The following is a 57,103-nucleotide window of genomic DNA, read 5'->3' on the forward strand; positions in this document are numbered from 1 at the left end:
AGCGCCGCCGGATTGACCGGTTCGGCTTCACCCAGTGCGGTCATCGCCCGCTCGGCCCTGCGCACTTCGGCGCGGGCGAGGTGGACCCGGGCCGCAGCCTCGCTTCCGCCGGGCAGGATGAAGCTGGTCAGCGGGGTCATGGTGTCATTGAGCGCATCGATCTGCTGCTCGATCCAGTCGGCCTGGGCCGGAACGATCCGCAGAACCATTTCGGACGGGGTGAAATCGCTGCCCGGGGTGGCCAGGTCCGCGCCCAGATCGAACAGGTCGTTCTGGATCCGGACCAGCGCGGCGCGGCTTGCATCCGCTCCGTCCAGCGCCGCGACGGCAAAGCCGACCGCGCTGTTCGCCTCGTCGACCGCGCCGATCGCTTCCATCCGGGCATCGTGCTTGGCCCGGCGGGTGCCGTCGACCAGCCCGGTGGTGCCATCGTCACCCGTGCGGGTGTAGATCTTGTTGAGCTTGACCAAGGGACCCCGCCCTTACTTCTGGTTAGCGAACAGCAGCACCGCGACCACCAGGATCGCTGCCGCCTGGTAGAAGATCCGGCGGAACATCATCTTGTTCTGCAGCAGCTGCGTTTCGCTCGGCCCGCTGCCTTCGGGGCGCTCTAGCTCTGCCTTGGTCGTCGCCAGAAAGGCCACGATCCCGCGGATCAGGGTAACGAGGGTCAGCACCATCAGTGCCGCGATCACAAGGCCGAGAAACCAGTTCATGAAGCGTCTCCTACTCCTGCCCCCAGCGAAATGCCAGCGGGGAAGCGCCCGCCCCGCAAGGCCTGGGCCAGTTCCGCGCCGTCTACCCCGGCCAGCCGCAATTCGCGCAGCCCGGGCGATCCGCGCCGCTTGGCCAGCTTGCGTCCATCCGGTTCAACCAGCAGGGGATGATGATGCCAGACCGGCACCGGCAACCCTAATAGCGCCTGGAGCAGACGGTGGACATGTGTCGATTGGAACAGGTCCTGTCCGCGCACGACCAGGCTTATCGCCTGGTGCGCATCGTCGAGCGTGGCGGCGAGGTGATAGCTCGCCGGGGCCTCCTTGCGCAGTAGCACGACATCGCCGAACGCCAGGGGAGCGGCGCGCTGCGGACCGGCCAGCACGTCGGTCCATTCCAGCGGCCCTGCCAGTTCCGCCGCGCGGGCCATGTCGATCCGCCAGGCGGCCCCGTGAGGATCGACCGCGCGGCCGCGGCAGGTGCCGGGATAGAGCGGACCGTCCGGCCCCGATGCGGTCGCGGCGGCCTGGATCTCGGCCCGGGTGCACTGGCAGGGATAGAGCAGCCCCAAGGCCTTGAGCCGCTCGCCTGCTTCCGCATAGGCGGCCAGCCGGCTGGACTGGTGGAGCACCGGTCCGTCCCAGCTGAGTCCCAGCCAGGCGAGATCGGCCAGAATCTCCGGCACCAGCTCGGCCCGGCTGCGGGCGGCGTCGATATCCTCAATCCGCACCAGGAACTCGCCGCCCTGCGCTCGCGCTAGGTCATGCGCGAGAATTGCTGCATAGGCGTGGCCCAGGTGCAGCAGGCCGTTGGGGCTGGGGGCAAAGCGTGTCCGGGTCACCTCTGGGCTTCTATCGTCAAGGCGGTGTTTGGGACCAGTGCTGAATTGGGTTCACGCAGAGATCGCAAAGGAAGAAAAGAGGCGCAGAGGCGTGGCGCTGGCGGCGAAGCCGCAGCCAACTTCAAAGGCTGCGCGTGGCGCAAGGTCCGCTACGCAGGAAATGCCTGCGGCAAGAAGTAACAGCTCTGCGCCTCCTCTTCTTCTCTGCGCCTCTGCGTGAACCCCTTTCCCCTACTGTGGATTGCACACAGCACCAAGGCTTGACGCGCCAAGTCTCGCCATGCTCTCTATCCCCATGCGCTGTCACAGATCTGCCATTGCCACAAATTACACGGAGCCATGCTCAAGTCGGAGCTGATCGAGCGCGCGGCCCGGTTCCGCAGCGCCGAGGGAGATCCCTCGCGGCATCTGGCCGATTGTCCCGCATTGGTGCTCAACGCCGACTATACCCCGCTCAGCTACTACCCGCTCAGCCTGTGGCCGTGGCAGACCGCGATCAAGGCGGTGTTCCTCGAACGGGTCGATATCGTCGCCAGCTATGCGCGCGAGGTTCACTCGCCCAGCTGGACCATGCCGATCCCCAGCGTGATCGCGCTGCGCCAGTATGTGAAACCCAGCGAGCATCCGGCCTTCACCCGCTTCAACCTGTTCCTGCGTGACCGGTTCTGCTGCCAGTATTGCGGCAGCCCGCACCAGTTGACCTTCGATCACGTGATCCCGCGCCGGCTCGGCGGGCGGACCAGCTGGGAAAACGTTACTACCGCCTGCGCGCCGTGCAACCTTAAGAAGGGTGGCCGTACCCCGCAGCAGGCCCATATGCCGCTGCTGTTACAGCCGATCCGCCCGACCTGCTGGCAGCTGCAGGAACGCGGCCGCGGTTTTCCGCCCAATTACCTGCACGAAACCTGGCGTGACTGGCTCTACTGGGACATCGAGCTGGAGGCTTGAGCAGCCCCTTCGTGCAATTCAGCGCCGGTCCAGCGGCTCAGTCAGCGAAATGTATGATTGAATATAGCGAATTTTCGGCAGTGAGCGATTGACCCAATCTGCAAATGCCATGGCAGGAAAACTAGGCAAATTTCGGAGCCTGCCAAGTGAACTTGGACGGGGCTATCGACGCTGACAAAGAGAATGACTCCATAACAGGTATGACCTGCCAGAACGGTGACAGCGACTACTGTCGGTGCCAAGGCCGGAAAAACTGGACCTCCCATTGGCTGGTCCAACTCAGTTGACAATTTGCTCTCTGAACGGGTAGGAGCGCGGGGTTCTTTCGCGGCGCTCTGCCATCGGCGTTGTTTGGCGTGGCTGGTTCAATTGTATTTGGAGATCTAGGATGCAGGTCAGCGATCAAATCAAGACTTGGATTGAGCCCGAGATTTCGGATCTCACGGTCGAAGAGACCCATGCCCAGCCGGGAGGCGGTGCCGACGTCGGCGGCAATCCTTTCCCGGACTGCCAGCGTTCGTAACGCGGCACACAGCGTTGGGTTGATCCACCTGGGTTGATTGGCGCTTAAACTGCGTGTGGAAGCTCCTGATGCTTTAGCATCGCGCAGCGCAAGCTCACGCCAAGCTTACAAGGGCGATGCGACCCCTAGGGCCAGTTCCAGCCCCGGGCCAATCAACGTTTCGGCCAAGTGCCGCGCGTTGGCCGAGGCGGCACGCTGCTTGGGGGCTGAATCGTTTTCATACAGCGCGCTTGGCTGCTTGGCATCGAAACGCGATGCCAGCATCATCCGCTCGATGTCTGTTGGGGCAAGCTCCAGCTTGAAATGAGGCGCAACATGCTGCCAGCCGGCTTCGGGCAGGCGCTGGTAATCGACAGAGCGCAGGCCGGCTGTGCGGGTCAACCAGCGGCAGTTTGCACCAAGCAGCTGCGCCACCCCGGCCAGCTGCGATTCCGCCGCAGCGGGTGCCTCGGCCTGTGGTGCGCTGCGCCATTTGGCGGCCATATTGTCAACATTGCCCAGCGGCCGCGCCTCGATCGAAGCCAGGACTTCGATCGGATTGCGGTGAATGAACACGGCTGGCGCAGCCGGAAAAGCTTGCTGCAGGATGCTGGCGTAGCGGCACAGCAGGGTGGGCCATTTGACCACCAGACGTGTTGCCAGAGGTTCGAACGCGGCTTCGAACAGCGCCATCAACTTTTCGGTGCGCAAAGCAGCCAGGCCCTGGTCGGGCAGCTCTTGGCCTAGCAGTTCCAGAAAGATCATCGGCTCGCTGAGAACGGCCGTCCGATCGAGCGCGGCGAATTGCTTCAACAAGGCCGTCGATCCGCACCGGGTCATATGGAAAATCTGGCCCGAGAGCCGGGGACGATTGGGCACGATCGCCATGTCGTCCAGCGCGACAATCTCGTGGACGCGAGCGCCTTTGGTGCATTCGTCCCAAAAGGTTCGGTCCAGCGCCGCCACGTCGATCCGGGCCATGGCCACCAGCGGCTTGTCACCCAGCCAGCGAAGCGAAACGGGGACCGTCAAAGTCATTGCGTCATCCATTGTGAAGTGATGCTCTCGCAATTTTTCCTTCGAAGTCGAGGCCTATTTACGCAGCGCGCCAAGAGTTTAGGGCTAGGATCAAGCCACCCTCCGCAGCGCCAAAAGAACACGCGGTGTCAGGACCGGGGTCAGCCAAGCAACTCAGCGCACGCCCGCCAGCGCTTTCTGGCGTCGCCGCTGCACCGAAGAACCGAGCCCGATGGCCTCGCGGTATTTGGCTACGGTGCGCCGGGCGAGATCGAAGCCTTTTTCCTTCAGCAGGTCGACCAGGGTATCGTCGGACAGGATTGCCTTGGGATCTTCTGCATCGATCAGTGTCTTGATCGCCGCCTTGACTGCCGAGGCCGACGCACCGCCTTCGCCATCGACCGCGCCGACGCCCGAGGTGAAAAAGTACTTCAGCTCAAAGGTCCCGCGCGGGCAAGACAGGTACTTGTTGCTGGTCACCCGGCTGACGGTCGATTCGTGCATCTCGATGGCATCGGCCACCGTGCGCAGCGTCAGGGGCTTGAGGTGCGAGACTCCGTGCTGGAAGAAGCCGTCCTGCTGCTTCACCACTTCGCTGGCGACCTTGAGGATCGTTTTGGCCCGCTGGTCGAGCGCCTTTACCAGCCAGTTGGCATCGGCCAGCTTGTCTGACAGCCAGCCGCGTGCGGTCTTGTCATCGCAGGACCCGCGCATCTCGACATAGTAGCTGCGGTTGACCACCAGCTTGGGCAAGGTGGCCTGGTTAAGCTGCAGGTCCCAGCCGCCATCGGCACGCGGCATGATCAGGATATCGGGCGTTACCGGATCGCCGCCACCGCTCGAAAAGCGCAGCCCCGGCTTGGGATCATAGCCGCGCAGTTCCGCCAGCATATCGGCAAAGTCTTCATCATCGACTCCGCACATCCGCTTGAGCCTGGGCAGTTCGCCGCGCGCCAGCAGCTCAAGATTGTCCAGCAGCCGGGCCATGCATGGGTCATAGCGGTCCGCCTCGCGCGCCTGGAGCGCCAGGCATTCGCCCAGGCTGCGGGCGCCGACGCCGGTGGGGTCGAGCGACTGGACCAGCGCCAGGGCATCTTCGACCTCGTCCTCGTCAACCGACAGTTCCTGCGCCAGTTCGCGGCATGTCGCACCGAGATAGCCGGCATCGTCGAGCTCGCTGGCGATGTGCCGGGCGATGAAGGCCAGGCGCGGATCGCGGCTGATCGCGCCGATCTGGGCGTGGAGATGTTCGGCCAGAGTGGCGGCGTGATCGCCGCGCTCGTCGATCCCCGGACCTTGCTCGCCGCCGCTCATGCGGAATTCCGCGCTCCAATCCCCGGTGTCGCGATCCCGATCAAGCGCGGAGGCATCGATGTCGAGCGGTCGGTCGTCCTCGGCCCTGCCTTCGGCGATCAGCTGGTCAGCGGGAGAAGATTCGAGCGTGGTGCGACGGGCATCGTCGGGCGGAACTGCCTCGCCGACAGGGTCGGCCGGGACGCCGCCGCCGATGTCGAGCAGCGGATTGGCTTCGAGCGCTTCGCCAATGAAGGCCTCGATCTCTAGGTTCGACAGCGCCAGCAGCTTGATCGCCTGCTGAAGCTGGGGCGTCATCACCAGTGATTGCGATTGCCGTAAATCGAGGCGCGGGCCGAGGGCCATTGTGCCAGGTCCGCCTCAGCTTTCGCTGAGGCTGGCACCACTCACCACCCCGCACCCCCGGCCCAACCACCCACAGGGTGCCATGAACGGGTGGTTGGGCCGGGGGTGCGGGGTGGTGAGTGGTGCGAGGTCAACCGCAGGTTGACCGAACAAAGCACTCATAAAGTAAACCCTTCGCCCAGGTAGAGCCGCCGCACGTTCTCGTCCGCGACCAGTTCCTCGGGACTTCCGGCGAACAGCACCTGTCCGCCATAGATGATGCAGGCCCGGTCAACGATGTCGAGCGTTTCGCGGACATTGTGATCGGTGATCAGCACGCCGATCCCGCGATCCTTCAGATCCCGGACCAGATCGCGGATGTCGCTGATCGAGAGCGGATCGATCCCGGCGAAGGGTTCGTCGAGCAACATGATCGAGGGGTTGGCGGCCAGCGCCCGGGCGATCTCGCAGCGGCGGCGTTCGCCGCCGGAAAGTGCCATGGCCGGGCTCGAACGGAGCCGGTCGAGCCCGAATTCATCGAGCAGGCGCTGCAGCTCGCTGGCCCGGGTCGCGGGGTCCGGCTCTGCCAGTTCGAGCACGCAGGCGATGTTCTGCTCGACCGTCATCCCGCGAAAGATGCTGGTTTCCTGCGGCAGATAGCCCAGCCCCAGGATCGCCCGGCGATACATCGGCAGCGTGGTCACATCGACCCCGTCCATCAGGATTCGGCCGCTGTCGGGCTTTACCAGGCCCATGATCGAATAGAAGCAGGTGGTCTTGCCCGCGCCGTTGGGGCCGAGCAGGCCGAGCACTTCGCCCTTGCCGACCGACAGCGAAATGTCGGTCAGCACCGCGCGCTTGTCATAGCTTTTGGCGATCGAGATCACTTCCAGTCCGCCTTGCGGGATCGGCTGCATGGCGGCGGTATTCGGCGCGACGAGATGCTGGACTTCGCTCATGGTCCCCGATCTACGCAGGCTTCGGACGGCCCGCAAGCGTCATTGGTCGATTTGGCAGGCTTTGTGCATGACCCGCCGCAATGCCTTCCTCGCAGACAATGCTTAACGGGGCTTGATCGAACGCCCCTTCGGTGTTCTACTCGGTCTCCGAGGGGAACTGAAAAGGGAATGACCATGGCTAAGGCATGGCACGGCGTCGCACATTGGGCAGCGCGGGCAGGCAAACCGCTCGATTGGCGCAAGCGGATGAGCGACAATATCGCCTATGCCTTGCTGGTCTATACCGGTCTCCAGATTTTCGTCACGATGGGCATGATCGAGAAGAAGGGCGGCTCGCTGCTGCCCTATTTTGCGCTGATCATGCTGGTCGCCGCGATCATTCCGGCTTGTCGCCGCTTTGAAAAGCGCTGGAACCGGCTCAGCGACGAACAGGCCGCAGATCCGCAGTTCGCGTCCTATTACCGCCGCGATCAGGTCTGGCTCTGGGCGCTGACGCTGGGCCTGCCGTTCGTCGTTTCCGGCGTCTTCTTTGGCATGGCGCGCCTGCTCGCCTGATTGCTTTCCTATCGTTAGTCCCTAGATCGGCGGCTCTGCCGAAGGAGTCGCTTGCCCCATGCTCAGTCCCACCGCCGCACAGGACCGCGCCGCCGCATTGATCGATTTCGCGCGCGCTGCCGGGGCCGATGCCGCCGATGCGGTCTATTCGGGTTCATCGTCGGAGAGCGTATCCGTGCGGCTCGGGGCGCTGGAAGATGTCGAGCGTTCGGAAAGCGAGCATCTGGACCTGCGGGTCTTTGTCGGACGCCGGTCCGCTTCGATCGGTTCGAGCGACCTGTCCGACGCGGCGCTTAAGGAGCTGGCGGCGCGCGCGGTCGACATGGCCCGCGCCGCACCGGAAGACCAGTATGCCGGGCTCGCCGACGCGGCGCTGCTCGCCAAGGGTCCCTTTCCAGACCTTGATTCGCTGGATCCGGCCGAACTTAGCCCGGCCCAATTGCGCGAGCGGGCGCTGGAAATCGAGGATGCGGCCAGGGCCGTCGCCGGGGTGACCAATTCCGAAGGTGGCCATGCCAGCCTGTCGCAGCGCAATTTCGCGCTGGTCACCAGCCACGGCTTCGCCGGCTCGTTCGGCGGGACAATGCACGGGATCAGCGCCACGGCGATTGCCGGTGAAGGCGGCAACATGCAGCGCGACTATGCCTGGCGCATGGCTCGGCACCTGGCCGACATGCCAGGGCTGGAAGAGCTGGGCCGGCTGGCGGGGGAACGGGCGGTACGGCGGCTCGATCCGGGCCGGGTCAAAAGCGGGCCGATGCCGGTGGTGTTCGATCCGCGGGTTGGCGGCACGCTGATCTCGCACCTGAGCGGAGCGATCAGCGGCAATGCGATAGCGCGGCGCTCCAGCTTCCTGCTCGAAATGGCCGGGGAGCAGGTGTTTGCTCCCAGCATCACGATCCACGATGATCCTTTACTAGTGCGCGGGCTGTCCTCGCGCCCGTTTGACGGCGAAGGGCTGGCTACCGCGCCGCGCGCGCTAGTCGAAGCTGGACGGCTGACCGGCTGGCTGATGGACAGCGCCGCAGCCCGCCAGCTCGGCGCGGCGCCGACCGGTCATGCCGTGCGCGGGGCGGGCGGTTCGCCGGGGGTCAGCACGAGCAACGTCCAACTGGCACCAGGCAGTGCGACCGTGGCCGAACTGATCGCGGATATCGAAGAAGGCGTGTTCGTGAACGAACTGATCGGTCACGGCGTCAACGGTGTGACCGGGGACTACAGCCGGGGTGCCTCAGGCTATCGCATCGTCAGGGGTGAGATCGCCGGGCCGGTCGCCGAATTCACCGTGGCCGGCAACCTGATCGACATGTTCGCGCGGATGTCGGTTGCCAATGACCTTGAATGGCACCGCACGATCAACGTGCCGACCCTGCGCATCGACGGGATGACAATCGCGGGGGATTGAAGCCTGTCTGCCCATCGGACCAGACCCCTTGAGTTCCCCTCCCGCTTGCGGGAGGAGTCAGGGGAGGGCCTGTTGGGGTAGGCGCATCTAACAGGCCCCCCCGGCCCCTCCCGCGAGCGGGAGGGGAGATAGGCGATCCGCTTACTTCGTGGTGGAGTTCTTGTACCGCTCAATGCATTCCAGCACGATCCGCTTGGCGTCCTCGGCGTCGCCCCACTTGCCGATCCGGACCCACTTTTCCTTTTCCAGGTCCTTGTAGTGGGTGAAGAAGTGCTCGATCTGCGCTAGCACGATCGAGGGCAGATCCTTCTGCTCGCCGATGTCGGAATAGTACGGGAAGGTCGAATCGACCGGAACGCAGATCAGCTTTTCATCGCCGCCGTGCTCGTCTTCCAGGTTGAGTACCCCGATCGGCCGGGCCCGTACCACGCAGCCCGGAACGAACGGTGAGCGCGCGATCACCAGCGCGTCGAGCGGGTCGCCGTCGTCGGACAGGGTGTGCGGGATGAAGCCGTAATTGGCCGGATAGCGCATCGGGGTATGGAGGATGCGGTCGACGAACAGCGCGCCCGATTCCTTGTCGAATTCGTACTTCACCGGTTCGCCGCCAACCGGCACTTCGATGATGACGTTGAGGCTCTCGGGCGGATTGTCGCCGACGGGGATCTTTTCAATACGCATGATGGGCGCGCCTTAGTCGGGATAATGCTGCACTGCAACACCGACGAAGGTCGAACCGGGCAGGAATTCAGCCCAGTGCGTTGATCGTGAAGGCGATCACCCCGATGTTGAAGACAAATGCCGCCAGGCAATGAAGCAGAACCAGGTGCCGCACCTCGGGCGCGGTGATCTGCACGTCCGATGTCTGGAAGGTCATGCCCAGGGTGAAGGCAAAGTAGGCGAAATCGCGATAATCGGGGTGCGGGCTGCCCGGAAATTCGATCCCGCCGCGGTGCTTGTCGCTGTCCTCGCCCCCGCAATAGAACATGTGGGCATAGTGCAAGGCAAAGACCGAATTGGCGAACAGCCAGGCCAGCGCCAGGGTTCCGAGCAGCTTGGCCATGGCAGCATGCTCACCGGTGCGCGCGGCCGCAAGTTCACCGGCGATCGCGGCCATGACCACTCCGGCCAGCAAGGTCGTGATCAGCAGGATCAGCCCGCGGTTGGCGTCGTTCTGTTCCGAATGGCGACGCATCTCGGCAACACTGAAGCCGCGCAGCAGCGGCAGCAACGACAGCAGGAATATAGCTGCGGCCAGATCGAACCCGATCGCTAGCGCGTCCTGCCAACTCGCTCGGGGATCGATCAGCCGCCACAGCCAGAACCCCAGCGGCAACAACGCAACGCACAGGACGAAGCGGGGCGGAGCGATCCGGTTGCCGATGGCAAGGCCGGCCTTGGCCATCCCCTATTTGCCCTTCGCTCGCGGTCGTTTAGGCATCAGCAGCAGCTCCAGTCCGTTTGGCGCCTTGGCAGTAGTGGCGCGCTCCAGCCAGGGCCAGCGCAGCCCGCCCGAATAGGCGATGCTGACCGTCTGGAAACGGCTGCCGCGTTGTAACAGCAGTTCGATCGGTGCGCCACTTTTGCCCGCGGTGATCGCCTTCTTCAGCAAGTCGGCGTCATAGGCCTCGCCATTGACCGCGACGATCTTGGCACCGGAGACCACCCCGGCGTTGAAGGCCGGGCTGTCCCACTGGGTGGCAGTAACCTTGGCATCCTTGTCGAGCACCACGCCCAGCGAATAGGTCAGGTTGACGACCTTGGCATCGGCGAAGCGGGCCTTGTCGAACGGGTTGGGCTCGTCCCGCCAGACCAGGCGGTAGCCGCCCTTTTCGATCCCCATCACCGGGGCCGGCTGGCCGGGGGTATTGATCCGCGTCTCGATGAACTGCGCCCAGTCATAGGGAGCGACCGCGTTCAGCTTGGCGATAATCTCGTCCACCTCGAACGGCAGCTGGCCGTAATCGCCATGGTTCATCCCGAAGAACAGCTTGGCGAAATCGTCGATGCTGCGCTTGCCGCCGGACCGTTCGCGGATGATCTGGTCAATCTCCAGCCAGATCAGCGCGCCTTCGGTGTAATAGTCCTCGCTTCGCGACAGCGAGGCAAATGGCTTGGCCTTGCGCGCGGCGAACACCGGATCGTGGCCGGTATCCTCGACCGAGCGCCAGCGCCGCCCCGGCTGAGTCGAAAAGTTCCCCGCCCAGCTGGCCAGCATCCCCAGCACTATGTCCTTGCCCTGCAGGCCCGAGCGGGCGGCCAGCACGGTTCCCCAGAACTGGTCCTGGCCTTCGTAGGTCCACAGCAGGTCGTCCTGCATCGGCTGGCGATAGTCGGGCGTCCACATCCGCGCGGGGCGGCGGTACTTGCCGGCCCACGAATGGGCATATTCGTGCGGCAGCAGGTTGCGGTCGAACTCGTACTTGTCCCACTCGAGGAAAGCGCCGGGCTCCAGCTGGTTCTCGCTCGAACGGTGATGCTCCAGCCCGATCCCGCCCATCCGGTCGGTCAGCGCGAGGAGGAATTCGTAGCGGTCGAAATGATTCGCGCCAAACGCCAGCCGGGCTTCGGTGACGAGGTGGCGATGCGGCTCGATCTGCGCGGCGGTGGCATTGAGCTGTTCGGGCTTGTCGGCCACGACATTGAGCGTGACGTTCTGGCCCAGGTCCCATTTGCGGAAATACTTGCCAGCAAAGATCGGCGAATCGACCAGGATCTCATAGCTGGTTTCGGCCCAGCTCAGCTTGTTGCCCTGCTGTTGCAGGCCATCGAGTGCGACCGCGGCGGTCCAGCCCTGCGGAATCGTGACTGAGGGGATCACCCGGATCTGCCGGACATAATGCCCGGCCGGGTAAAGGCTCATCTTCTCCCACTGCAGGTTGAGCATTTCCTGCGTCATGGTGATCCGGCCCTCACTCGCTTGCAGCGGGCTGGTGTGGATATATTTGGCGGTCACTGCCTTGGCCCCGGCCGGAACATCGACGTGGAAGGCATAGACCTCAATCGGATCGCGCTTCCAGGTCAGCTGCTGGTCGCCGGCGAAGAACTGGAGGTCGACCAGCTCGGCCAGCGGCCCGCGCGGGCCGTGGTTGCCGGGCAGCCACTGCGGCATCAGCAGGGTCAGCCGCCGGGTGCCGGGTGCGACCGGGACGGTCTGGGTGACGCGGTAGATACCGCGGCTGACATCGGTTGCGTCGATATCCAGCCGCATCGTTCCGCCCGGATAGGGCAGATCGGCGGCATCGGGCACCTGCCGCGACAGCGGCACGGCGCTCGGCGCGGAGAGCGTGGCGGAGATTGCTGGCGCGCCCATTGCGAGCACGGCCAGGGCAAGTGCGATCCCTGTCGTTCTTTTCATGGGCACCGGTTCTGGCGGCAAGGCGGTGCGCACGCAAGATTCGCCTGCACCCTTTTCGACAAAGCCCATACAAGCTAGGGGCGAGCGCCATGAGCAACACTCCGCAAGCGATCCGTGGCACCCAGGACATCTTCGGCCCCGATGCCGAGGCTTTCGCGCATGTCGTCGAGACCTTCGAGCGCGTCCGCAAGCTCTACCGGTTCCGCCGGATCGAGATGCCGGTGTTCGAAAAGACCGAGGTGTTCTCGCGCAGCATCGGCGAGACCACCGATGTGGTTTCTAAGGAAATGTACTCGTTCGAGGATCGCGGCGGCGAATCGCTAACCCTGCGGCCCGAATTCACCGCCGGGATCTGCCGCGCGTTCCTGACCAACGGCTGGCAGCAGCACGCGCCGCTGAAAGTTGCGACGCACGGCCCGCTGTTCCGGTACGAGCGCCCGCAAAAGGGCCGCTACCGCCAGTTCCACCAGCTCGACGCCGAAATCATCGGCGCGGGCGAGCCGCAGGCCGATGTCGAGCTGCTGGTCATGGCGGATCAGCTGCTCAAGGAACTGGGCATTGCCGATGGGGTGACGCTGATGCTCAACACTCTGGGCGATGCCGCGAGCCGCGACGCCTGGCGGGCAGCGCTGGTCGAATACTTCCGGGCCGTGAAGGGTCAGCTGAGCGAGGATTCACAGGACCGGCTGGAGCGGAACCCCTTGCGCATCCTCGACAGCAAGGACCCGCGCGACAAGGCGTTTGTGGCCGATGCGCCGAAGATCGACGACTTCCTGAGCGAAGAAGCGCAGGAATTCTTCGCCAAGGTCACCGGCGGGCTCGATGCCGCCGGCGTCGAATGGACCCGCGCGCCCAGCCTGGTGCGCGGCCTCGACTACTACCGCCACACCGCGTTCGAATTCGTCACTGATCGGCTTGGCGCGCAGGGCACCGTTCTGGGCGGTGGTCGCTATGACGGGCTGATGGAGTCGCTTGGTGGGGCACCTACGCCGGCGGTGGGCTGGGCTGCGGGGATTGAGCGACTGGCGATGCTGGTGGGGGAGCGGGCTGATACGCAGCCATTCATAGCTGTAGTACCTGACAATCCGGACTTGTTGGACGAGGCTCAGGCATTAGCAACGCAACTTCGCAGAAATGGATTCACTGCAACAATCGCGTTTCGAGGCAACGCTAAACGACACGTCGAGATCGCGCGGAAAGTAGGAGCGGACGCAGCGCTGATTGTAAGATGGAAGGCCGGTGATGGTCCGCGATCTGACGAGTATGGCCCTGTTCGGCGGCTTCATCTGTCTAAGGTCCGGGCCGACCCGGACCATAGCTTCTTGAGCGCTGTTCTTGCAGCAGTTGGAGAAGGAGTCAGCGGTGAGGTTCCGTCGGAGTGATTTTCATTCTCCCAGTTAATCGTCACCCTGAACTTGTTTCAGGGTCCATTTCTCCTCACAGGCCAAAGCTCTATGGGGCAGCCAGGCCGCGCCGTTTCGCCTTGCGCGCCATCACCGGGCCAACCGCAAGATGGACCCTGAAACAAGTCCAGGGTGACGGGTTAGGTGGGCTGAGGTTGCTTTCACTTGGCCCCTCCCCGGTGGGGAGGGGTTGGGGTGGGGGTTCCACACCGGCGTTGACGCGCGGCTTTGCCGCGCTCCCCCATCCCCGGCCCTTCCCCGCTGGGGAAGGGAGAATGCGTGCGCCATGTCGATAAGCGACGCCCGCCTCCACCAGATCGCTGCCCGCTTCGCCGAGATCGAGGCGCGGCTGGCTTCGGGCACACTGGAGGGTAAGGACTTCATCGCCGCCAGCCGCGACTATTCCGAATTGGAGCCGGTGGCCAAGGCCGCCGAGGCAGTCGCGGCGATGCGCGGAGAGCTCGCCAGCCTGGCCGAGCTTGATGATCCCGAGATGCGCGAGCTGGCCGAGGAGGAGATCGCCCGGCTGAAGGCCGACCTGCCCGAGGCCGAACATCGCCTCGCAATCGCCATGCTGCCGCGCGACAGCGCCGACAGCCGCTCGGCCATGCTCGAAGTGCGCGCCGGGACCGGGGGCGACGAAGCCGCGCTGTTCGCCGCCGACCTGCTGCGGATGTACGAACGCTTCGCCGCCGAACAGGGCTGGCGGTTCGAAATGGTCAGCGCCAATTCCAGCGATATCGGCGGCTTCAAGGAAGCCGTGGCCGAGATCAACGGCAACGGCGTTTTCGCCAAGCTGAAGTTCGAGAGCGGGGTCCACCGCGTCCAGCGGGTGCCGGTGACCGAAAGCGGCGGGCGGATCCACACCTCTGCGGCGACCGTGGCGGTACTGCCGGAACCTGACGAGGTTGATGTCCAGATCGAGGACAAGGACCTCAAGATCGACGTTTACCGCGCATCGGGTGCGGGTGGCCAGCACGTAAACACCACCGATTCCGCGGTGCGGATCACTCACTTGCCGACGGGCACTGTCGTCACCTGCCAGGACGGGCGCAGCCAGCACAAGAACAAGGACAAGGCGATGCAGGTGCTGCGCGCCCGCCTGTTCGAGGCCCAGCGCGACGCGGCGCAAGGCGAGGAGGCCGCGGCGCGCAAGGCAATGGTCGGCTCGGGCGACCGTTCGGAGCGGATCCGCACCTACAATTTCCCGCAGGGCCGGGTCACCGATCACCGTATCAACCTGACCCTGCACCGCTTGCCCGAAATCCTCGAAGGCCCGGGACTGGGCGAGCTGATCGACGCGCTGACCGCCGAACACCAAGCCAAGCGGCTGGCGGCGCTGGGCGAGTGACCCCGGCCGAGGGCCAGACCGTTGCGGCGGCGATCCGCGCCGCGACCGAACTGCTCGGCGCGCGGACCGATACGGCGCGGCTCGATGCCGAACTGCTGATGGCGCACGTGCTGGGGGTGACCCGGTCCGACCTGTTCCTGCGCCGGATGCGCGATCCGGCTCCTGCGGCCTTTGCCGATCTGGTTGCCCGCCGCGCGGCCAATGAACCGGTCGCCCATATCGTCGGCCATACCGACTTCTGGGGCCTGACGTTCGAGGTTTCCGATGCGGTCCTGGTGCCACGCGCCGATTCCGAAACGCTTATTGAGGCTGCGGTTCAGGCCTTTGCCGGACGCGCGCCGCAGCGGATCCTCGATCTCGGCACCGGTTCCGGCTGCCTGCTGCTGGCGGCGCTGAGCGAATGGCCCGCAGCCGAAGGCATAGGCGTCGACCGTTCGGCCGAGGCGCTGGCGGTCGCCACCCGCAATGCCCGCCGGCTAGACCTGCAGGCCGAGCTGATCCGCGCCGACTGGACCGTCCCCGGCTGGTCCGCTGGGCTGGGGCGCTTCGATCTGGTGCTGGCCAATCCGCCCTATGTCGAGGACGGGGCCGAGCTTGATCCCGACGTGCGCGATCACGAGCCGGCCGGGGCGCTGTTTGCCGGACCCGAGGGGCTCGATGCCTATCGCGTGCTGGTGCCGCAACTGCCCGATCTGCTCGCGCCGAGCGGCATTGCGCTGGTCGAGATCGGCTATCGCCAGGCCGAGGCGGTGGGAGCGATCGCCACGGCTGCCGGGCTTGCCTGGACCCTGCACCGCGACCTTGGCGAGCGGCCGCGTGCGCTGGAACTCAAGTTTTCCCTTGGCAAGCCGGACGCGAGCGCCTAGATCGGTTGCAGGCCAGCGCCGGACCGCCTTACAGCTGTGTTCCGCAGGCCGCCTCCAACATTTGCATTATCGGGCTTATGCAACGCGCCCGCTGGCAGATGTAGGAACCCGGATCACATGGCGTGACCGGGGAAAAGGGTCTTGCGACCGGAAAGCCCAGCAAAGCCAGGCTGGTCGCGCATTAGGGAAACATACCCCTTGAATAACAACCGTGGGAATAACAACCGTCGGCGTGGCCGCGGTAATCGCCAGAACAACGGCGGCGGCCAGCAACTCAACCGGATTGACAGCCGGGCGCGCGGCAATGCCCCGCAGCTGCTGGAGAAGTACCGCAAGCTGGCGCAGGACGCGCACCTCAACGGCGACCGGGTCCAGGCGGAGTACTATCTCCAGTTTGCCGACCACTATTTCCGCGTGATCGCCGATCAACGTTTGCGCCAGGAAGAGCAGCGCGGTCGCCCGCAAGGCGAGCGCTGGCAGGATGATGGCGCCGAATCCGAGGATTCGGCCGACTTCTCGAGCAACAGCGATTTCCCCAGCTTCGACCAGCCGAATTACGGCCGGCCGCAGCGCGAGGAACGCCCGCGCCGCGAAGAACCGCGCGAGGAACCCCGCGAAGAAGCACCGGTCGAGCAGGTTCAGGAAGCCGCACCCGAGCGCGACGAGGATGGCAATCCGTTCGAACCAGTTGAAAACCCCTTCGTCCGCGAAAACCGCAACCGCGGCGGGCTGCGTCCGCGCCGTGACCGGGACGAGCGTCCCCGCCGCGATCGCGACGATCGCCCGCGCCGTGACGAACGCGACGAGCCCGGCGGGCTCGACCCCGCATCGCTGCCCCCAGCGATCTCCGTGTCGCGCGATGACGATGCTGCCGCGCCGGCAGAAGCCGAAGCCAAGCCGCGCCGCGGCCGTCCGCGCAAGAAGCCGGCCGGCGACGATGCCGGCGAAGCGCTCGAATCGGTGAACTGATCCCCAGCGTGGTGCGCGCGGTGGAACGGGTTCTGACCCATCCGCGCAAACTGGCGCTGGGCCTCGGCGCGCTGGCCGCCTGCGGGTTCCAGCCGCTGGCGCTGTGGCCGCTGGCCTTTGCCGCGCTGGCCGCCTTGATCGAACTTCTGGCCCGTAGTTCCACCCGGCGCGATGCCTTCGTGCTCGGCTGGCTGTTCGGGCTTTCGCACTTTACCCTTGGACTCAACTGGATCGCGGTTGCCTTTGGCTATCAGGCGGCGATGCCGGCCTGGCTCGGCTGGATAGCGGTGGCCGGGCTTTCCGCTTTCCTCGCCGTCTGGCCGGGCCTTACCACACTGGCCGCAAAGGCCTTGGGCGGGGCCAGCCGTTCGGTGCTGGTTCTGGCGCTAGCCGGATGCTGGATTTTGGGCGAATGGCTGCGCGGCTGGGTCTTCACCGGCTTTCCGTGGAACCCGCTGGGCGCAATGACCCTGCAATCCTCCGCCGATCCGGGGCTGGCAACGCTCGGCCGCTGGCTCGGTACCTACGCGCTATCTGGGCTGGTGATTCTGCTCGCCGGGGCCTGGTTGCTGGCCATATCGCGGCAGCGCCGGGACTGGCGCGGTGCGGTTCTGCTGCTGGGGCCGGTGGCGCTGATGCTGCTCCCCACAGCTGGAGAGCGGCGTGAGGGAACCCTGGCCTATACTCTGGTCCAGCCCGATGCCCGGCAGGAAGAGCTGCACGATCCCGCCCGCTACGAGGCGATGTTTCAGCGCGGCATGAAGCTGAGCCAAGCCCGCCCGCCCGGCCAGACCCGGCTGGTGCTGTGGCCCGAATCGGGGCTGCCCGATTTCCTGCTGCCCGGTTATCCGGCGGCCTATTACGAAGCGACCACCTACGCCGCTGACCCGGTCCTATCGCGTGAGCGAATCGGGCACCTGATCGGTCCGGGGTCGCTGCTGCTGACCGGCAACGATCGGTTGGAAATGCAGGACGGCCGCGTGATCGGCGCCCGCGCAGGGATCACCGCGATAGACGAAAAAGGCGCGATCCGCGCGGCTTACAGCAAGTCACACCTGGTACCTTATGGCGAATATGTGCCGATGAAGTGGCTGCTGGAACCCTTGGGGCTCGACCGCTTTGTGCCCGGCGATATCGAGTTCTGGCCCGGCCCGGGGCCGCGCACGATCGATCTGGGCGCGCATGGCCGGGTCGGGATGCAGCTATGTTATGAAATCATTTTTCCCGGCGCGGTGACGCAACCCGGCGCGAGGCCGGACTTTATCTTCAATCCCTCCAACGATGGCTGGTACGGCGATTGGGGTCCGCCCCAGCACCTAGCCCAGGCCCGGCTTCGCGCGATCGAGGAAGGGCTGCCGGTGCTGCGATCGACCACCACCGGGATCAGCGCAGTGATCGATGCGCAGGGCGTGATCCGCGAATCGATCCCGCTGCGCGTGGCCCAGCGCCGCGATGGGTTAATCCCTCCGGCCGCAGAGCCGACGCTGTTCGCCCGCCTGGGCAATCCGCTTTCGCTTGGCTGGGCGATACTTCTTCTTGGCCTTTGCCTTGTTGCGCGACGCCTTCGGCGGAGCTAGAGCAAGCATCACATAAAGCTTTCTTTATATCGGAACCGAAATGCGCAGCGACTATCTCTTCACCTCCGAATCCGTTTCTGAAGGCCATCCCGACAAGGTTTCGGACCAGATTTCCGATGCCATCGTCGATCTGTTCCTGTCCAAGGATCCCGAAGCCCGGATCGCCTGCGAAACGCTGACCACCACCCAGTTGGTGGTTCTCGCCGGTGAAATCCGCTGCAAGGGCGTGTTTGAAAATGGTGAATGGGCCCCCGGCGCGCAGGACGAAATCGAGGCGACGGTGCGCCGGACGGTCAAGGAAATCGGCTATGCGCAGGATGGCTTCCACTGGGAGCGGCTTGAATTCATCAACCGCCTGCACGGCCAGTCCGCCCACATCGCACAGGGCGTCGATGCGTCGGACAACAAGGATGAGGGCGCGGGCGATCAGGGGATCATGTTCGGTTACGCCACCGACGAAACCCCGGATCTGATGCCGGCGACGCTGTATTACAGCCACAAGATCCTGGAACGCATGGCCGCGGATCGCCATTCCGGCGCAGCGCCTTTCCTTGAGCCAGACGCCAAGAGCCAGGTCACGCTGCGCTATGAAGGCAGCCTTCCGGTCGCCGCCACCGCGGTTGTGGTCAGCACCCAGCATGCCAAGGGCTACGACGAGGGCGACAAGGAAGCCGAACTTCACGCCTATGTGAAGCGGGTCGTCTCCGAGGTGATCCCGCCGGTACTGCTGCGCGAGACGAAGTATTACATCAACCCGACCGGATCGTTCGAGATCGGCGGACCCGATGGCGATGCTGGCCTGACCGGGCGCAAGATCATCGTCGATACCTATGGCGGCGCGGCTCCGCACGGCGGCGGCGCGTTCAGCGGCAAGGACCCAACCAAGGTTGATCGTTCAGCCGCCTATATCACCCGCTACCTCGCCAAGAACGTCGTCGCGGCTGGCCTCGCCACCCGCTGCACGATCCAGATCGCCTATGCGATCGGCGTGTCCGAGCCGCTCTCGCTCTATGTCGATACCCATGAGACCGGGACCATCGGCGACGACAAGATCGAGCAGGCGATCCTCGGCATCACCAAGCTTGGCGGACTGACCCCGCGCGCGATCCGCACTCACCTTGGCCTCAACAAGCCGATCTACAAGCCGACCGCCGCCTATGGCCACTTCGGCCGCAAGCCGGACGGCGATCTGTTCCCGTGGGAACGGCTTGATCTGGCTGAGGACCTGAAGGCGGCTTTGAGCTAGATACCTCCCCCTGCCGGGGAGGTATTATTTCCGATAGTCCGCCGTGATCACGCCTGCCGCGGCCAGTTCGGCCTCGTGCGCTTCCTCACGCCAATCCTCGGCCAGTGCAGCCGCTTCCCACTCCAGCATCGCGGGGTGGGCCAGGACGTGATCGACCCAGGCCTGTCCCTTGCCGACATCGAGGCCATAGGTGCGGATGCGGAAGGCGACCGGCGCGAAGAACGCGTCGGCGGCTGAGAAATCCGCCCCCGCCAGCCACGGTCCGCCGAACCGGGCCAGCCCGATCTCGAAAATCTCCCGCACCCGCTGGACATTGCGCTTCAGCCCCTCGCTCATCGGCTTGGGGGTAACGCGCACGCCGACGTTCATCGTGCAATCGTTGCGCAGGTGCCCGAACCCGCCGTGCATTTCCGCGACCGCGCCCTGGGCAAAGATCCGCGCTTCCTCGTCAGCCGGCCAGACCCCGGCATGCCGTTCAGCGAGGTAGAGCGTGATCCCCAATGAGTCCGGAATCAGCCGCGCGCCGTCGATCAACAGCGGGACCTGCCCGGTCGGCGAGAATTTGCGGAAGTCCTCATAATTGTCGGGCTTGGCGAAAGGCTCCAACCGATCCTCGAAGGCAATCCCCAGCGCATTCATCAGCAACCACGGGCGCAGGCTCCAACTCGAATAGTTCCGGTTGGCGGTGATCAGGGTATAGGTCATGGCACCAGCCTAGCTACGCTGCCTGCTGCGTCAATGTGCGGTGATGGCGTCGTCCTCATCCGGCCAGCGCTGCAACCGGGGGCGTCCGGCGTCGAGGAACAGCGCCGGCAGTTTGGCCAGCATCAGGATCTTGTGGATGCACCAGTCCGCCGCGCGTTCGTTCCACTTCGCGGTGGCGCGGCCCTGGCGTTCGAGCCAGCGCTGGTAGGGCAGGAAATGGTCGGGCTCGTCCTTGTGGACGATCTGGAAGATCCGCTTCATCACCGGGTCCGACATGATCAGCCGGTTCTTGAGGATGATCTCGACCTGGGCATAGCCGCGCTGTTCGGTCAGCATGATCACCCGGCACAGCCGTTCGAAATCGTCCTCGCTGCCGACGATCTCGGACGTGTCGAGTTCCTCGATCGAGCAGCGGAACACCCACTGGATGAACCGGTCGATATGACCCACGCCCGAATCGACTTGCAGCGGCATCCGCCCCTGCCGTTCGAACCAGCGGCGGAACATCCGGTAGTGCTTTTCCTCGTCGGCGCGGTGCTTGGCGATTTCGGCCTGGAACTCGGCATCGTCGGGGCAGCGCTGGCGGACCGCATCGAGCACCCGGTCAAGCGAGGTATAGCCGCGATGCTCATTGTAGAGATAGATCGAGGCCAGCACATCGAGGTAGCGTTCGCGAAAGCCAGACCCGGTCATAAATACGCTACTCCAGCATGACGGTCAGCCCTAGCACGGCCTCGGCAAACTCCTCACGAAATTCCTGCACGACGCCCTTTGCGCTGCGAACCTGGTCGACCAGGCCGACCCCTTGGCCAACGAAGTACGAAACGAGTTCGCGGGCCTGTTCGTTCCCGCCGAGCACGGCCTTCTCAATCTTCTGGAAGCTGGGCTCGGAAACCATGCCCATCAGCGGCATCGGCAGGGTGCCGGGGCTGCCGGCGCCGTCCCATGCCTCGTGCCAGGCGGTCTTAAGCTGGCGGGCGGGTTTGCCGGTCCGGCTGCGGCTGCGCACGGTATCGCGGCTGCGCGCGGCAATCATCTTGTCGCGGAAGGCTTCGCTGGTTTCCGCCTCGGTGGTGGCGAGCCAGACCGATCCAGTCCAGGCCCCTTGCGCTCCTGCCGCCATCATCGCCGCCATCTGCGCCCCGGTCATGATCCCGCCTGCGGCCAGCACAGGAATGTCCTGCCCGGCGGCCTTGAGCGCGCGGACCACTTCGGGGATCAGCACCAGGGTGGATACTTCGCCGCAATGCCCGCCGGCCTCGCCGCCCTGGGCGACGATGATATCGACCCCGGCGGCAGCCTGGCGCAGTGCGTGTTCCTTGGCCCCGACCAGCGCGGCCACCGGCACGCCGCGCCGCTTGCCTTCCTCGATCATCCGCGCCGGCGCGATGCCCAGCGCATTGGCGATCAGCCGGATCGGGTGGCGGAAGGCCACTTCCATCTGGGCATAGCCGTTTTCGGGCGTGATCCCGGCGCGGCCTTCGTAGTGGACCACCTGATCGGCCGAAACGTCGAGGCCGTACTGGCCGAGCAATCCGGCGGTGAAGCGCTTGTGTTCGTCAGAAATCGCATCGGCGCGCTCGGCATTGCTGGCAAAGTCGGCGACGCGCGGATCGACTACTTCGGGCACCAGCACGTCGACACCGTAGGGCGCGCCGTCGATGTGTTCATCGATCCAGGCGAGTTCTTCCTCGAGCTGGTCGGGGGTGAATCGGGTCGCCCCCAGCACCCCGAACCCGCCGGCCTTGCTGACCGCCACCACCACATCGCGGCAATGGCTGAACGCGAACAGCGGAAACTCGCAGCCGGTCAGGCGGCAGACCTTGTTGTGCATCGCGCTTACCCCCGCGGCAAAGTGACCGGGCCGCCCAGCTCGATCGCCTTCACATAGGCCGGACGCGCCTTGAGCGCGGCGAGATAGCGCGACAGGTTGGGGCGGGGCTGGACCTGACCCAGCACTTCGGCATGCTCGAGCAGGTATTCCAGGTTGATGTCGGCCCCGGTGAAGGTCTCACCGCACAGGAAGCTCTTGCCCTCCAGCTGGCTTTCGACCCAGTCGAGCTGCTTCTTCAGTTCGGCATCCATCCAGCCAAGTGCGCCTTCAGGCAGGCCCAGCCGGGGCCCGAGCAGCCGCATCAGCATCGGCATGCCCAGCGTCCCCTCGGCGAAGTGCAGCCATTCGAGGTATTCGGCGCGTCCGCTATCGGGCGGGAGCAGCTTGCCGCCGCCATGCCGGTCGACGATGTATTCGATGATTGCCGAGCTTTCGACCATCACCCGTCCATCGATCTCGACCGCCGGAGCCTTGCCCAGCGGGTGGACGTCATAGAGCGAAGGCGGCGAGCGGAAATCGGCGCCGCGGGTGTGCTGGACCAGCTCATAGGGCAGGTCCAGCTCTTCCATCAGCCAGATGATCCGGGTCGAGCGCGAAATCTTGAGGTGGTGCACACGGATCGTCATCTGGCTGGTCTCCCTAGGTTACATAATGCGCCGTCGTCTTGGCCTTTACCTCCTCGGCGGTGACGCCGGGGGCCAGCTCGATCAGCTTGAACGGTGAACTGTGGTCCGGGCGCTGGAAAACCGCAAGGTCGGTTATCACCATGTCGACCACGTTGCGCCCGGTCAGCGGCAGGGTGCAGGCCGGGATCAGCTTGGGGCTGCCGTCCTTGGCGCAGTGTTCCATCACCACGATGATCTTCTTGACCCCGGCGACCAGGTCCATCGCCCCGCCCATGCCCTTGATCATCTTGCCCGGGATCATCCAGTTGGCGATATCGCCGCCTTCCGAAATCTCCATCGCGCCGAGCACGGTCAGATCGATCTTGCCGCCGCGGATCATCGCGAAGCTGGCGGCGCTGTCGAAATAGGCCGAGTGCGGCAGCTCGCTGATCGTCTGCTTGCCGGCGTTGATCAGATCGGCGTCTTCCTCGCCCTCGATCGGGAAGGGCCCGATGCCGAGCATGCCGTTTTCGCTCTGCAGCGTCACGGTGATCCCGGTGGGGACGTGATTGGCCACCAGCGTCGGGATGCCGATCCCCAGGTTGACGTAGTAACCGTCGCGCAGTTCCTGCGCGGCGCGGGCGGCCATCTGGTCGCGGCTCCAGCCCTGGGCGATATGATCATGTGTGGTCATCAGCCGACATCCGTGGTGCGAGTGGTGCGGAATTCGATCTTCTTGTCATAAGGGCTGCCGTTGATAAGCCGCTGGACATAGACCCCGGGCAAATGGATCGCGTCGGGATCAAGCTGCCCCGGTTCGACAATCTCTTCCACCTCAACCACGCAGACCTTGCCGCATTGCGCGGCCGGCACGTTGAAGTTGCGCGCGGTCTTGCGGAAGATCACGTTGCCGGTGGTGTCGGCCTTCCAGCCCTTGACCAGCGCCAGGTCGGCGAAAATCCCGGCTTCGAGGATGTATTCCTCGCCATTGAAGACCTTCGATTCCTTGCCCTCGGCCACCAGGGTGCCGACCCCGGTCTTGGTGTAGAACCCCGGAATGCCCGCGCCGCCGGCGCGCATCCGCTCGGCCAGCGTGCCTTGCGGGCAGAATTCGACCTCAAGCTCGCCCGACAGGTACTGGCGCTCGAACTCCTTGTTCTCGCCGACATAGCTGGCCATCATCTTCCTGACCTGCCGCGTGCGCAGCAGCTTGCCGATCCCTTCGTTGTCGATCCCGGCGTTGTTAGAGACGAAGGTCAGGTCCTTGACCCCGGAATCGCGCACCGCATCGAGCAGCCGGTCGGGAATCCCGCAGAGGCCAAACCCGCCGCTGGCGATCAGCAAGCCATCGCGCAGCAGGCCATCAAGGGCACTGGCCGCATCCGGATAGATCTTGTTCACTCGCTTCTCCCTGAACTCACGAAGGCGTTGTCCAAGCCTGCGCCGCTATGTGAAGCGCAGGGCCGAGGCAATTGCAACTAACGCGGTGCGGGTTGCGCGGAATGCAAGCTGTCAGGCGGGCAGTTGCAACCCCAACACCGCCCCCAGCTCCGCCAGCGCCTGCTCGCCGCTCGCCACCTTGATCGCGTGCATGCCGAGCTGCCCGGCCGGCTTGCAGTTGATGCCGAGGTCGTCGAGGTACACGCACTGCGCCGGTTCCAGCCCCAGCTTCTCGCACATCATCAGGTAGATCCGTGGATCGGGCTTGCGCACCCCGGCCTTTGAGCTTTCGATGGTGTGTTCGAACCGGGCGAAGACCTGTTCGTAGGCGTCCTTTGAATCGCCGCTGCGGGCCATCCCCGCGCCGTGGCCGGTGGGCACGTTGTTGGTGATGCAGGCGAGGCGGTAGCCTTCCGCTTTCAGCCGGTCGAGCGCGGCAACCATCGCCGGGCGGATCGATCCGGACAGGACCGCGAGCACCGACGCGCCATCGAGGGCGTGGCCCAGCGCCGCCGCCTCGGCCGCGAAGAGGCCGTCGAATGCGGCTCCGTCGATCTCGGCGCGTTCGAACCGGGCCCAGGCGTTGTCGTGCGGATTGGCGGCGTTGACGGTGCGGATGAAATCGCGCGGCAGGCCGCGTTCGGCTTCGAGCCGGTTGAACGCCTCGAACGGGGAGGCGGTGATCACTCCGCCGAAATCGAAAATCACTGCCTCGAACCGCCTCTGCGTCACGTCTCTTTCTCCCCGCTTGCGTCCCGGCACTGGCCGATCCGCCGGCCCGGCGCAAGGTCTGGCCGATTTGATGCAGGTCATGGTGGGGCCTTGCGGGAAGGGTGTACAACCGTGTCATCGAAAGGAGAGGAACCATGCGCTCCATTCTAGTACAGGCCGGCCGCGACAAGGGGATGGCCGCGCGGCTCGACACCGCGATGGATCTGGCCCGCGCCCACGAAGGCCATGTTACCCTGGCGATCGATACCCCGATCGACCAGTTCGTCACCGTCGATCCTTATGGCGGGGCCTATGTTGCGCGCGAGGCGCTCGATGCCGCGCTGGCTGCCGACGATGCCCTGGCCGCGGCCTTTGCCGGACGGATGGCCGAAGACGATGTCCCGTTCGATGTGGTCCAGTTCGAAACCCAGCCGCTCGAAGCGATGATCGCCGCCGCGCGGCTGGCCGACATCGTCGTGGTTTCGCGCGATTGCGGCTATGCCGGCGATCTGGCGGTCGAGGCCAAGTGTCCGGTGCTGGTGTTGCCAGCGGGCCGCGGCCTTGGCCTGCCGCTCAAATGCGCCTGCATCGCCTGGGATGGCAGCGACGAAGCCGCCGTGGCGCTGCGCGGATCGACCGGGCTGCTGTGGGGTTGTCCTGAGGTTCACGTGTTGACCGTGCTGACCGACAAGCCGCAGGGCTTCCCGCCGACCGACGCGCTGCGCTATCTCTCGCGGCACGAGATAAAGGGCGAGCTGCACGAACTGGCCAAGGGCAATTCGGTTGAGGAGACCCTGGCCGCCGAAGTGAGCCGGCTGGGCGGGCAGCTGTTGGTGATGGGTGCTTTCGGGCACAGCCGGATCCGCGAATTCATGTTCGGCGGGGTTTCGCGCTATTTCCTTGAGGATGCCGCCGGACCGGCGTTGCTGATGGCGCACTGAGCGGCGGAAAGCGCCGAGATCGATACCGCAGTGCAAAATTGCGCTGCGGTATCGGCATGTCTGGCGCCTTCCCGAAAGTGCAGGTTCGTCCGACTTTCCCTTACGGAAACCTTGAAAAACCTTGCTGAATTGCGGGCAACTGAACGGCAGTTGCAAATTACGCAACGATAAATGATCTTTTCGCACTTGCACAATAAGCGGTCAGGCGGCATTTAGATCGTGCCTTTCAGGCATCCTCTCCCAAAACTTCCCAAGGCCGGGTCGGCAACGACCCGGTCTTTTTTTGTCCGAATTCCGGGCGCGGCCGTCGCGGCGGAAATCCGCTGCACGGCCGGAATTGCAATTGCTGCAACCAGTTCCTAGCTTTGGCACTCAGACAGCCGGATTGGATTGCACATGGCCGATACCCCCGCCAACACCGTGAAGCTTCAGGTCGCCGCCGCGCGCCAGGAGGAAAGCGGTAACGGCTTTGCCCGCCTGCCCAAGTCGGCCTTTTCCAATCTTGGCGTGACCGAAGGCGACGTGGTCGAGATTGAAGGCAAGCGCACCACGGCCGCGCGGGTCCAGGCGGCCTATGCCGAGGACGAAGGGCTGGAGGTGATCCGGCTTGACGGGCTGCAGCGGGCCAATGCCGAGGCCGGTTCGGGCGACCACGTCCAGGTCCGCAAGGCCGACAGCAAGCCGGCAACCCGGGTGGTCTTCGCGCCTGCCCAGCGGGAAATGCGACTGCAGGGACCGGGCCAGGCGCTGAAGCGCAACTTCTTTGGCCGGGCGCTGGTCGCGGGCGATATTGTCGCCACCACCGGCCAGCAGCAGGTCCGCGACATGCCGCCGCAGGTCGCGCGGATGTTCAACGCCCCGGCCTTTGCCCTGACCCAGATCCGGCTGACCGTGGTTGCGACCGTGCCCAAGGGCATTGTCCACATCGACGAGAATACCGAGGTCGAACTGCGCGAAGCGTTCGAGGAGGCGCGCAGCCACCGCGGCGATGTCAACTACGACGACGTCGGCGGGATGGGCGATACGATCCGCCAGCTCCGCGAAATGGTCGAGCTGCCGCTGCGCTATCCCGAACTGTTCATCCGCCTCGGCGTGGATCCGCCCAAGGGCGTGCTGCTGCACGGCCCGCCGGGAACCGGCAAGACCCGGCTGGCGCGCGCGGTTGCCAACGAAAGCGAAGCGAGCTTTTTCACCATCAACGGGCCCGAGATCATGGGCAGCGCCTATGGCGAGAGCGAAAAGCGCCTGCGCGACGTGTTCGAGGAAGCGGCCAAGGCTTCGCCCTCGATCGTCTTCATCGACGAGATCGATTCGATCGCACCGAAGCGTTCGGGCACGCCCGGCGAGGCTGAAAAGCGGCTGGTCGCCCAGCTCCTGACGCTGATGGACGGGCTCAACACCGGTTCCAACATCGTGGTGATCGCGGCGACCAACCGCCCCGATGCGATCGACGAGGCACTGCGCCGCCCCGGCCGGTTCGACCGCGAGATCGTGGTCGGGGTGCCGGACGAGAGCGGCCGACGCGAGATCCTGGGGATCCACACCCGCGGCATGCCGCTGGCCGAGGGGGTCAATCTCGACGAATTGTCGCGCACAACCCACGGCTTTGTTGGGGCGGACCTTGGCGCCCTGGCGCGCGAGGCGGCGATGGATGCGGTGCGGCGGATCATGCCGCAGCTCGATCTTGAAGCCCAGACGATCCCGGCCGAAGTGCTCGAGAACCTGACCGTTACCCGCGACGATTTCCTTTCGGCGCTGAAGCGGGTCCAGCCTTCGGCGATGCGCGAAGTGATGGTCCAGGTGCCGAACATCGGCTGGGCCGATATCGGCGGAGCAGATGAGGCGCAGGAGACGCTGCGGGAAGGGATCGAGCTGCCGCTGAAGAACCCCGACGCCTTCCGCCGGCTGGGGATCCGTCCGGCCAAGGGCTTTCTGCTCTATGGTCCGCCGGGCACCGGCAAGACCCTGCTGGCAAAGGCGGTGGCCAAGGAAAGCGAGGCCAACTTCATCTCGATCAAATCGAGCGACCTCTTGTCCAAGTGGTACGGCGAGAGCGAGCAGCAGATCAGCCGGCTGTTCGCCCGCGCTCGCCAGGTCGCCCCTTGCGTGGTGTTCATCGACGAGATCGACAGCCTGGTTCCGGCCCGCGGCACCGGCGGGAACGAGCCGCAGGTCACCGCGCGGGTGGTCAACACGATCCTTGCCGAAATGGACGGAATGGAAGAGCTGTCATCGATCGTGGTGGTCGGCGCAACCAACCGCCCGGGCCTGATCGATCCGGCGCTGCTGCGCCCGGGGCGGCTGGACGAGCTGGTCTATGTCGGCACGCCCGATGCCAAGGGGCGGGCGCATATCCTCAAGATCCACACCAAGGGCATGCCGCTGGCCAAGGACGTCGATCTGGCGGCGATTGCGCAGGAAGCCGAACGCTTCACCGGGGCCGACCTTGAGGACCTCACCCGCCGCGCCGGGATGAACGCGATCCGATCGCGCGGGGCAAAGGTCAAGTCGGTGACGGCCGAAGACTTCAAACAGGCCCTGGCCGATTCGCGCGCCACCGTGACGCCCGAGATGGAGGCCGAGTACAACAAGATGAAGGGTGAGCTGAAAAAGCGGGCCGCCGCGATCAATCCCACCCCGCTTGGCTTCCTCGCCCCCGGCATGGTCAGTTCGACCCGCGACAAGAAGCACAGCTGATCCGCGCCTCAGGCGGAGATCAGACCTCGTCGCAGAGCGCCTCCGGCATATGTTCGCGCAGCCATTCCAGCATGGCTTCGCGAACCGCCGGGCGCAGCCGGGCGAGCGAGGTCGGGCCGGGCGCGCTCATCACCAGGTTGAGATCGACCGAGCCGACCCGCACTTCGGAGACATGCAGCGCGCCGGTGCGCTGGTCCCAATCGGGATTGGCGGCGAGCAGCGCGGTATAGGCCTCGCGGATCGGCTGGATCGCGCTGCCGGGCTTGATCGGCAGCACCACCGACCCGGTGATCCCGCCGCCGACGCGGGTCCAGTTCTGGAAGCTGCCGTCGAGGAACTTGGCGGTCGGGATGATGATCCGGCGCTCGTCCCCGGTGCGAACCACCACGAAGCTGAGGCGGATATCCTCGACCCGCCCGCTTTCGCCATCGACCACCACAAAATCGCCGATCCGGATCGGCTCGGTCAACGCGATCTGGATGCCGGCGATCAGCGACTTGAGCGCCGGCTGGGCCGCTGCGCCAACCGCCAGGGTCGCGATCCCGGCCGAGGCGAGCAGGGTGGTGCCGATATTGCGCACCGCCGGTATCCCGAACAGCACCAGTGCCACGGTCACAAAGATGATCACGAAACCCGCCATGCGCGAGAAGATCGCGATCCGGGTGCGGCGGCTGCGCGACGCCACCTCGTCCTGATAGGCTTCGGTGCGCAGCTGCATGATCTGGGCAAAGGCCTTGACCAGCGCGAACAGCACCCAGCCGAGCAGGGCGGGCTCGACGAACCGCCCGGTCAGTTCCCAGAACCGCGCGATCAAGGCATTGCCTTCGGCGACGAGCGAGATCGCGATTCCGGCCATGGCGAAGCGGATCGGCTGATAGATCCGCGCGAAGACCAGATCGTCGGACTGCGATTCGGAAAGGCGCGCGGCGCGCTTCAGCACCGCGAACAAGGCGAAATGCAGCGCAAGCGCGATTCCCACGGCGATGCCGGCATGGATTGCCGCGCCGGTCAGGGCAGCCGACCAGTCGATCAGGGTTTCGGCAGTGGTGGGCGCAGGGCTCATGGCTGGATCGCTCCCGTCAATGGGCAGCGCCCCAGCTGGGGCCGGTGCCGATCTCCACACCCAGCGGCACGGTCAGGCGGACGGATGGCTCCGCCGCACCGGCCATCACGCTGCGGATCACTACGCTCGCCGCCGCGACATCGGCTTCGGGCAGTTCGAACACCAGTTCGTCGTGGACCTGCAGCAGCATCCGGACATGGCCCAGCCCGGCCGCTTCCAGCGCAGACATCATCCGCACCATCGCGCGCTTGATGATATCGGCGCTGGTGCCCTGGATCGGCGCGTTGATCGCCGCGCGTTCGGACCCGGCGCGCTCGTTCTGGTTCGACGAGCCGATCCGGGGGAACCAGCACTTGCGGCCGAACAGGGTCTCCGAAAAGCCCTTGTCGCGGACCGAGGCCAGGGTCTCGTGGATGTAGCGCTGTATTCCCGGGAAGCGCTGGAAATAGAGGTCGATCGTGGCCTGGGCTTCTTCGGACGTGATGCCCAGCCGCCCGGCCAGCCCCCAGCGGCTGATCCCGTAGAGGATCGCGAAGTTGACCGTCTTGGCCCGGCCGCGGGTATCGCGGTTTACCTCTCCGAACATTTCCTGCGCGGTGCGGGCGTGGATGTCTTCCCCCGCGGAAAAAGCCTCTTTCAGCGCCGGTACGTCGGCCATGTGCGCAGCCAGCCGCAGTTCGATCTGGCTGTAATCGGCAGCGAGCAGGACATTGCCGGGCTCGGCCACGAAGGCTTCGCGGATCTGGCGGCCGATCTCGGTCCGGATCGGGATATTCTGCAGGTTGGGTTCGGTCGAGCTCAATCGCCCGGTCTGCGCGCCGACCAGGCTGTAGCTGGTGTGGACCCGGCCCGTCGCAGGGTTGATCGCTTCCTGCAGTGCCTCGGTATAGGTGCTGCGCAGTTTCGAAAGCTGGCGCCATTCGAGCACCTTGGTGGCGATTTCGGCGCCTTCGCCAGCGAGACCTTCCAGCACGGAAACGTCGGTCGAATATTGGCCGCTCTTGCCCTTCTTTCCGCCCTTGTAGCCCAGCTTGTCGAACAGGATTGCGCCCAATTGCTGCGGGCTGCCGATCGTGAAGGGCTGCCCGGCCATGCTGTAGATCTCACCCTCCAGCTTGGCGATCTCTTCGGCAAAGGTCGAGGACAGCGATGCCAGCCGTTCGCGGTCGACCTTGATCCCGTGGCGCTCCATCTGCGCCACCACCGGTACAAGTGGCCGGTCGACCCGCTCATATACCCGCGTCGCGGCTTCCTCGGCCAGCCGCGGCTTGAGCAGGCGATGCAGCCGCCAGGTTACTTCGGCATCCTCGGCGGCATATTCGGTGGCGCGATCGAGCGGCACTTCGCCAAACGGGATCGCCTTCTTGCCGGTGCCGCAGATGTCCTTGAAGGCCAGGGTGGTGTGGCCGAGGTGGCGGGTGGAAAGCTCGTCCATCCCATGCCCGCCGCCGATCCCGTCGATGCTGCGTCCGGCATCGAGATCGAAGCTCATCACCATGGTATCGTCGATCGGGCCGACCGCGATCCCCCCCACCTGCTCTCCGGCCCGCGCCAGGACATTGAGATCGTACTTGGCGTTCTGGCCGATCTTGAGCACCGCATCGCTTTCGAGCAGCGGCTTCAGGATCGCCAGCGCACGGGTCATTTCAACCTGCGGCGGGCGTTCGGCAAACATGTCGCTGCCGCCGTGGCCCAGCGGGATGTAGCAGGCATCGCCCGGGCCAAGCGCCAGGCTGATCCCGGCCAGGTCGGCGCGCATCGCGTCGAGCGCGCTCGTTTCGGTATCGAAGGCCACCACATGTGCGGCCATTGCGCGGTCGACCCAGGCCTGCAGCGTCGCCTCGTCCTGTACGCAGGCATAGAGCGAGCGGTCGATCGCGGGCAGGGCGGGGAGCGGCTGGCGGTCGCTGCCGATTTTGGTGCCGGCCCCGGACGTGACCGGCTTTTCCGGGTGCAACTGGGTCTTGCGTTCCGGGCTGCCGCGCCCTTCGCCCAGCCGCTTGAGCAGCGAATTGAACCCGTGTTCTTCGAGGAATGCCGCCAGCGGCTCGGGCGGGATTGCATCGAGTTTGAAATCATCGAGCGCCATCGGCAAGGCGCAATCTTCCTTGAGCTGGACCAGCACCCGGCTGAGCCGCGCCATGTCAGCCTGCTCGATCAGGCTTTCCTGCATTTTCGAAGGTTTCATGGTCGGCGCGGCTGCCAGCGCACCTTCCAGGCTGCCGTATTCCTGGATCAGCTTGGTCGCGGTCTTTGGTCCGATCCCGCGAATGCCGGGAACGTTGTCGACCGCATCGCCCATCAGCGCCAGCACGTCGCCGACCTTCTCGGGGGCCACGCCGAATTTTTCCTCGACTTCGGGAATGCCGATCCGCAGGTTCTTCATCGTATCGAGCATGTCGATCCGGCCTTCACCGCAAGGGCCGACCAGTTGCATCAGGTCCTTGTCGGAGGAAACGATCGTCACGTCCCAGCCGCGCTCGGCCGCGGCGCGGGCATAGGATGCGATCAGGTCATCCGCTTCCAGTCCCATTTCCTCGATACAAGGCAGGCTGAAGGCCCGGGTCGCGTCGCGGATCAGCGGGAACTGCGGCTTGAGATCTTCGGGCGGCGGCGGGCGGTTGGCTTTGTAATCGGGGAAGATATCGTTGCGAAAGCTCTTGCCGCTGGCATCGAGGATCACCGCCAGATGGGTCGGCCCATCGGCCTTGTTGAGATCATCGGCCAGTTTCCACAGCATCGTGGTGTAACCATAGACTGCGCCAACCGGGACCCCTTGCGGGTTGGTCAGCGGCGGCAACCGGTGGTAGGCGCGAAAGATATAGGCCGAACCGTCGACCAGATAGAGATGCTGTTTGGGCTCCATGGCCCATGCCTAGCAGGACACGGTGCGCAGGGTAAGAGGCCGATGATCGCGGGCGAATCACCCTATCTTTTTTGCCCCACGGGCTTGTCACATAGCGGTCAGATCGCGGTGAAATGGATCAAAAGTGGCGGAAATGCGGCACGTTGGATTGGCCCTACAGCAATCTCTTGCATAGGGGGACGAAGGCCACTAAATCACCCCGCGAAGTCTACCGCATCGGTAGGCTTTCCGTGCGGTCGCTCGCGTCGAATTTGGCAAAAGCGGTCGTGCGTGGTCCACTCGCTGTTAAGGAATACCATACATGCGCAAGATCGTTCTCGCCGCCGCCGTTGCCGGTGCTGCTCTGACCCTGTCGGCCTGCTCGCAGGAAGCCAAGGAAGACGCCGCCGCCACCGCTACGGAAGCCGTTGAAGCTGCTACCGACGCTGCCACCGACGCCGCTTCGGCCGGTGCTGAAGCTGTCGACGCCGCCAAGGGTGCTGCCGCTGAAGGCGCTGCTGCCGCTTCGGGCGCTGCTGCTGAAGCCGGTGCTGCTGCCGAAGGCGCTGCCAAGGAAGCTGCTGCTGCTGCCGACGAAGCCGCGAAGAAGATGTAATCTTCGCCTTCGGGCAAACGGATCGGGGCGCGGAGGGAGACCTTCGCGCCCCTTTTCTTTATGTTCGCTTGACTCGTTTAATCGCGCGATTAACTTTCGCTCCGCACCGGTCATTCAAGGCCGGCGGGAGAGAGAGTTGAGCGCTTCCCTGCCTGAAGGCCTTGCTGCGGCGCTGCGCCGGATCGGCTTGCCTGCGCCCGCAGCGCTTGAACGGCTGTCAGGCGGGGCCAATATGGAAAGCTGGCGCTTCACCGCGGGCACCAAAACCTGCGTGCTGCGCCGCGCGCCTTCGCTCGAGATGATGGCCGGCCGGCCGATGGACCATGGCGGAGAGGCGGCGCTGATCCGCGCCGCCCGCGCTGCCGGGGTGATGGCACCCGAAGTGCTGGTCGAACTTGCGCCGGATGACGGTATCGGCTCGGGCTATGTGATGCGCGCCATTTCCGGCTCGCCCGATCCCAATGCCTTTCTGGCCGAAGCCGATCCAGCCCTGGCGATCCGCGACATTGCCCGCGAACTTGTCGCCACCCACCGCACCGATTGCACCGGTCTGCCAGTGCCGGTGATGGACACTGCCGAGGCACTGGGCGCGCTGCGCGAGCGCTTTCTTGAATACGGCGGGGACCGGCCGATCCTTGCCCTGGCGCTGCGCTGGCTCGAAGCAAACATCCCGCCGCCGGTTACGCCTCGGCTGGTTCACGGCGATTTCCGGCTCGGCAACCTGATGTTCGAGCATGGCCGGCTGACCGGGGTGCTTGACTGGGAATTGGCGCACCTGGGTGACTGGCACGAGGATCTGGCCTTCGGCTGCATGACCGTCTGGCGCTTTTCGCGGCCCGACCGACCGGGCTATGGCCTGACCACGGTGGAAGAGCTTGCGGCGGCTTACGAAGAGGCCGGGGGCGACAAGTTCGACCCTGACCGGTTCCGTTTCTGGACGATCTACCGGACCTTCTGGTGGGCGCTCGGCTGCCTGCAGATGGGCGGGTACTGGCGCGCCGGGCATGATCGTTCGGTCGAACGCGTGGTGGTCGCCCGCCGCACCGCCGAGCAGGAGCTGGACCTGCTGCTGTTGCTGGAAGACATGGCTCCCGAGGCCGAACGCAGCCGCCCGCTGCCGCCCGCCGCAGAGCCGTTGCCCGCAACCACAGGCGAACCGAGCGGAGCCGAAATTCTGACCGCCATATCCGAATGGCTTGGCAGCGAGATCAAGCCGCTGGTGTCCGGGCGCGGCAAGTTCGACCTTGCGGTCGCCCGCAACGCCCTGGGCATCGTCGCGCGCGAGATCGAGCAGCGCCCTAGCGCCACCGATGCGGAACTTTCCGCCGATTTGATGTCGGGCAAGGCGGACCTGGCCACGCCCGGCCTGTTGGCCAGACTGCGCCGCATGGCGCTGGCCAAGCTTGCCGCCGACATGCCGAAGTATCCCGCCCTCGCAGCCGCGCGGGCGAAATGGGAAGGAAACTGACAATGGACTTTGCGATCCCCCAGGACCTCGTCGACTACCTCGCCGAGCTCGATGCGTTCATCGCTGCGGAGATCAAGCCGCTGGAGCAGCAGGATGACAACATCCGCTTCTTCGACCATCGCCGCGAATGGGCCCGAACCGATTTCGAAAACGACGGCCTGCCGCGCCACGAATGGGAAATGCTGCTGCGCGAAGCCTCGCTGCGGGCCGACAAGGCCGGGCACTGGCGCTTTTCCGCGCCCAAAAAGTACGGCGGCAAGGACGGTTCCAACCTGTGGATGGCCGTGATCCGCGACCGCTTCGCGGCGATGGGGCTGGGGCTGCACAACGATCTGCAGAACGAGCACTCGATCGTCGGCAATTTTCCGTTCGTGGCAATGTTCGAACATTTCGGCACGCCCGAACAGCAGGAAGAATTCATCCTCGGCGGGTTCAACCGCCAGCGCCGAGTCGCTTTCGGCCTGACCGAACCCGACCACGGCTCCGACGCGACCCACATGGAAACCCGTGCGGTCCGCGAAACCCGCGATGGCGTGCCGGGCTGGCGGATCGACGGGCGCAAGATGTGGATCACCGGCATGCATGTCGCCACCCATTGCGCCGCGTTCTGCCGGACCAGCGGCAAGGACGGCGATGCCAGGGGTATCACCTGTCTGCTGGTTCCGATCGACACCCCCGGCATGGTGGTCGACGAATATATGTGGACCTTCAACATGCCGACCGATCACCCGCGGATGCATTTCGAGAATTGCTGGGTGCCGGAATCGGCGGTGCTCGGCCCGGTCGACGGCGGGCTCTCGATTGCGCAGAGCTTCGTGCACCAGAACCGCATCCGTCAGGCCGCCAGCTCGCTGGGGGCGGCGACCTACTGCGTCGAGGAAAGCGTCAAATACGCCCGCGAAAGGAAGCCGTTCGGGCAGGAGCTCGCGCGCAACCAGGGGATTCAGTTCCCGCTGGTCGAGCTGGCCACCCAGTGCGAGATGCTGCGCGCCTTCATCTACAAGACCGCCTGGGAGATGGACCAGATCCCGCACAAGGAACTGGAGCACCAGCTGTCCGACAAGATCAGCATGTGCAACTACTACGCCAACCGGCTGGTCTGCGAAGCGGCTGACCGGGCGATGCAGGTTCACGGCGGGATCGGCTATTCACGGCACAAGCCGTTCGAGCACATCTATCGCCATCATCGCCGTTACCGGATTACCGAAGGCGCCGAAGAAATTCAGATGCGCAAGGTTGCGGCCTACCTGTTCGGATATCTCGGGCCGCGCAAGGCGCAATATCAGGGCTGAAGCCAAAGCGTTGCCGCACTGCAACAAACGGCGAAATTCGTAACCGGCCTCTTGTTCTGGCGAGAGAATCTATTCAATCTGGCCATTCCGTTACAAAGCGCCGGGGCGGCCCGGTCGTTCACATAAGAATTATTGGGGTACCGTTATGCGTTCCAGCAACCGATTTGCTCTGCTCTGCAGCCTTTCCGCCTTCGCAGTTGCCATGCCGGCCCAGGCGCAGGACGCCCCGGCCGAGGACGAAGCCGGCCCCACGATCATCGTCACCGGGACCCGCGCTGCCTCGCGCACGGTCGAAAAGTCGCCGGTGCCGGTCGATGTGCTGACATCCGATGCGATCACCGAAGGCGGTCAGGTCGAAACCAACAAGATCCTCAACAAGCTGGTGCCCAGCTTCAACTTCCCGCAGCCGGCGATTGCCGACGGGTCCGACGCACTGCGCCCGGCTACCCTGCGCGGCCTTGGCCCGGACCAGACCCTCGTGCTGGTCAATGGCAAGCGCCGCCACGTTTCGGCGCTGCTCAACATCAACGGCACGGTCGGGCGCGGTTCGGCGGCGGTCGACATGAACGCGATTCCCGCGCTGGCGATCGACCGGATCGAAGTGCTGCGTGATGGCGCATCCTCGCAATATGGCTCCGACGCGATCGCCGGGGTGATCAACATCCGGCTCAAGACCACCAGCGAAGGCGGCCGCGCGGCGATCTCGTACGGCAAGTACCACACCACGATCGACGGGGTCGACAATGTCACCGGTCTGGTCACCTCGGGCGGACAGCCGCAGCTGATGACCACTGACAGCCGCTATTTCCAGGCAACTGTCGAAGGTGAGCGCAAGGCCCGTGACGGAGAAAGCTATGCGATCGCGACCAACATCGGCCTGCCGTTCTTCGGGGTCGAGGGCGGCTATATCAACCTGACCGCCGAATACCGCCACCGCGGCTACACCAACCGTCAGGGCTTTGACCTGCGGCCGAACTACATCCGCCCGACCGCGACCACCTGGGACCCGCGCGAGCTGACCTTCAACCGGCTCGAATTCCGCTTTGGCGATCCCGAGGCGGACGATTTCATCCTGTTCGGCAACATGGCCGTGCCGGTCAGCGACAGCCTTGAGCTTTATTCCTTCGCCAGCTTCAACCAGCGCGATTCGCTGAGCGCGGCGAACTATCGCCAGCAGAATGCTGCCGCCAACCGCGACTGGTCGGTGCTGGCTCCCAACACTTCGCCGACCACTGCCAACTTCGTCGGCCTGACCGCAGATGGCTTCCTGCCGTTCATCCAGTCCGACCTGTCGGACGTGGCGGTGACCGCTGGCCTGCGCACTACGGCCGGTACTTGGAATATTGACGGCTCGTTCTCGTTCGGCCGCAATGCCTTTGATTACCGGGTCGAAAATTCACTCAACACCAGCTTCGGTCCGGCCAGCCAGCGCAGCTTTGATGCCGGCGGGCTTTCCTACAAGCAGACCATGGCGAATCTTGATGTCAACCGCGAGTTCGATGTCGGCTTTGCCAAGCCGCTGACCCTGGCCTTCGGCGCCGAATATCGCGCCGAGCGGTTCCAGATTCGCCCCGGCGAACTGCAGTCCTGGGCGATCGGACCCTATTTCCGGGCATCCTACGTGACCACGGCCGGCGATTGCACCGCGCAGAGCGGGGTATTCAACGTCGGGACCAGCACATGCTCGTTCCCTGGCCGCGGCGCTGGGGCGGGTGCCCAGGGCTTCCCCGGGATCCCCGCATCCAGCCTGACCAACGTCAAGCGTGAAAACGTTGCCGGTTATGTCGAGCTCGATACCGACATCGCCGAAGGACTGAGCACCACTGCGGCGGCGCGCTATGAACACTATTCGGACTTTGGCGATACCCTGACCGCCAAGTTCGCCGCGCGCTATGAATTCAGCCCGGGCTTTGCCGTGCGCGGATCGGTTTCCAACGGGTTCCGCGCGCCGTCGCTGCACCAGCAATATTTCACCACCACTTCGACCAACTTCATCGGCGGACTGCCCGTCGATATCTCGACAGTGGCGGTCAACAGCCCGGTTGCCCGGGCGCTGGGTTCGAAGGATCTGAAGCCGGAAAAGTCGCTCAACTTCTCGGCCGGCTTCACTGCCAATCCGTTCAACGGGCTGACCTTTACGATCGACTATTACAACATCCGCATCAATGACCGGATCGTGCTGACCGAAAACCTCGGCGCGGCCGGCAGCGGTACGGCGGCGGTCAACGCCGCGGTCAAGACCGTGCTCGATACCAATGGTTTCCAGTCGGTCGGCGCGGCGCGGTTCTTCATCAACGGTCTCGATACCCGCACCCAGGGCGTCGATGCCGTGCTCAACTGGCGCCTGCCGTTTGAAGGCATGGGCAAGTGGACCTTCACCGCCGCCTATAACTACAACAAGCAGTCGATCATCAAGTACAAGAACGATCTTGGCCCGTTGGCCTCGATCCCCAACCTGATCCTGTTCGGCCGGGTTGAATCGATCCGCTTCACCGAAGGCCAGCCGCGCGACAAGGTGGTGCTGAGCCTGGATGGCGATCTGGGCAAGTTCGGGATCAATGCCCGCACCACCCGCTACGGCAAGGTCACTTCGCCCGGATCGGCATCGCCGCTTGCTCCCAATGCCGCCAGCCTGACCGCCTATGGGCCGGATGACATCTTCCTGGGTGCCAAGTGGATCACGGATCTTGAGTTGCAGTTCAAGCCGACCGAAGCGATCAGCTTTGCGATCGGCGCGGACAACGTGTTCGACGTCTATCCGGATCGTTCGCCCTGGGGCCTGCGTCCGGCCACGATCGGTGGGTCTTATCCCGCCAATCAGCAGTACATCCCGTTCTCGATCTTCTCACCCTTCGGGTTCAACGGACGCTACCTCTACGCCCGCGTCGCGGTCGATTTCTAGAGCTCGGGATTGGAGCGCAGCGCGGGCCCCGAACGCGGGTCCGCGCTGCGACTGATCAAGTGCGCGCGGCGGCCCGGGCGATTTCGGTCAGGCCCTGGGCCAGCAGCAGTTCGGCATTCTGGCTGTTGGCCAGCAGCGCGCGGTGCAGTTCGATCAGCTTGTCGACCAGCCGCGTCAGCCGCTTGCCGCGCCAGCGGCGGACCTGGACGCCCAGCTCGCGCTCGTCCTTCCAGAACACCCGCCGGGCCTGGACCTCAGCCTTGAGCACCACCTGGACATCGCCGCGCGGGCCGACCTTGGCCGCCAGCTGGGCCAGCTGGGCCGCGCGCCGTTCGAAGGCAAGGAGGACGCCGACCGGGCTCAGCCCCAGTTCGCGCATCCGCTTGAGTTCGCCGCCGACCTTACCGGCCTCTCCGCCCAGCACCGCGCTGACCAGCGAGGCGAAGCCATCGTCCTCGGTCCGCGCGCCGATCGCTTCGAGCGCTTCGGCATCGGCCCGGCGCGGCGCCTGCGGGCTGGCGTCGAGGTAGAGCGCGAGCTTGGTCACTTCGGACTGGGCCAGCCGGGTATCGAGCGCCGCGGCGCGGGCGATCCGCTCGGCCAGGTCACCGCCCAGCGTCACTCCTGCGGCATCGGCCATGTCGCGAACCGCGCCGGTCACGCTGCGAAGGTCCGGCGGCCAGAACATCGCGACCAGCGCATCGTCGCGCCCGGCCAGCAGCTTGGCGGTGCGCGACTTGTCGCTCGCGCTGGTCGCGACAATCAGCACCGGACAGCCCTCGACCTCGCCTTCGATCAGGTTCTGCACCGCATCGTGCGCTTCGTCGCCCGAGGCACGGACCCAGATGTGGCGGCTTTCCCCGAACAGCGAAGTCGATCGCGCCTCGTCACCCAGCTTGACCGGATCGCGCTTCAGCTCCGCGCCGCCAAGCTCGATCCGCTCGCCCGGATCGTCGAGCAGCGCGGCGATAGTGTGCGCGGCATCGTTGGCCCCGGCATCGTCGGGCCCGCAGAAGAAGAACACCCGGGCCTGCCGTGCAGCGCGTGGGGCCAGGCCCTTGAAGTCCTTGTTCGTCGCCTTCACTTCGCGCCGTTGCGCAGAGTCAGGGCGACGCGGGTGACGATCCGGTCTGCCACCTGCTTGGTCAGGTTTTCCAGCGCGGTATTCTCGGCGGCGATGGTGGCATATTCGCTGCTGACCACGTCGATCCCTGCATCGGATCCGGCGGTGGCATCCAGCACAATCTCGCCGCTGGCCAGATCGACCAATTGGTAACGCGCACGCAGCGTCCGCCGTTCGCGCGCGACGGTATCGTCGGACAGCAGGCCCAGCCCTTCGACCTTGTCGTCAAGCCGCACATCGAGCCGAAAGCGCGGGGTGACGCCCGAATTCGGCGATCCCAGCCGGTCGACCAGCGCATTGCGCATCAGCCAGCCGGATTTGCCCTCGATCGTCGAAACCTCGATCCCGGCCAGACCCTGGGCCACGGTGCCCGATGCCCCGCCGGCATACATCGGCTTCAGCCCGCAAGCGGACAGCAGCAATGCCAGGCAGAGGGCCGCGAGCCGCATCATGCTACCAGGTTCACCAGCCGGTCGGGCACCACGATCACCTTTTTCACCGCCTTGCCATCAAGCGCACGCTGGACCTTCTCGGAAGCCAGCGCAAGCGCCTCCAGCTCTTCGCGGGGCAGGCCCTTGGCGACGGTCAGGGTGTCGCGCAGCTTGCCCAGCACCTGGATCGCGACGGTCACCTCGTCATCGATCAGCAGCGCGGGATCGACCGGCGGCCAGGCGGCGTCTGCGATCAGACCGTCGCCGCCGATCTGCGACCAGGCATCCTCGGCAAGGTGCGGCATCATCGGCGCGACCAGCAGCAGGATCGTGCGGATCGCGGCCGAGCGGCTGGCCGAAGGTGCGGCCTTCTCAACCGCGCTGGTCAGTTCGTAAATCCGCGCCACGGCCTTGTTGAAGCCGAGCGAAGCAATGTCCTCGGCCACTGCGGCCACGGTCTGATCGCGCTTGCGATCAATCGCCTTGTCTTCGCCAACGGCAGCGGCATCGTATTGCCCGAACAGGCGCCACAGCCGCTGGACGAACCGCGCGCAGCCTTCGATCCCGGCCTCGGACCAGGGCAGATCGCGCTCTGGCGGGCTGTCGGACAGCATGAACCATCGGACCGCATCGGCGCCGTACTGGGCAATGATGTCATCCGGATCGACGACATTCTTCTTGCTCTTCGACATCTTGATGACCCGGCCGACCTCGACCGGCTGACCATCGGCCTTGAGCGTTGCGCCCTCGCCGCTGCGGCCGACTTCCTCGGGCGAGAAGAAGATCGGCACACCATTGGCCGGATCGATCCGCGAATAGGTCTCGTGCGTCACCATGCCTTGCGTAAACAGGCTGGCGAAGGGTTCCTTCACATCGATCATGCCGATGTGGTTGAGCGCGCGGGTCCAGAACCGGGCGTAGAGCAGGTGGAGGATCGCATGTTCGATCCCGCCGATATATTGCTCCACCGGCAGCCATTGCTTGATCACGTCCGGGTCGAACGGCTTTCCGCCCGGCTGACTGGCAAAGCGCAGGAAATACCAGCTCGAATCCGCGAAGGTATCGAGCGTATCGGTCTCGCGCACGGCCGGCTTGCTGCATTGTGGGCAGTCGACATGCTTCCATGTGGGGTGACGCAGCAGCGGGTTGCCGGGGGTCTGGAAGTCGATATCCTCGGGCAGGACGACCGGCAGCTGGTTCTTGGGCACCGGGACAACACCGCAGTCATCGCAGTGGATGAACGGGATCGGCGTGCCCCAATAACGCTGGCGCGAAACGCCCCAGTCGCGCAGGCGGTACTGGGTTTCGGCCTGGCCCCAGCCGTCGTGCTGGGCCTTGGCGATGATATCGGCCTTGGCCCGCTCGATCGTCATCCCGTCGAGCCAGTCCGAATTCACGATCCGGCCGGGGCCGGTATAGGCCTCGTCGCCGTCAAAGCTTGCACCGGTCTCGTCGCCATCGGCCACCACGCGGGTTACCGGCAGGTCATACTTGCGGGCGAAATCGAGATCGCGCTGGTCATGCGCCGGGCAGCCGAACACCGCGCCGGTGCCGTAATCCATCAGCACGAAGTTCGCGACATAGACCGGCAGGTGCCATGACTTCTTGAGCGGATGCTCGACCGAATAGCCGGTGTTGAAGCCCTTCTTTTCGGCGGTTTCCAGCTCGGCCGCCGTGGTGCCGCCCTGCTTGCATTCCTCGATGAAGGCCGCCAGCTCGGGCACATTGGCGGCCATCTTCTGGGCGAACGGATGGTCGGCGGCGATCGCGACGAAGCTCGCCCCGAACATCGTATCGGGCCGGGTGGTATAGACCTCGATCCCGTCCGGGCTGTCGACGAAGCGAAAGGTGCATTTCAGGCCCTGGCTCTTGCCGATCCAGTTTTCCTGCATCAGCCGGACCTTCTCCGGCCAGTTCTTGAGCTCGCCCAGCCCGGCCAGCAGATCGTCGGCAAACTGGGTAATCTTGAGGAACCACTGGCTCAGCTTACGCTTTTCGACCAGCGCGCCGCTGCGCCAGCCGCGGCCATCGATCACCTGTTCGTTGGCCAGCACGGTCATGTCGACCGGATCCCAGTTGACCGCCGATTCCTTGCGGTAAACCAGCCCGGCCTTGTACATGTCGAGGAACAGGGCCTGCTCATGGCCGTAATAGTCCGGCTCGCAGGTCGAAAGTTCGCGAGTCCAATCGAACGAAAAGCCGAGCCGCTTAAGCTGCTGCGTCATCGCCTTGATATTGTCGCGGGTCCAACCGCCGGGGTGGACGCCCTTTTCCATCGCGGCGTTCTCGGCCGGCATTCCGAACGAATCCCAGCCCATCGGATGCAGCACTTCGAAGCCCTGCATCTTCTTGGTGCGGGCCAGCACGTCGCCCATCGTATAGTTGCGGACATGGCCGATGTGGATGCGCCCCGATGGATAGGGGAACATTTCCAGGATGAAGCTTTTGGGCTTGGCCGAAGTGTCATCGGCCTTGAAGGTCTGCGCCTGGTCCCAGGCGGCTTGCCAGCGTGGATCGGCGCTGGCGGAATCGAAACGTTCGGTAGTCATGAGGCCCCTCTAACGGCTTGCCGACCCGGCGCAAGCCGGGAGGGCAGCGGCGCCGGGGGCTGATTGTTATTTGCCCGCGGAAGCCTGACGGCGCAGGTCGCGGGCGCGGGTAAGGATCACGTCTTCAAGCTTCTGGGTGGTAGCAGCGGCCACCGGAGCATCGACCCACACGCCGTTGGTCAGGACCTGGCGGCTGGCAGCGACGCGCAGGGCGTCGGCGCGCAGATCCTGGTCGAGGATCGTCACCGAAACCTTCATCCGCTCGTTCGGATTGTTGGGGTTGGCGTACCAGTCGGTCACGACCACACCGCCGTTGCTGTCGGTCTGCAGCAGCGGCATGAAGCTCAGCGCTTCGAGCGTGGCCCGCCACAGGTAGGAATTGACGCCGATCGTCGTCACCTTGCTGGCCGCGAGATCGGCCTTGGGGCGATCCTTTCCGCCGCAGGCAGCAAGCGAGACCACGGCCAGCCCGAGCAGGCCGGCGCGGGCGGCATGGCCCAGGATGTTCGCTTTGCGGAAAGTGCTGGCAGTCATTCGTTCCATCCGGGTTCTTGTGGTCAAAAGTCCAGCCACTTGCTGGTGCGCAGCCTCTATAGCCGAGGCGGGCGGCGCGGCAAGCCTGCTGTGCGGCGCTATAACCGGTTGGCGCGGTGAACCCCGGCTGAATGGTCGCGGCTGGCCCACCGTTAACCGGCAATTCAGCCCGACCGGTGCAGATGCCGCTTGGATTCGCGCGCGTTTTGCGCGACAATTGCACGTCCGGATGGCGAAGCCACCGTCCCGCCGCAGGAGCTTTGGTGACCGCACTGACCGCCTCGACCAAGCGCAAGCCCGGGAATGCTGCCGGGGCCGCGATGCTGTTCGCGACGGTCGGCTTCCTCGCGCTCCCTTCGGCGGTCCTGGCCTTTGCCAACCATTTCGATTCGCCTGCACCCGCACCATTTGTGACCGAAGGCGGGTTCGAACCGGCCGAGGTCGATCCTCGCCTGGCCCGCTCAATCACCGTTCGCGCGCTGAGCAAGGACCGGACCTTCCGCTTTACCCCCGCAGCCGGACCGGCTCGGCCCGATGGTGCGGTGACCGTGGCGGTGCGGGTTGATTCGCGCGCGCTGGCCGCGCTGGGCTTGCGGCCATCCACCCCGGCCGAAGCTGTCCAGGCCCAGCCGGGCGGGCTCGGCATCGCGCCGACGGCCTACAGCCTTGGCGCGGCGCGCGGCTATCGCAGCTTTGCCAGCAATACGGCTGCCACGCCCGGGCCGCGGATGAACCTGCCGGACATGCCTGACCTTGCCGCCTATCAGCCCAAGCAAAGCACCGCTCCGGCCAAGACCTCGCGCTTTGCTCCGCAGGTTGAACTGGAAGAGCGCGAGAAGACCGGGCGCAGCCCGCGGACTTTCGAGCAAGCCGACCAGACTGTCGGGGTCGGCGGGTCCTATCGCGTCACTCGCAACCTCAACGTCACCGCGGGTGTGCGGGTCACGTCCGACCGCGACCGTCTGGTTCCCCTGACCGATGGCAAGCAGGACAATCAGGCCGTTTACGTCGGCACCCAGTTCCGCTTCTAGGCATTCGAAAAAACTGCCTCCTTTACGTATGCGGCAGTCTTGCCGCCTGCATTGCCGCTGCCTAAGCATGCCGTAACGGCAGTCTTGGGAAAGGCATTGGCATCATGGCACGCGTAGCAATCGTCACCGGCGGAACCAGGGGCATCGGCGAGGCGATCTGCCAGCGCCTCAAGATGCAGGGCCACACCGTCATCGCCAACTACGGCGGGAATGATGCCAAGGCCAAGGCCTTCAGTGAAGTCACTGGGATCCCATCGATCCGCTGGGACGTCGGCGATCACGAGGCCTGCATTCACAACTGCAACGACATCGCGGCCGAATATGGCCCGATCGATATCGTCATCAACAACGCCGGGGTGACCCGTGACGGCGTGCTCCACAAAATGACATTCGACGACTGGAACGAGGTGATGCGGATCAACCTCGGCGGGTGCTTCAACATGGCCAAGGCGACGTTCCCCGGTATGCGCGAGCGCGGCTGGGGGCGGATCGTCAACATCGGCTCGATTAACGGCCAGGCCGGGCAATATGGCCAGGTCAACTATGCCGCCGCCAAGAGCGGGATCCACGGCTTCACCAAGGCGCTGGCCCAGGAAGGCGCCAAATACGGCGTCACCGTCAACGCGATCGCCCCGGGTTATATCGATACCGACATGGTCGCCGCGGTGCCTGCCCCGGTGCTGGAAAAGATCGTTGCGAAGATTCCGGTCGGCCGGCTTGGCCAGGCCGAGGAAATCGCCCGCGGGGTGGCCTTTCTGACCAGCGACAACGGCGGCTTTGTCACCGGATCAACCATGAGCATCAACGGCGGCCAGCACATGTATTGATCCTTCGACAGGCTCAGGATGAGCGGAGGTGCGGTCGCTTCCGTTCCCGCTCAGGCTGAGCCTGTCGAAGCCCTCCCGTCACACCCGGACTCCATGGCCACCCCTTACCTCCGCGATCAGTCGAGCAACAGGCCGACCACCCGCCAGTTGCCATCCTCGTAAGCCATCGCCAGCGTCTCGACCGCATCGCGCCCGCTGGCAAAGTGGCTGCGGAAGCGGACGTTCCAGAAACCATTGGGCGGAGCTGGGCCGAAATCGGCTGTGATCAGCTCGCGCGAAAACGCGGGTCCCAGCGCGCCATGAGCGTCCTGTGCTGCCTTGCTCCATCCTTCGAGCGTGTTGTTCTTGCGAAACGCGCTACCTGTTGCAGCGTAGCTTGCCTCCCAGTTACGCGCATCGACCAGCGCCAGGAACTGCCGGGCCGCTTGCTCGGCCTGCTGCTGCGATGCTTCGACGGCGACCGGAACCTCCTTGGCTGCGCCTGCGTCGCTTGCCCCGCCGCTGGCCAGCGCGACTGCAGCCAGGATTGCCATTGTCATAGTCATGACGAGTCCTCCAATCATCCAGCCCGCCTGCGGCACCATGCCGGGGCGCTGGCCGGGATGGTGCGCAATTTGGGCTTGGGCCGGTGCCGAAGCATCCCCCAAAGCCTTGTCCCCCAACAATTCGGGGTCCTGCTCCTCCAGCTCGCGCAGCAGCCGCGCGGCCTCGCGGCTGGAAGATGTCGCCAGCTTGCGCCGCGCTTCGCGCAGCCGTTCGTTGATGGTGTGGACCGAAAGCCCCAGATGCCGGGCCATGCTCTTGGCGTCATAGCCGGTCACCAGCAGCCGCAGCGTCTGCTTCTCCTTTTCGGTCAGGGACTGATAGCCGGTGGACATGGCGCCGGGTGTAGGGGTGGGGGGTAAAGCGGGCCACCCCGAATTTTTCGTATCTGGGTTCGGCCAGCGACCGCCAAGGTCCTCTCCATTTTCCCCTGAGCTTGTCGAAGGGGCAAATGGGGAGGTGGCGCCGCGAGACGAAGTCGGCCGAAGGCCAACCGGTGACGGAGGGGTATCGACGCCAGCCCAGAAGCCCCTCCGTCAGTTCCTGCGGAACTGCCACCTCCCCGTTTGTGCTTCGCAAAAACGGAGAGGATCGGATAGAATCGCATGATGACCACCCCCTACCACCCCCCGCGCAAACGCTCGATCGAGATCGCCGGGCACAAGACCTCGATCAGCCTCGAGCCGCTGTTCTGGGAGCTGCTGAAGCAGGCCGCCGCAGCCGAAGGACTGCCGATCAGCGCCCTGGTCGCCCGGATCGATGCCGAGCGGATCAAGGCCCCGGTTCCGCCGGGGCTGGCGGGGGCGATCAGGGTCTGGCTGGTGGCTTGGCTGGCGGAGCGGCTGGCTTAGTCGCTGGCCATGTGGAATGGGAGGAACCATGCAATTCGCACGCAAACTGCGCCAACGGATTGTCTCGGCCGAAATCACCTGCAGCATTCGCATCTGGCAGAACGCCAGGGTCAAGACCGGGGGCCGTTACAAGCTGGCGGACGGGCACATTCACGTCACCTCGGTCCGCGAGATCGAGCCCGAAGCGGTCACCGACGAACTCGCCCGCATTTCCGGGTTTGAAGACCGCGAAGACCTGTTCGCAACCGCCCGGCATGGCCGGGGCGAGAATGTCTATCTGATCGAGTTTCACTACGTGCCGTGTCCGGCTTGAGCGTCTGGCGAACGGATCGACTCAATCCCCGCCAACCCGTTCGATCTGCGCGCCGACCAGGGCCAGCTTTTCCTCCAGCCGCTCGTACCCGCGGTCGAGGTGGTAGAGTCGGTGCACCTGCGTCTCGCCCTCTGCCGCGAGGCCGGCGATCACCAGGCTCATCGAGGCGCGCAGGTCGGTGGCCATGACTTCGGCGCCGGTCAGCTTTTCGACCCCGTGGACCACGGCAGTGCGGCCCTTGGTTTCGATATGCGCGCCCATCCGGTTGAGTTCGGGGACGTGCATATAGCGGTTCTCGAAGATCGTCTCGGTCAGCACCGAGCTGCCTTCGGCCAGGCACAGCATCGCCATCAGCTGGGCCTGCATGTCGGTGGCAAAGCCGGGGTAGGGCGCGGTGGCAAGGGTTACGGCCTTGAGCTTCCCGTCGCTGGCCACCTGGATCCCGCCGCTCTTGGGCTCGACATGGACCCCGGCATCGCGCAGCGCCTGCAGGGTGGCATCCATTTCCTCGGCCACGGCGTGCTGCAGGAACACTTCGCCCCCGGTGATCGCGGCGGCGCAGGCATAGGATCCGGCCTCGATCCGGTCGGACATCACGCGATAGGTCGCGCCGTGCAGGCGCGAGACACCGTGAATCGTCAGATCGCTCGATCCGATCCCCTCGATTTGCGCGCCCATCGCCACCAGCAGCTTGCACAGGTCGACGATTTCCGGTTCGCGCGCGGCGTTGTGGAGCACGGTCTTGCCGGTGCAGAGTACCGCCGCCATCAGTGCGTTCTCGGTCGCGCCGACCGAGACCACCGGGAACGAATAGCGCCCGCCGGGCAGCCCGCCATCGGGGGCGATCGCCTTCACATAGCCCGCCGCGAGTTCGATCGTCGCGCCCATTGCTTCGAGCACCTTCAGGTGCAGATCGATCGGGCGGTTGCCGATCGCGCAGCCGCCGGGCAACGAAACGGTTGCTTCGCCCATCCGGGCCAGCATCGGGCCCAAGACCAGGATCGAGGCGCGCATCTTGCGGACCAGTTCATAGGGCGCGACCGAGCTGGTGATCCGCGGCGCTTCCAGCGTCATCACCCGGCCGAAATCGCCCGGGCGGTTGCCGGCGATGCTGGTCGAAATCCCGAACTGGTTGAGCAGGTGCTGGAACCCGTCGATATCGGCCAGCCGCGGCAGGTTGCGCAGCGTCAGCGGCTCTTCGGTCAGCAGCGCGCAGGGCAGCAGCGTCAGCGCCGAATTCTTCGCGCCGGAGATGGGAATGGTGCCGGAAAGGCGCTTGCCGCCCTCGATGATGATCTTGTCCATGATGTTCCGTTTAGCGGGAAACTTTTGGGCGGCAAGAAGAAGGAAGGATGGTTCACGCAGAGGCGCAGAGAAGAAGGGGGAGGCGCAGAGGTGCCGCGCGATCGGCGAAGCCGCATTCGATCACGAGCTTCGCGCAGAACCTGATGGTAGCGGTTTAAAAGCGGCTTAGCCGCATGACTCTCCTCTCTGCGCCTCTCCCTTCTTCTCTGCGCCTTTGCGTGAACCAATCGGAAAGTGCCAAACAACCGAACCTCACCGCATCAATCCAGCGGTTGCACCCTTCGCCCGAAGCCGCTTTAACCCCGTTGCAACAGGAACATGGTTAAAGGCCGCGCATGACCGACAGTTCACTTCGCAAGCCGATCAAGAAAGCCGTGTTCCCGGTGGCCGGGCTTGGCACCCGCTTTCTGCCCGCAACCAAGGCGATCCCCAAGGAAATGCTGCCGATCATCGATCGTCCGCTGATCCAGTACGCGGTCGACGAAGCGCGCGAGGCCGGGATCGAGCAGCTGATCTTCGTGACCGGACGGGGCAAGACCGCGATCGTCGAACACTTCGACATGGCCTTCGAACTCGAAACCACGATGAAGGACCGCGACAAGGCGCTCGACGTGCTCGAGCCGACCCGGATCCAGCCGGGCAACCTCGTCACCGTGCGCCAGCAGGTGCCGATGGGGCTGGGCCACGCGATCTGGTGCGCCCGGGCGATTGTCGGCGATGAACCCTTTGCGATCTTCCTGCCCGACGAACTGATGATCGCCCACAAGGGCTCCACCGGCTGCATGAAGCAAATGGTCGAGGCTTATAACGAGGTGGGCGGCAACCTGATCTCAGTGCTCGAAGTTCCCGAGGAAGAGGTTTCCAGCTATGGCGTGATTGCCCCGGGCAAGCGCGACGGCGCGCTGACCGAGGTCAAGGGCCTGGTCGAAAAACCCAAGCGCGAAGACGCGCCCAGCAACCTGATCATCTCGGGCCGCTATATCCTCCAGCCCGAAGTGATGCGGGTGCTCGAGCATCAGGGCAAGGGCGCAGGCGGCGAGATCCAGCTGACCGACGCCATGGCCCAGATGATCGGCCAACAGCCGTTCCACGCGGTGACTTTCGCCGGCAAGCGCTATGACTGCGGCAGCAAGACCGGCTTCGTCGAAGCGACCCTGGCGATTGCGCTGGAACGTGAAGATATGCGCGACGAAGTGCGGGCGATTGCGCGGCGGTTGCTGGGTTGATCCCGGCCCCGCCATGCTGATCCTGTTCAACAAGCCGATGAACGTCCTTTCGCAGTTCACCGACGCGGGAACGGCGGGATCGCCGCGCGCGACGCTGTCGGATTTCATCAAGCTGCCGGGGGTCTATCCGGCCGGGCGGCTCGACCGGGACAGCGAGGGGTTGTTGCTGCTGACCGACGATGGCCGGCTGCAGGCGCGGATCGCCGATCCCCGGTTCAAGCTGGCCAAGACTTACCTTGTCCAGGTCGAAGGCAGTGTGGATGAAGCGGCGCTCGAGCAACTCCGCCGCGGAGTGCGGCTGAACGATGGGATGACCAGCCCCGCCAAGGCCGAAGCGATCGATCCGCCCGAACTGTGGCCGCGCGATCCGCCGGTGCGGTTCCGCAAATCGGTGCCCGACAGCTGGTTGCGGCTGACCATCGGCGAAGGCCGCAACCGGCAGGTCCGGCGGATGACCGCGGCGGTCGGCTTGCCGTGCTTGCGGCTGGTCCGCTGGGCAGTCGGCGACTGGACCCTGGAGGGTCTGGCGCCGAGGGAATGGCGCGAAGTGCCAGCGCCGTCACACCGCTGAAATACGCCCATGAGAATCATCGCTCATGGACCAAGCAACCACCAAGTTCGACTGGATCGCCTGGCTGGCCAGCGTTCCCGGAGTCCCCGCCGGCTGGGGTGAAACCCCGGCCAGCCCCGCGCCCGTGTCCGTGGTGCAAGCGCAGGCTGCCCCCCGCCCGCGCACCACGGCACGGGTTAGCGCGGACCTGCAGAAGGCCGCCTAGCTCGCCTTGATCCGCAGCGGCAGGGTCTTGAGTCCGCCGACGAAGGTGCTCTTGGCCCGGCGCGGCTCACCCGCCAGTTCGATAGAATCGATCCGGTCGAGCAGGGCTTCGAACAGCAGCCGCATTTCCAGCCGGGCGAGATGCAGCCCGAGGCACTGGTGCGCGCCCGCGCCGAATGCGAGGTGGCGGTTCGCCTCGCGCGTTGCGTCGAACTTGCGCGGCTGCGGGAACTGGGCCGGATCGTGATTGGCGGCGACATAGTTGATCATCAGCCAGTCCCCGGCCTTGACCGTCACGTCGCCGAACTGGGTGTCTTCCACCGCGGTGCGCATGAAGTGCTGAACCGGGCTGGTCCAGCGAATCGCTTCTTCAACGATCCCCGGCACCAGGCTGCGGTCGGCCTTGACCCGGGCGAACTGCTCCGGATCCTGGGCGAGGGCGAGCATCGCCCCGGCGGTGCTGGCGCTGGTCGTGTCATGCCCGGCAGCGGCGACAATAATGTAATAGCCGGCCCGGTCACGCGCGCTGATCGGTTCGCCGTCGATCACCGCATTGGCGAGGATCGAGGCGACGTCGCCGGTCGGGTTGGCGCGGCGCTCGGCGGCGAGGCCTTCGAAATAGGCCTCGAAATCGGCGACCGCGCCGGTCACGATCTGAAGGATCTGCTCCGGCGTCAGATCGGCCATGCCGCTCTTGTTGAGTTCCTCGTCCTGCCCGCCAAACATCTGCTGGGTCAGGAACAGCATCCGCGGTTCGTCTTCCTCGGGCACGCCGAGGATCTGCATCACCACGTGCAGCGGATAGGGCGCGGCGACCAGCGGCACGAAATCGCATTCCGGCCCGGCCGCGACAAACCGGTCGGCAGTCTTGACCGCCAGCTCGCGGATCTGCGCCTCGATGTTGCGCAGGTTCTTGGGCATGAACCATTCCTGGGTCAGCCGCCGCAACTTGGGGTGCTTGGGCGCGTCGAGTACGACCAGCGAGGACACCAGATTGGGGCTTTCCTCGCCCTGGCTGGCGGTGATCTGACGGGCAAAGGCCTCACCGGTCTTGTTGGTGAACACGGTGGCGCGCGGGGCATTGAGGAACTTGGCGTTCTCTTTCGAGACCCGCATCGCGTCGTCATATTTGGTCAGCAGCCAGAACGGATCGAATTCGCCGCTCGGGCTTTCGATCCGCACCACCGGGGTTTCAGCGCGGAGCCGGTCGAACAGGTCGAGCGCGGTGGTCCAATCGGCATAGGACTTGGGATCGATTACCGCGATTGAGTCTTCGGGCGAAGCGGTTGGTCCGGTCATCGCGTTCATGCTCCCGCCTGGGCCTTTTCGTAGGCTTCCTTGTACTCATCGCGCAGCAACCGCTTGTAAAGCTTGCCGGTCAGTTCGCGCGGCAGCTGTTCGCGGAAGTCGATCTGGCGCGGCATCTTGACCCGGCTGAGCTGGCCAGAGAGGTATTCGCGGATCTCGTCGGCCAGTTCCGGTCCGGCCTGAGCCATGTCGAGCGGCTGGATCACGGCCACAACCTTCTCACCCATTTCCGGATCGGGCGCGCCGATCACGGCGGCATCGGCGATCTTGGGATGGGTGACCAGCAGGTTCTCGATCTCCTGCGGGTAGATGTTGACCCCGCCCGAGATGATCATGAAGCTCTTGCGGTCGGTCAGGAAGACATAGCCGTCTTTGTCTTCGTATCCGACATCGCCCAGGCTGCTCCAGCCGTGCTTGTTGCGGGCGTCTGCGGTCTTGGCCGGATCGTTGTGGTATTCGAACGGGACCATGCCTTCGGTCGGTTCAAAGAAGATCTGCCCCTCGGTCCCGCGCGGCACTTCGTCGCCATTCTCGTCGCAGACCCGCACGATCCCGGTCAGCGCGCGGCCGACGGTACCCGGCCGTGCCAGCCATTCCTGGCTGGTGACGAAGGTGAAACCGTTGCCTTCGGTTCCGGCGTAATATTCGTAGAGCACCGGCCCCCACCATTCGATCATCGCCTGCTTGACCGGCACCGGGCAGGGTGCAGCGGCGTGGATCGCGCATTTGAGGGTGGAGGTATCGTACTTCCTGCGGATCTCTTCGGGCAGTTTCAGCAGCCGCACGAAATGGGTCGGCACGAACTGGCCATCGGTGATCTTGTACTTCTCGATTGCGGCAAGGGCCGCCTCGGGATCGAACTTTTCCATCACCACCACGGTGCCGCCCAGCTTCTGGATCGTCATCGACCAGCGCAGCGGCGCGGCGTGATAAAGCGGGGCGGGGGACAGATAGACCGAATCCGGTTTGATCCCGAAAGCCATCATGGTCAGGCCGACCAGGGCATTGGCCTGGTCGATCGCCGGATCCTCGGGCAGCGGGATCTTGACCCCCTTGGGCCGCCCGGTGGTGCCGGAGGAATAGAGCATGTCGACCCCGGCGCGCTCGTCGGCAATCGGGGTGGCGGGCATCGCGGCCAGCGCATCCTCGGCCGACATGGCCCCCGGTGTGTCGAAGCGCAGCTGCTCGACCTGCGGGGCCAGCTTGGCCACTTCATCCAGCGTCGGGGCGAGATAGGCCGATCCGAACAGGATCTTCGCGCCGCTGTCTTCCAGGATATACGCGATTTCGGGCGGGGTCAGGCGGCTGGAGATGCCGACATAGTGAACCCCCGAGCGCTGGAACCCCCAGGTCAGGCAGAAGAACCACGGGTGGTTTTCCATGCACAGCGCAACCGTATCGCCGATCTTGATCCCGCGCGCGCGGAGCAGCTGGGCGACCTGGTTGGAGCGCCGGTCGAGCTCGGCAAAGGTAACCGTCTCGCCGCTCCCGGCCATGATGATCGCGGGGCGGTCCGGCTGGGTCCTGGCATGGATCGAAGGATGCATCTGAATCACTCTCCTGCTGCGGTCAAAGCCGCTTGCGGAGAGTTTAACCGCACGATTAAATGGTGCAAGAAGAGAGTTGCTGGCATTGTGAGTTGATCGCCTCCGCGATCAGCTTGCAACACCGGCCCGCTCCCCCTGCCCAACCACCCGATAAAGGTACCCTGTGGGTGGTTGGGGCGCCCCGACGAAAACGTCCCCCGGACGTTCTCGCGATCTCGTGACACGAGAGCGGGTCGGTGTTGCAAGGACAGGCGGATGCCTGTCCGCTCCGCCGTGAGGCGGACAAATGCGCACAAAGAAAAAGGCGGCCTTGGCCGCCTTCTTCCCAGCATCCTCCCGGAAGCCATCCCGGCCCGGGTTCTGCGCCCGGTGCCGGACGATAAATTGTCAGTCGATCTCGCCGTCGTCGCCGCCGCCCATCGCAACCGCGGCGGGCGAAGAGGCCGGGCGATAGACGCCGGTGCCGTTCATGTAGGGCACCGGGTTGACCGCGGTGCCGGCAATGCGGACTTCATAGTGCAGGTGCGGGCCGGTCGAGCGGCCGGTCGAACCGACATAGCCAATCAGGTCACCCTTCTTGATCGGCTGGCCAGCCGCGACGTTCAGGCGCGAAAGGTGGCCGTAGCGGGTCTGGATGTTGCCGCCATGCTCGATCGAAATGTACAGGCCATAGCTGGAGAACCAGTCGGCGCGGCTGATCACGCCATCGGCGCTGGCATAGACCGGGGTGCCGGTCGGCGCGGCCAGATCGACACCCTTGTGCGCGCGGCGGCCGCCGAGCACCGGATGGGTGCGCATGCCGTAGCTGGAGGTCAGCGAAGCGCCATCAAGCGGATTGCGCGAGGGGATCGCGACCTTGGAGGGGGCGAATGTGCGGGCTGCCATGGCCGACGGGGCGGGGGCGGAAGTGATCGTCGGCGCGGGGTTCATGACCAGCTGGCGGCTGTCCATCTGCTTCCAGCCGTTGAACAGGCGGCGGAATTCATCATCTCCGCCCTGCGGTGCCTTGGCGGCCTGGGCGGCGCGCAGCGGGGCTGCGACATCGGCATTGGCCGAGCTGTTGGCGAGAACGGGACTGGCAAAGGTCAGACCGGTGAGCGCGGCAACCATGCCGGCGATGCCGCGAGCCTTTGCAAAAAACGAAATAGCGACCACTCAAACTACCTTATTTGCGCCCCGATTTTCGGGGTTTGCGAACCCTGTTGCCGATCTGGGAACCAAACCGGCACTTCGTGTGTTGAGAAGTCGGTAAGCCCCCCGCCATCTCGAGAGGGGGCCTAACCGGGCATGGGTTACCTATTCAACCCCGGCGTAGAAACTGCGCGGTAAACCGGCTTGAAGACGCGCTGAGTCGTTGAACGGTGGCTTAACGGCCCCTCCGAAATAGCGCGAGACCATGCTTTTCCATAGGTTTTCGGGGGATTCGCCGCGAATCCCGGCGAGAGCGACGAAATGCTTTGTGCCGAAGCGAACGTGCGCGATTTCATCGTCAAGTATGCGACTCAGGATTTTTGCACCGCGAAGATCGCCGCTTGCCCGAACCCGTTCCAGCGTTGACGGTGTGACATCGAGCGCGCGGGCCTCCAGCACCATCGGGACGATCGCCAGCCGCGCCGCCACGTCATGGGCGGTCTTCTGCGCTGCATCCCACAGGCCCGAATGGGCTGGCAGCGCGCCGTAATGGCTTCCCATCGTGGCAAGATGCCGCTCGATCAGCGCGAAATGCATCGCCTCGTCAGCGGCAACGGTGAGAAAGTCCGAGACGAAGCGATCGCCCATTTCGGCCCCGAATCGCCCGGCCATGTCGAGCGCGAGGTCGATCGCGACGAATTCGATGTGGGCCAGCGAATGCCACAGCGCGATCCGCCCGCGTTCCGATCCGCCCTTGCTGCGCTTGGGCATCCGGCTCGGCGGCAGCAGTTCGGGCCGGTCCGGGCGCCCCGGCTCATCGGGCATCGCCACGTCAAAGCGAAATTCCAGCGCGCCCTTGCGCCAGCCCCGGACCAGCGCCCGGGTCCGCATCACCTTGGTGCGGGGCTCCGTTTCGAGCAGGGCGGCTCGGATCGCCGCGGCGAGCGAAGTCACAGCGCTTTCGCGGCTTCCAGGACTTCGGCGGCGTGGCCCTTGACCTTGACCGGGCTCCACACCTGGGCGACCTTGCCCGCCGCATCGACCAGCACGGTCGAGCGGACCATGCCCATGTAGCTGCGCCCGTACATCGATTTCTCGGTCCAGAATCCCAATGCGTCGGACAGGCCGGCTTCCTCGGGATCGCTGGCCAGCGGCGCGGTCAGGCCGTGCTTGGCGATGAACTTCTGGTGCTTTTTCGGCGGGTCCTTGCTGATCCCCAGCAGCGCGGTGCCGGCCTTGGCGAACTCGGCCGAGAGCGCCGAAAAGTCGAGGTTCTCGGTGGTGCAGCCTGGGGTGTCATCCTTGGGATAGAAAAACAGCACCAGCTTCTGCCCGGCGAAGTCGGACAGGTGCAGCGGGCTGCCGTCGGGCGCGGTCAGGGCGATGTCGGGCAGGGCAGTGCCGGGGGCAATGGTCATCACTCGATCTCCAGGTCTTCACCGAAAGTTGCCTGCCAGGCCTGGGCCACGGTGCGGCGCGATTCGGCCAGTTTGTCGGTCAGGCAGGTCCAATCCTCGCATTCGCAGGCGCTGGCAAGCACCGCGCGCGCCGCGGGCGGTGGTTCTTCCCCTTCGGGCAGGAGCAGCCGCGCCGCGATCAGGAACCGGCCGAGCGTGCGGTGCGCCGTGCGGATGGCCGGATCGATCATCCCGGCATCAGCCAGTTCGGCCAGCGCATCGGGGATGGCCGGAACCAGCGCGCGATGATCGCGCAATTGCAGGAAGTGGACGATGAATTCGATGTCGACCAGTCCGCCGCGCGCGAGCTTGACGTCGAGCGGGCTCTTCGCGGGCTTGTGCTCGGCCATGGTCCGCCGCATTTCCAGCACATCGCCGCGCAGCTTGGCCGGATCGCGCGGAAGTTCCAGCACGGAATGGACAATTCCATTCAGCGCCGCGCGCCCTTTGATCGGCCCATGCAGCACCCGCGCCCGCGCCAGGGCCATGTGCTCCCAGGTCCAGGCCGCCTCGCGTTGATAGCGCTCGAACGCGTCGAGGCTTACCGCGATCGGCCCTTGCGCGCCCGAAGGCCGCAGCCGGGTATCGACCTCATAAAGCGCGCCTTCGGCAGTCGGGACCGACAGTGCCGCGATGACCCGCTGCGCCAACCGGTTGAAATAGAGCGTCGCCCCCAGCGGCCGGGCTCCGTCGCTCTCGGCCGAATGTTCACCGGTGAACAGGAACACCAGGTCAAGGTCAGAGGCGTGGGTCAAGGCGCCGCCGCCCAGCCGGCCATAGCCCATGATCATCAATGCCCCGCCGGGGACCCGGCCATGGACTTTCTCGAACTCGGTCGTCGCCGCCTCGGCCAGCACCGCCAGCGCGGCTTCGGCGACCCGGCTCAGCGCCTGGCCGACCGCCATCGGATCGCGGCTGCCTTCGATCAGCTGCACCCCCAGCTTGAAGCGCAGTTCGCCGACCCGGCGGCGGACCCGGTCGAGCAAGCGTTCATAATCGTCGTCGGCCTCGCCGGCGGATAGCTGCGAGACCAGGTCATCGACCGATCCGGGCAGATCGAAGGCCGAGGCATCGAACAGCCCGTCGAGCAGGTCGGCCCGGCGCGCCAGTGCATCGGCCAGCGGCTGGGCGAGGCCCAGGATCCGGGCCAGCAGCTCGCCCAGCGCCGGCCGCGCCTCGAGCAGGCGGAACAGGTTGACTGCGCTCGGCAGGTTGGTCAGCAATTGCTCCCAGCGCAGCAGCGCCCGCTCCGGCTCCGGCCCCTTGGCGAAAGCGGCGAGCAAGGGCAGCAGCATGGCATCGAACGCCTCACGCGCGGCGTCGCTGCGCAGCGCGCGCAACTTGCCGCTGCGCCAGCCCTCGATCCGGGCACAGAGCCCGGCCGGATCGGCAAAACCCAGTTCGGCCAGCTTGTCCTCCAGCGCCGCGCCGCCCGGTGCCGGGGCGGCGCTGCCGGCATCATCTTCGGCATATTGTGCGATCAGCCGGTCATAGCGGGTTCCGACCGCCTCGGTGATCGCGTCCAGTTCGGCCACCAGTGCCGCGCCATCGGGCAGTCCTTCAAGCCGGGCGACATTGTCGAGCGCGGCGGGCTCGGCGGGAAGTGAATGGGTCTGCTGGTCGGCGACCATCTGCAGCCGGTGTTCCAGCGTCCGCAGCCGGTCATAGCTTTCGCCCAGCA

The 57,103-nt window shown here is 65.2% G+C and carries 53 protein-coding genes (2 of these 53 running past the window's edge); 23 read left to right on the forward strand and 30 right to left on the reverse strand.

Translation table 11 applies throughout. The features are described 5' to 3' along the window. The 3 genes in view from B2V17_RS09200 to gluQRS are tightly spaced (at most 12 nt apart) and all read right to left on the reverse strand, a layout consistent with a single transcriptional unit that may run on beyond the window. Positions 1-470, reverse strand: partial view of a cob(I)yrinic acid a,c-diamide adenosyltransferase gene (locus tag B2V17_RS09200; RefSeq protein ID WP_292997054.1) — the 5' portion only. The gene continues 103 nt to the left of window position 1, outside the view; 470 of the gene's 573 nt are visible here — the first part of the coding sequence; it begins with the start codon at positions 468-470; its stop codon lies beyond the left edge, outside the window. A gap of 12 nt (positions 471-482) precedes the next feature. Beyond that, on the reverse strand, positions 483-716 hold the full coding sequence (locus B2V17_RS09205; protein WP_292997055.1) for an HIG1 domain-containing protein: 234 nt from the start codon (positions 714-716) through the stop codon (positions 483-485). Beyond that, positions 713-1,558, reverse strand: coding sequence for a tRNA glutamyl-Q(34) synthetase GluQRS (gluQRS, locus tag B2V17_RS09210; protein ID WP_292997056.1), 846 nt, complete (start codon positions 1,556-1,558; stop codon positions 713-715). The genes B2V17_RS09205 and gluQRS overlap by 4 nt, the downstream gene beginning before the upstream one ends. Positions 1,559-1,897: 339 nt before the next feature. Between gluQRS and B2V17_RS09215 the strand changes: the two genes are divergently transcribed. Further along, positions 1,898-2,506: an HNH endonuclease gene (locus B2V17_RS09215; protein ID WP_292997057.1), complete on the forward strand. Its 609-nt coding sequence runs from the start codon at positions 1,898-1,900 to the stop codon at positions 2,504-2,506. 388 nt (positions 2,507-2,894) lie between these two features. Next, entirely contained in the window at positions 2,895-3,029 is a 135-nt protein-coding gene (locus tag B2V17_RS09220; RefSeq protein ID WP_292997058.1) for a hypothetical protein, read from the forward strand. A gap of 105 nt (positions 3,030-3,134) precedes the next feature. Here the strand turns inward: B2V17_RS09220 and B2V17_RS09225 are convergent, their stop codons facing one another. The 3 genes from B2V17_RS09225 to lptB all read right to left on the reverse strand — a co-directional run bounded on the left by B2V17_RS09225 (position 3,135) and on the right by lptB (position 6,622). Further along, the gene (locus tag B2V17_RS09225) at positions 3,135-4,046 is read right to left on the reverse strand and encodes a hypothetical protein (protein ID WP_292997059.1); all 912 of its coding nucleotides are present in this window, start codon (positions 4,044-4,046) and stop codon (positions 3,135-3,137) included. A 153-nt stretch (positions 4,047-4,199) separates the two neighbouring features. Continuing rightward, complete coding sequence (gene rpoN, locus B2V17_RS09230; protein ID WP_292997060.1) at positions 4,200-5,684, reverse strand: RNA polymerase factor sigma-54; 1,485 nt, start codon at positions 5,682-5,684, stop codon at positions 4,200-4,202. A gap of 158 nt (positions 5,685-5,842) precedes the next feature. Beyond that, positions 5,843-6,622 carry an LPS export ABC transporter ATP-binding protein gene (lptB, locus tag B2V17_RS09235; protein ID WP_292997061.1) on the reverse strand — a complete coding sequence of 260 codons (780 nt, stop codon included), beginning with the start codon at positions 6,620-6,622 and terminating at the stop codon, positions 5,843-5,845. Positions 6,623-6,796: 174 nt separating this feature from the next. On the opposite strand from lptB, the gene B2V17_RS09240 reads away from it, so the two are divergent. Further along, entirely contained in the window at positions 6,797-7,177 is a 381-nt protein-coding gene (locus tag B2V17_RS09240) for a hypothetical protein (protein ID WP_292997062.1), read from the forward strand. Positions 7,178-7,235: 58 nt separating this feature from the next. Further along, the gene (locus tag B2V17_RS09245; RefSeq protein WP_292997063.1) at positions 7,236-8,582 is read left to right on the forward strand and encodes a TldD/PmbA family protein; all 1,347 of its coding nucleotides are present in this window, start codon (positions 7,236-7,238) and stop codon (positions 8,580-8,582) included. Between the two features lie 141 nt (positions 8,583-8,723). On the opposite strand, the gene ppa is transcribed toward B2V17_RS09245, so the two are convergent. The 3 genes from ppa to B2V17_RS09260 all read right to left on the reverse strand — a co-directional run bounded on the left by ppa (position 8,724) and on the right by B2V17_RS09260 (position 11,940). Further along, positions 8,724-9,263 (reverse strand): inorganic diphosphatase, encoded by a 540-nt coding sequence (gene ppa / locus B2V17_RS09250; RefSeq protein WP_292997064.1) that lies wholly within the window; start codon positions 9,261-9,263, stop codon positions 8,724-8,726. 67 nt (positions 9,264-9,330) lie between these two features. Further along, positions 9,331-9,987 (reverse strand): DUF1345 domain-containing protein, encoded by a 657-nt coding sequence (locus B2V17_RS09255; protein WP_292997065.1) that lies wholly within the window; start codon positions 9,985-9,987, stop codon positions 9,331-9,333. 3 nt (positions 9,988-9,990) lie between these two features. Beyond that, positions 9,991-11,940 (reverse strand): M61 family metallopeptidase, encoded by a 1,950-nt coding sequence (locus tag B2V17_RS09260; RefSeq protein WP_292997066.1) that lies wholly within the window; start codon positions 11,938-11,940, stop codon positions 9,991-9,993. A gap of 89 nt (positions 11,941-12,029) precedes the next feature. On the opposite strand from B2V17_RS09260, the gene hisS reads away from it, so the two are divergent. The 6 genes from hisS to metK all read left to right on the forward strand — a co-directional run bounded on the left by hisS (position 12,030) and on the right by metK (position 19,352). Then, positions 12,030-13,322, forward strand: coding sequence for a histidine--tRNA ligase (gene hisS / locus B2V17_RS09265; RefSeq protein ID WP_292997067.1), 1,293 nt, complete (start codon positions 12,030-12,032; stop codon positions 13,320-13,322). Between the two features lie 307 nt (positions 13,323-13,629). Continuing rightward, entirely contained in the window at positions 13,630-14,694 is a 1,065-nt protein-coding gene (gene prfA, locus B2V17_RS09270) for a peptide chain release factor 1 (protein WP_292997068.1), read from the forward strand. After that, on the forward strand, positions 14,691-15,560 hold the full coding sequence (gene prmC, locus B2V17_RS09275) for a peptide chain release factor N(5)-glutamine methyltransferase (RefSeq protein WP_292997069.1): 870 nt from the start codon (positions 14,691-14,693) through the stop codon (positions 15,558-15,560). The genes prfA and prmC overlap by 4 nt, the downstream gene beginning before the upstream one ends. 198 nt (positions 15,561-15,758) lie before the next feature. Then, entirely contained in the window at positions 15,759-16,529 is a 771-nt protein-coding gene (locus B2V17_RS09280; protein WP_292997070.1) for a DUF4167 domain-containing protein, read from the forward strand. 20 nt (positions 16,530-16,549) lie between these two features. After that, a complete protein-coding gene (lnt, locus tag B2V17_RS09285; RefSeq protein ID WP_292997071.1) occupies positions 16,550-18,106 on the forward strand; it encodes an apolipoprotein N-acyltransferase in 1,557 nt (518 codons plus the stop codon). A gap of 40 nt (positions 18,107-18,146) precedes the next feature. Next, entirely contained in the window at positions 18,147-19,352 is a 1,206-nt protein-coding gene (metK, locus tag B2V17_RS09290) for a methionine adenosyltransferase (protein ID WP_292997072.1), read from the forward strand. Positions 19,353-19,376: 24 nt separating this feature from the next. On the opposite strand, the gene B2V17_RS09295 is transcribed toward metK, so the two are convergent. From B2V17_RS09295 to B2V17_RS09325, 7 genes are all read right to left on the reverse strand, one after another. After that, positions 19,377-20,057: a glutathione S-transferase family protein gene (locus B2V17_RS09295; protein ID WP_292997073.1), complete on the reverse strand. Its 681-nt coding sequence runs from the start codon at positions 20,055-20,057 to the stop codon at positions 19,377-19,379. A gap of 30 nt (positions 20,058-20,087) precedes the next feature. Beyond that, a complete protein-coding gene (locus B2V17_RS09300) occupies positions 20,088-20,750 on the reverse strand; it encodes a ferritin-like domain-containing protein (RefSeq protein WP_292997074.1) in 663 nt (220 codons plus the stop codon). A gap of 7 nt (positions 20,751-20,757) precedes the next feature. Next, a complete protein-coding gene (locus B2V17_RS09305; RefSeq protein ID WP_292997075.1) occupies positions 20,758-21,891 on the reverse strand; it encodes an NAD(P)H-dependent flavin oxidoreductase in 1,134 nt (377 codons plus the stop codon). Positions 21,892-21,896: 5 nt separating this feature from the next. Further along, entirely contained in the window at positions 21,897-22,517 is a 621-nt protein-coding gene (locus B2V17_RS09310; RefSeq protein ID WP_292997076.1) for a glutathione S-transferase family protein, read from the reverse strand. Between the two features lie 13 nt (positions 22,518-22,530). Further along, entirely contained in the window at positions 22,531-23,190 is a 660-nt protein-coding gene (locus tag B2V17_RS09315; RefSeq protein ID WP_292997077.1) for a CoA transferase subunit B, read from the reverse strand. Next, on the reverse strand, positions 23,190-23,897 hold the full coding sequence (locus B2V17_RS09320) for a CoA transferase subunit A (protein ID WP_292997078.1): 708 nt from the start codon (positions 23,895-23,897) through the stop codon (positions 23,190-23,192). Before B2V17_RS09320 ends, B2V17_RS09315 begins: the two co-directional genes overlap by 1 nt. A 111-nt stretch (positions 23,898-24,008) precedes the next feature. After that, a complete protein-coding gene (locus B2V17_RS09325) occupies positions 24,009-24,668 on the reverse strand; it encodes an HAD-IA family hydrolase (protein ID WP_292997079.1) in 660 nt (219 codons plus the stop codon). Between the two features lie 134 nt (positions 24,669-24,802). Here B2V17_RS09325 and B2V17_RS09330 point away from each other — a divergent pair, with 134 nt between their 5' ends. Both B2V17_RS09330 and B2V17_RS09335 read left to right on the forward strand, forming a co-directional pair. Further along, positions 24,803-25,588, forward strand: a complete 786-nt coding sequence (locus B2V17_RS09330; RefSeq protein ID WP_292997080.1) for a universal stress protein — start codon at positions 24,803-24,805, stop codon at positions 25,586-25,588. 396 nt (positions 25,589-25,984) lie between these two features. Next, positions 25,985-28,285, forward strand: a complete 2,301-nt coding sequence (locus B2V17_RS09335; RefSeq protein WP_292997081.1) for a CDC48 family AAA ATPase — start codon at positions 25,985-25,987, stop codon at positions 28,283-28,285. Between the two features lie 19 nt (positions 28,286-28,304). On the opposite strand, the gene B2V17_RS09340 is transcribed toward B2V17_RS09335, so the two are convergent. Next, complete coding sequence (locus B2V17_RS09340; RefSeq protein ID WP_292997082.1) at positions 28,305-29,348, reverse strand: mechanosensitive ion channel family protein; 1,044 nt, start codon at positions 29,346-29,348, stop codon at positions 28,305-28,307. 16 nt (positions 29,349-29,364) lie between these two features. Further along, entirely contained in the window at positions 29,365-32,214 is a 2,850-nt protein-coding gene (polA, locus tag B2V17_RS09345; protein WP_292997083.1) for a DNA polymerase I, read from the reverse strand. Between the two features lie 301 nt (positions 32,215-32,515). Between polA and B2V17_RS09350 the strand changes: the two genes are divergently transcribed. The 4 genes from B2V17_RS09350 (at position 32,516) to B2V17_RS09365 (ending at position 38,471) form a co-directional block, all read left to right on the forward strand. Beyond that, positions 32,516-32,809 carry a hypothetical protein gene (locus B2V17_RS09350; protein ID WP_292997084.1) on the forward strand — a complete coding sequence of 98 codons (294 nt, stop codon included), beginning with the start codon at positions 32,516-32,518 and terminating at the stop codon, positions 32,807-32,809. A 136-nt stretch (positions 32,810-32,945) separates the two neighbouring features. Next, complete coding sequence (locus tag B2V17_RS09355; RefSeq protein WP_292997085.1) at positions 32,946-34,277, forward strand: phosphotransferase family protein; 1,332 nt, start codon at positions 32,946-32,948, stop codon at positions 34,275-34,277. 2 nt (positions 34,278-34,279) lie between these two features. Continuing rightward, a complete protein-coding gene (locus B2V17_RS09360; RefSeq protein WP_292997086.1) occupies positions 34,280-35,569 on the forward strand; it encodes an acyl-CoA dehydrogenase family protein in 1,290 nt (429 codons plus the stop codon). Positions 35,570-35,771: 202 nt separating this feature from the next. Continuing rightward, positions 35,772-38,471 carry a TonB-dependent receptor plug domain-containing protein gene (locus tag B2V17_RS09365; protein WP_292997087.1) on the forward strand — a complete coding sequence of 900 codons (2,700 nt, stop codon included), beginning with the start codon at positions 35,772-35,774 and terminating at the stop codon, positions 38,469-38,471. A gap of 55 nt (positions 38,472-38,526) precedes the next feature. Here the strand turns inward: B2V17_RS09365 and holA are convergent, their stop codons facing one another. From holA to B2V17_RS09385, 4 genes are all read right to left on the reverse strand, one after another. Next, positions 38,527-39,555 carry a DNA polymerase III subunit delta gene (gene holA / locus B2V17_RS09370; RefSeq protein ID WP_292997088.1) on the reverse strand — a complete coding sequence of 343 codons (1,029 nt, stop codon included), beginning with the start codon at positions 39,553-39,555 and terminating at the stop codon, positions 38,527-38,529. Beyond that, entirely contained in the window at positions 39,552-40,046 is a 495-nt protein-coding gene (lptE, locus tag B2V17_RS09375) for an LPS assembly lipoprotein LptE (protein ID WP_292997089.1), read from the reverse strand. The genes holA and lptE overlap by 4 nt, the downstream gene beginning before the upstream one ends. Then, on the reverse strand, positions 40,043-42,574 hold the full coding sequence (gene leuS / locus B2V17_RS09380) for a leucine--tRNA ligase (protein ID WP_292997090.1): 2,532 nt from the start codon (positions 42,572-42,574) through the stop codon (positions 40,043-40,045). The genes lptE and leuS overlap by 4 nt, the downstream gene beginning before the upstream one ends. 66 nt (positions 42,575-42,640) lie before the next feature. After that, positions 42,641-43,108, reverse strand: a complete 468-nt coding sequence (locus B2V17_RS09385; protein ID WP_292997091.1) for a DUF3576 domain-containing protein — start codon at positions 43,106-43,108, stop codon at positions 42,641-42,643. A gap of 263 nt (positions 43,109-43,371) precedes the next feature. On the opposite strand from B2V17_RS09385, the gene B2V17_RS09390 reads away from it, so the two are divergent. Then, positions 43,372-44,139 carry a hypothetical protein gene (locus B2V17_RS09390; protein ID WP_292997092.1) on the forward strand — a complete coding sequence of 256 codons (768 nt, stop codon included), beginning with the start codon at positions 43,372-43,374 and terminating at the stop codon, positions 44,137-44,139. Positions 44,140-44,243: 104 nt separating this feature from the next. Further along, positions 44,244-44,966 carry an acetoacetyl-CoA reductase gene (phbB, locus tag B2V17_RS09395; RefSeq protein WP_292997093.1) on the forward strand — a complete coding sequence of 241 codons (723 nt, stop codon included), beginning with the start codon at positions 44,244-44,246 and terminating at the stop codon, positions 44,964-44,966. Between the two features lie 116 nt (positions 44,967-45,082). Here the strand turns inward: phbB and B2V17_RS09400 are convergent, their stop codons facing one another. After that, on the reverse strand, positions 45,083-45,844 hold the full coding sequence (locus B2V17_RS09400; protein ID WP_292997094.1) for a helix-turn-helix domain-containing protein: 762 nt from the start codon (positions 45,842-45,844) through the stop codon (positions 45,083-45,085). A 273-nt stretch (positions 45,845-46,117) separates the two neighbouring features. On the opposite strand from B2V17_RS09400, the gene B2V17_RS09405 reads away from it, so the two are divergent. Continuing rightward, a complete protein-coding gene (locus tag B2V17_RS09405) occupies positions 46,118-46,360 on the forward strand; it encodes a ribbon-helix-helix domain-containing protein (protein ID WP_292997250.1) in 243 nt (80 codons plus the stop codon). A 28-nt stretch (positions 46,361-46,388) separates the two neighbouring features. Then, positions 46,389-46,673, forward strand: a complete 285-nt coding sequence (locus B2V17_RS09410) for a hypothetical protein (RefSeq protein WP_292997095.1) — start codon at positions 46,389-46,391, stop codon at positions 46,671-46,673. A gap of 21 nt (positions 46,674-46,694) precedes the next feature. Here the strand turns inward: B2V17_RS09410 and murA are convergent, their stop codons facing one another. Continuing rightward, positions 46,695-47,978 (reverse strand): UDP-N-acetylglucosamine 1-carboxyvinyltransferase, encoded by a 1,284-nt coding sequence (gene murA, locus B2V17_RS09415; RefSeq protein WP_292997096.1) that lies wholly within the window; start codon positions 47,976-47,978, stop codon positions 46,695-46,697. 335 nt (positions 47,979-48,313) lie between these two features. Between murA and galU the strand changes: the two genes are divergently transcribed. Genes galU through B2V17_RS09430 form a run of 3 tightly spaced genes read left to right on the forward strand, consistent with a single transcriptional unit; the run spans position 48,314 to position 49,980 of the window. Further along, positions 48,314-49,204, forward strand: coding sequence for a UTP--glucose-1-phosphate uridylyltransferase GalU (gene galU / locus B2V17_RS09420; protein ID WP_292997097.1), 891 nt, complete (start codon positions 48,314-48,316; stop codon positions 49,202-49,204). Positions 49,205-49,217: 13 nt separating this feature from the next. Beyond that, the gene (locus B2V17_RS09425) at positions 49,218-49,775 is read left to right on the forward strand and encodes a pseudouridine synthase (RefSeq protein ID WP_292997098.1); all 558 of its coding nucleotides are present in this window, start codon (positions 49,218-49,220) and stop codon (positions 49,773-49,775) included. A gap of 25 nt (positions 49,776-49,800) precedes the next feature. Beyond that, positions 49,801-49,980 (forward strand): hypothetical protein, encoded by a 180-nt coding sequence (locus B2V17_RS09430; RefSeq protein ID WP_292997099.1) that lies wholly within the window; start codon positions 49,801-49,803, stop codon positions 49,978-49,980. Here B2V17_RS09430 and B2V17_RS09435 read toward each other — a convergent pair. The 6 genes from B2V17_RS09435 to B2V17_RS09460 all read right to left on the reverse strand — a co-directional run. After that, positions 49,977-51,278 carry a cytochrome P450 gene (locus B2V17_RS09435; protein ID WP_292997100.1) on the reverse strand — a complete coding sequence of 434 codons (1,302 nt, stop codon included), beginning with the start codon at positions 51,276-51,278 and terminating at the stop codon, positions 49,977-49,979. The two genes, B2V17_RS09430 and B2V17_RS09435, sit on opposite strands and share 4 nt — an antisense overlap. 5 nt (positions 51,279-51,283) lie before the next feature. Further along, positions 51,284-52,834 (reverse strand): acyl-CoA synthetase, encoded by a 1,551-nt coding sequence (locus tag B2V17_RS09440; RefSeq protein ID WP_292997101.1) that lies wholly within the window; start codon positions 52,832-52,834, stop codon positions 51,284-51,286. A gap of 387 nt (positions 52,835-53,221) precedes the next feature. Then, on the reverse strand, positions 53,222-53,944 hold the full coding sequence (locus B2V17_RS09445; RefSeq protein WP_292997102.1) for a M23 family metallopeptidase: 723 nt from the start codon (positions 53,942-53,944) through the stop codon (positions 53,222-53,224). Between the two features lie 186 nt (positions 53,945-54,130). Beyond that, positions 54,131-54,919, reverse strand: coding sequence for a ferritin-like domain-containing protein (locus B2V17_RS09450; RefSeq protein WP_292997103.1), 789 nt, complete (start codon positions 54,917-54,919; stop codon positions 54,131-54,133). Next, complete coding sequence (locus B2V17_RS09455; protein WP_292997104.1) at positions 54,916-55,383, reverse strand: peroxiredoxin; 468 nt, start codon at positions 55,381-55,383, stop codon at positions 54,916-54,918. The genes B2V17_RS09450 and B2V17_RS09455 overlap by 4 nt, the downstream gene beginning before the upstream one ends. Further along, a protein-coding gene (locus B2V17_RS09460) for a bifunctional [glutamine synthetase] adenylyltransferase/[glutamine synthetase]-adenylyl-L-tyrosine phosphorylase (protein ID WP_292997105.1) crosses the window boundary here: on the reverse strand, positions 55,383-57,103 show its 3' portion. It continues 988 nt past the right edge of the window; only the last 1,721 of its 2,709 coding nucleotides appear in the window; the start codon falls outside the window, past its right edge; it ends in the stop codon at positions 55,383-55,385. Before B2V17_RS09460 ends, B2V17_RS09455 begins: the two co-directional genes overlap by 1 nt.

This window comes from Novosphingobium sp. UBA6272 (genome assembly GCF_002440635.1).
GTDB lineage: Bacteria > Pseudomonadota > Alphaproteobacteria > Sphingomonadales > Sphingomonadaceae > Novosphingobium.

Coding starts and splice junctions, on each gene's coding strand:
- B2V17_RS09255 (WP_292997065.1), bottom strand. CDS start 9,987: ATGGCCAAGGCCGGCCTTGCCATCGGCAACCGGATCGCTCCGCCCCGC.
- B2V17_RS09335 (WP_292997081.1), top strand. CDS start 25,985: ATGGCCGATACCCCCGCCAACACCGTGAAGCTTCAGGTCGCCGCCGCG.
- B2V17_RS09435 (WP_292997100.1), bottom strand. CDS start 51,278: ATGACCGGACCAACCGCTTCGCCCGAAGACTCAATCGCGGTAATCGAT.
- phbB (WP_292997093.1), top strand. CDS start 44,244: ATGGCACGCGTAGCAATCGTCACCGGCGGAACCAGGGGCATCGGCGAG.
- B2V17_RS09300 (WP_292997074.1), bottom strand. CDS start 20,750: ATGACCGGGTCTGGCTTTCGCGAACGCTACCTCGATGTGCTGGCCTCG.
- B2V17_RS09330 (WP_292997080.1), top strand. CDS start 24,803: ATGCGCTCCATTCTAGTACAGGCCGGCCGCGACAAGGGGATGGCCGCG.
- B2V17_RS09455 (WP_292997104.1), bottom strand. CDS start 55,383: ATGACCATTGCCCCCGGCACTGCCCTGCCCGACATCGCCCTGACCGCG.
- B2V17_RS09315 (WP_292997077.1), bottom strand. CDS start 23,190: ATGACCACACATGATCATATCGCCCAGGGCTGGAGCCGCGACCAGATG.
- polA (WP_292997083.1), bottom strand. CDS start 32,214: ATGGAGCCCAAACAGCATCTCTATCTGGTCGACGGTTCGGCCTATATC.
- metK (WP_292997072.1), top strand. CDS start 18,147: ATGCGCAGCGACTATCTCTTCACCTCCGAATCCGTTTCTGAAGGCCAT.
- lptB (WP_292997061.1), bottom strand. CDS start 6,622: ATGAGCGAAGTCCAGCATCTCGTCGCGCCGAATACCGCCGCCATGCAG.
- lptE (WP_292997089.1), bottom strand. CDS start 40,046: ATGATGCGGCTCGCGGCCCTCTGCCTGGCATTGCTGCTGTCCGCTTGC.
- B2V17_RS09220 (WP_292997058.1), top strand. CDS start 2,895: ATGCAGGTCAGCGATCAAATCAAGACTTGGATTGAGCCCGAGATTTCG.
- B2V17_RS09340 (WP_292997082.1), bottom strand. CDS start 29,348: ATGAGCCCTGCGCCCACCACTGCCGAAACCCTGATCGACTGGTCGGCT.
- prfA (WP_292997068.1), top strand. CDS start 13,630: ATGTCGATAAGCGACGCCCGCCTCCACCAGATCGCTGCCCGCTTCGCC.
- murA (WP_292997096.1), bottom strand. CDS start 47,978: ATGGACAAGATCATCATCGAGGGCGGCAAGCGCCTTTCCGGCACCATT.
- ppa (WP_292997064.1), bottom strand. CDS start 9,263: ATGCGTATTGAAAAGATCCCCGTCGGCGACAATCCGCCCGAGAGCCTC.
- B2V17_RS09445 (WP_292997102.1), bottom strand. CDS start 53,944: ATGGTTGCCGCGCTCACCGGTCTGACCTTTGCCAGTCCCGTTCTCGCC.
- B2V17_RS09245 (WP_292997063.1), top strand. CDS start 7,236: ATGCTCAGTCCCACCGCCGCACAGGACCGCGCCGCCGCATTGATCGAT.
- B2V17_RS09295 (WP_292997073.1), bottom strand. CDS start 20,057: ATGACCTATACCCTGATCACCGCCAACCGGAACTATTCGAGTTGGAGC.
- B2V17_RS09400 (WP_292997094.1), bottom strand. CDS start 45,844: ATGTCCACCGGCTATCAGTCCCTGACCGAAAAGGAGAAGCAGACGCTG.
- B2V17_RS09310 (WP_292997076.1), bottom strand. CDS start 22,517: ATGACGATCCGTGTGCACCACCTCAAGATTTCGCGCTCGACCCGGATC.
- B2V17_RS09410 (WP_292997095.1), top strand. CDS start 46,389: ATGCAATTCGCACGCAAACTGCGCCAACGGATTGTCTCGGCCGAAATC.
- B2V17_RS09430 (WP_292997099.1), top strand. CDS start 49,801: ATGGACCAAGCAACCACCAAGTTCGACTGGATCGCCTGGCTGGCCAGC.
- B2V17_RS09385 (WP_292997091.1), bottom strand. CDS start 43,108: ATGACTGCCAGCACTTTCCGCAAAGCGAACATCCTGGGCCATGCCGCC.
- galU (WP_292997097.1), top strand. CDS start 48,314: ATGACCGACAGTTCACTTCGCAAGCCGATCAAGAAAGCCGTGTTCCCG.
- B2V17_RS09205 (WP_292997055.1), bottom strand. CDS start 716: ATGAACTGGTTTCTCGGCCTTGTGATCGCGGCACTGATGGTGCTGACC.
- B2V17_RS09240 (WP_292997062.1), top strand. CDS start 6,797: ATGGCTAAGGCATGGCACGGCGTCGCACATTGGGCAGCGCGGGCAGGC.
- B2V17_RS09360 (WP_292997086.1), top strand. CDS start 34,280: ATGGACTTTGCGATCCCCCAGGACCTCGTCGACTACCTCGCCGAGCTC.
- B2V17_RS09215 (WP_292997057.1), top strand. CDS start 1,898: ATGCTCAAGTCGGAGCTGATCGAGCGCGCGGCCCGGTTCCGCAGCGCC.
- B2V17_RS09405 (WP_292997250.1), top strand. CDS start 46,118: ATGACCACCCCCTACCACCCCCCGCGCAAACGCTCGATCGAGATCGCC.
- B2V17_RS09440 (WP_292997101.1), bottom strand. CDS start 52,834: ATGCATCCTTCGATCCATGCCAGGACCCAGCCGGACCGCCCCGCGATC.
- B2V17_RS09260 (WP_292997066.1), bottom strand. CDS start 11,940: ATGAAAAGAACGACAGGGATCGCACTTGCCCTGGCCGTGCTCGCAATG.
- hisS (WP_292997067.1), top strand. CDS start 12,030: ATGAGCAACACTCCGCAAGCGATCCGTGGCACCCAGGACATCTTCGGC.
- B2V17_RS09225 (WP_292997059.1), bottom strand. CDS start 4,046: ATGACTTTGACGGTCCCCGTTTCGCTTCGCTGGCTGGGTGACAAGCCG.
- B2V17_RS09425 (WP_292997098.1), top strand. CDS start 49,218: ATGCTGATCCTGTTCAACAAGCCGATGAACGTCCTTTCGCAGTTCACC.
- leuS (WP_292997090.1), bottom strand. CDS start 42,574: ATGACTACCGAACGTTTCGATTCCGCCAGCGCCGATCCACGCTGGCAA.
- B2V17_RS09365 (WP_292997087.1), top strand. CDS start 35,772: ATGCCGGCCCAGGCGCAGGACGCCCCGGCCGAGGACGAAGCCGGCCCC.
- rpoN (WP_292997060.1), bottom strand. CDS start 5,684: ATGGCCCTCGGCCCGCGCCTCGATTTACGGCAATCGCAATCACTGGTG.
- B2V17_RS09305 (WP_292997075.1), bottom strand. CDS start 21,891: ATGCACAACAAGGTCTGCCGCCTGACCGGCTGCGAGTTTCCGCTGTTC.
- B2V17_RS09350 (WP_292997084.1), top strand. CDS start 32,516: ATGCGCAAGATCGTTCTCGCCGCCGCCGTTGCCGGTGCTGCTCTGACC.